The organism is Pauljensenia sp. 27098_8_83 (assembly GCF_041432695.1).
Taxonomy (GTDB): domain Bacteria; phylum Actinomycetota; class Actinomycetes; order Actinomycetales; family Actinomycetaceae; genus Pauljensenia.
The window spans coordinates 1-48,525 of the sequence record NZ_JAPWAD010000022.1; the positions used below are offsets into that span (position 1 = coordinate 1).

Below are 48,525 nucleotides of genomic sequence, written 5' to 3' on the forward strand. Positions count from 1 at the left end.
CGACACGCCGTCTAAAGCACCACGTTTGCGCCTATAGCCCTAAAAGGCCGGGTTCAGCGGTATCACACCGCTGAACCCGGCCCCACATCGACGTCAGTGCGTCCGTCAGTCCTCATTCTCGAGCGCGTCGGCCTGCTGGGCCTGCATGCGAGCGAGGTGCTCGTAGTCGGCGGTGCCGCGCTTGGGGACGTCGCGCATGGGGCGCGCAGGCGTCAGGCCCGTGAAGGAGGCGCCCAGGTTGACCAGTCCACCGGACTCCATGCCGGGGCCGGGCAGCACGTCGAAGCGGCGCGCCTTCTGGAGGGCGTCGATGACGCCTGTCATGTCGTGGTTCTGGATGGCCGCCGAAATCGTGTAGGCGCCCGGGTTGAAGGTCAGGCGCGGGATCTCGATGTCCAGGTGACCGGTCCCCGGTTCGATCGAGGTCGGCACGTAGCAGGCATCCATGCCGTGCAGGCCCCACACAAAGACGCCTTCGCGGGTGTCGATGGAGGCACCGAAGACCGGGGACTCGATGCGTTCCTTCGCACGGTAGTGCAGGCGCAAACGCACGGGATCGCCCGGGTAGACGAGAGACGTGGGCTCGCCGGAAGCGCTCAGCAGGTCGATGCGCTCGATCATGGCCTCGCCGCTGCCAAAGCGCGTGCCGCCGCCCTCGACCTCGACGGCGTGGTGCGCGACGTCGGAGTAGGTATCGATGACCTCGGCGGCCGAGCCCACGTCGACGAGCGTGCCGTGGTCCAGCCATGCAGCCTGGTCGCAGAAGGTACGCATCTGCTCGAGGCCGTGGGACACGACGACGACCGTGCGTCCCTGGTCTTTGAGCTGGGCGAACTTATCCATGCACTTGTTCTGGAATTCCATGTCGCCCACGGCCAGGACCTCGTCGACGAGGAGGATGTCCGGCTCGACGTGGATGGACACGGAGAATCCCAGGCGCACGTACATGCCCGAGGAGTAGTTCTTGACGGGCTGGTCGATGAAGCGCTCGACGCCGGAGAAGTCGATGATCGCGTCCAGCTTGGAGTCGATCTCCTTCTTGCTCATGCCCAGGATCGCGCCGTTGAGGTAGATGTTCTCGCGGCCCGAGAGCTCGGGGTGGAAGCCGGAGCCGACCTCGAGCATGGCGGCCATGCGGCCCGTCGAGGAGATCGTTCCCTTGTCCGGGGTGAGGATCTTCGCGATGCACTTGAGCAGCGTCGACTTGCCCGAACCGTTATGGCCGAGCAGGCCGAAGGTCTTGCCCTGCGGGATATCAAAGGAGACGTCGTCGAGGGCCCAGAACTCCTCGAACTGGGCGCGCGAACGCTGCAGGAACGCACCCTTGAGGGACTGGTTGCGGTTCTTGTAGATGCGGAAGCGCTTGGAGACGCCCTCCACCGAAATCGCGTTCGTCATCAGAGTTCCTCCACGATTCGTGCCGAGAAGCGGCGGAAGATCAGCGAGCCGAGGCCGAAGATCCCGAAGGCCCAGGCGGCGCAGCCGAGCCACACCTGCCAGGACGGCATCGCGAAGCCGTACAGCGTCGAGCGGTAGGCCTCAAGGAAAAGCTCGGCGGGGTTGAGACGGAAGATCGTGACGATCGGGAGGGGTTCGCCGCCCCAGGTCCACCCCTTGGCCGCCAGGTCGGTCTGAACCTTGCCCAGCATCGACAGGGAGAAAACAACGCCGGAGGCGTACATCCAGATCTGGTTAAAGATCTGCCACAGGTGCGAGATATCGCGGAAGTACACCGACGCGATCGACAGGATGAGGCCCATGCCGATGACGAAGAGCATCGCGAGCGCCGTGATCACGATGACCGCTGGGATCATGAGCAGCACGCCGGGGCCGCCGGCGATACACATGATGACGATGATGACGGCCAGCTCGAACGCGAAGTCGTAGGCCAGGGCCAAGACCGAGGAATAGATGAGGACCTGGCGCGGGAAGTAGACCTTCGTCAGCAGGCCCGAGTTGCCCACGAGAGAGTCCATGCCGCGCTGGATGCCGCTCGACATGAAGTTCCAGGCGATGACGCCCACGCCGATCCACAGCGCGAAGGACGACAGCCCCGAGTTCACGCCCTTGTCGGCCTCGCCGCGGAAGACGACGCCGAAGATCAGCGCGTACACGGCGATCGTGGCGACCGGGTTGATGAAGGACCACAGGCGGCCGAGCGCGGTGCCCTTAAACTCCGAGGAGATCGAGCGCTGCGCCATGCGCATCGTCAGGTCAACGACCCGTTTCGTCTCAGACACGGCTTCTCCCATCGCTTCTGTCGTGGTCAGGAAAACTATTCTACTTGCGATCAGCCGGCGTGAGCGCGAGGTAACGCTGCGTGAACTCCACGATGACGACGCTGGGCTTGTATGCCTCGATGAGAGCGGCGACGTCCGTCGGGTTGTCCGTGTCGAGGCCGTGGCCGACCTGGATCGTGTACTCGAAGGTCGCTGCGACCTCGGGACCCAGGTTGTTGCCCTGAGAGTCGCGCACGATGAGCGCCGTGCCGCGTCCGTTCGGGTTGTAGGTGAGTGCCGGCTTGTTCTGGAAGTCGACGGGGCTGGCCAGGGATACCTCGGGCGCGGCGCTCACCTCGGCCAGGCGCGCGGCGGTGTCAGCCAGCTCATCGCGGCTCTCCAGCTGCAGGAGGTGGACGCTGCCCGGGTCCTGCTCGTAGGTGGGGACCGCCCACGGACCCACCTGAGCGGGGGCACCCAGGGCCTCGTACTCGTTGGGGGCATCCGCGCTGGTCACGCCTGAGGGCGACAGGGACGGCAGATCCGCGAGCTGCGGGTTGACCGCGCCCAGGCAGGACAGCGTCTGGTTCCAGGCGACGTGCGCGGCGTAGGGCGACCAGTGCGGGTTGACCGTCGAGTACAGCGGTGCTTCGCTGCCCGCTCGGGCCTCGCGCAGCCCCTCTCGCACATCCACCCAGGCGTGGGTGGGCAGCGCGGAGCGCATGAGGTCCAGGGAGGTCGTTCCCGTCAGCGGATCGGCCCACTGCGGGAGCTTATCGGAGTAGACGTCCCACGTGGCCGGGGCGGGCAGGAACAGCGCCGTCGAGCCCGCCGCGTTGGCTGCGGTCTCGATGCCGCTCATGTAGCGGTCCCACGCGCTCACCTGGCCGGCGGTGGGGCGCACGCGGCCCAGCGCCTGCGAGAAGTTCGCGTTGAAGACGTCGGAGAGGAACAGGTAACCGTCGCGCCCCTCAACGTAGGTGGTCACGCCGGTCATGCCCTTCTCAAACGAGGCCTGGGCAGCGTCGGTCGGCAGGTACCCCGCGGTGCCCGCGACGCCGGGCGTCCACGGTCCCACGTCGGCGCGCGGGGTGGGCGCGCACACCTCGGGCAGGGACTGCGGCGTGGTGCGCGCAAACGACGAGGCCTGGGCGGCGGGCGGCGCTCCCACCTGAGGGGCGGGATGGGTGGCCTTGTACCACACGCCGACCGTGGTGGCCGCGCACGCTCCCGCGAGGAGAATCGCGAGGGGCACGTAGCGGAGGCGGTGCTTCCACGAGCCGGTGGGGACTCCCTCGTCGAAGGAGATGTCGCGCAGGCCCGACTCGGATTCCTTGAACTGGCCGGTAGCCTTCTTCTCGCTCACTTGGTCTCCTCCTCGGCGTGCGCGGATGCCGCTTCGGCCTCCATGACCGTCGCGATCCTGGTCGAGGACAGGGCCGGCGTGACGATGCGGCGGGCCACGGCCTCGTACGCGGGACGGAAGTGCTCGATGAGCTTGTCCATCCATCCGGGCAGGTAGTTCTTCTGGCTCATCGCGGGCTTCTCGATGAGGTGCCACGACAGGTAGGCCAGGATGTGCACGGTCACGACGACCGTCAGGTGGTAGGCGAGCCAGCCGCGATCCTGCAGGTGGAAGTACGCGGCGAAGGCCATAATCGGCCACGCGTAAATGTAGATGCCGTAGGACAGGTCGCCGTGCTTCTCCCAGTTCTGCAGAGGCAGGCGGATCGCCAGGTACATGAGGAAGTACAGGAAACCGTACTGACCGATGATGTTCCAGCCGCCCGAGGCGTAGGACAGGACGCCGAAAATCAGGCCGCCCCACGCCAGGCGCGAATCCATGGGGATCTTGTCGCCGTAGAGCGTGAAGAGCATACCGAAAGCGAAGGGGCCCATGAACATGAGCATGAACGGGTCACGCAGCAGGTAGTTGACGCTGGCGACCTGCCCCGCGCCCATCCACTGCAGGGCGTTCAGGGCGATGAGGGCGAGGGCGAAAGCGCCGCCCACCTTGCGGTTTGCCAGCGCCCCGAACAGGCCGAGAATCGCCACCAAGATGTATGCCTTGAACTCGTAGATGAGCGTCCACGCCGAGCCGTTCCAGTCGCGCGCGCCGTGCAGGATGTAGTACGGCAGGTTCTCGCCCATGCCGGCGATGTTGCGCTGCCCCAGGTGGAGGAACATGTTGTTCACGAAGTACGTGAGCGGGGACTCGGTGGCCGGGTGCAGGTAGCCGGAAATGTTGTGGAACGTGTGCCAGTAGGCGATCGGAGCGAGGATACCGACCGTGAACAGCAGGGCCGCCCAGAAGGCCGGGAAGATACGCAGGACGCGGCGCCACATGTAGCGCCAGATCGTGGCGCGCCCCATGCGCGAGCGCGTGATCAGGAATCCCGAGAAAAAGAAGAATCCCGCGACGGCGACGCCGCCGATGGACTGCTCCTTCGAGATCTGCACGCCCAGGTCCTCGCCGCCGTAGAATCCGGCGATCGGGCCGGCGTGCGAGAAGATGACCATGAAGGCCATCAGCCAGCGCAAGAACCCGATCGAGTTGGACCTGGAGTTGAATGCCTGCGCGACGGACTGGGGCGTGTGCGGGGCCGCAGCCCGGATCGTGGAGGCCAGGCTCATCGCTCACCCTTCATGGATCGGATCTTGTGGGCGAACCCTCGGGCCGCTCGGTACGCCGGCTTGAGGGCATTGCCCAGGCCGGGGGTACGCACCATGATGTTGGTCTTGACGGCACCCAGCAGGTTCGGGACCGTTCCCATGCGCGCCTTGAGGAAGGGAACCTGGTCGATCGCGAAAGCGGGCATCATCGACGAGGTCGCGGCCAGCTTGTACTCGAGGTAGCCGTAGTACACGCCCGCCCACTTCGGGGTCATGACGGGGCGCACGTAGTAGCCGCGCGACAGGACCGCGTAGGCCAGGAGGCGTTCGATGACGTGGGCCAGGGATCCGTCCTTGTAGCCGCCCTCTTCGGGGAAGTCCTCGGGGACGAGGCCTGCGCCGGTCAGCAGGGACAGGGCCTCGGGGCGCGCGATGAACATGGAGCCGTAGGGGGCCAGCGGCTGGTCGTCGTCGAAGGGGACGGTGATGCCGACCTTCTTGGCGAACTCGCGGGCGGGCTGGCGGTTCGCGAACCACGCGTGGCCCATCGTCGGGTACCCCATGTGCGGCATGGGTGCAATGGCCATGCCCAGGCCCGGGTGGGTGGCGAAGTCGGCGAGGATGCCGGCCACGTGGTCGGAGGAGGCCAGCAGGTTGTCGTAGAGGTGCTCCTTGAAGAGCTGGGCCGCGTTGTAGTCGTCCTGGACGGACTTCTTCGAGTGGATCTTCACGACGACGTCGTACTCGCCCGAGGTGAGCACATCGCCACAATCCACGAGGAACGCGCCGATGTCGCGGCCGCGGTTGGAGGACACGACGCGCACGTCGGCGTCCACGCCTCGTTCCTGGGCGCGCGCCTCGATGAGCGCCTTGTTCTCCTCGTTCGAGGTCGTGGCCACCAGGTGGTAACCGGCGGGCAGGACGCTCAGGCGGTCGAGAATCTCGTCGGCCATGTCGGCGTAGAAGATGTGTGCGACGGCAAGGACCTTGAGGGAAGCGGCCGCATCCAGGGTGGCCTGGTCGGCGCGCGGTGAGACGACGGTCGTTAGGCCCGCGTTCGTCACGAGGTCGCGCGGACGCGAGGTGCGCGCGAGGTTCGTGAGGATCAGGTCGGTGTCGTAGCCCGCCCGCTCGGCCAGCTCCAGCATGTCCGCGCCGATGATGGCGTGGCGGTCCAGGTAGAGCGGGTCGTGGAAGAGGTTACGACGCTTGAGGATCGGGCAGCCGTCCGCGAGCAGCAGCGAGGCGTTATCGAAGACGGGGTTACGCGAGGGGTAGTCCTCACGCGGATAGGCCACGACGTGCGTGTAGCCGAGGTCCCCGAAGTACTCCGTGAAGCGCGACTCGTGCCACTGGATGGAGTCGTTGTAGGAGCGGATCGGGGGCATCTCGTCCCAGTACTTGCGGAAGTCCGGGGAGCTGAGCAGCGGGTTGCGCACGGCGATCCAATGAGACTGGATGTGCCGGGGCATGCGGGTGGCTGCCAGGAAGGGGTGGGGGCGTACCTCGTCATGTTCGGTGATACCCCAGAAGTCGACCGCCCCGGCGGCCTCCACGCGGTCGAAGAGGTTCTTCCACGGGTTGATGGGCGCGAAGAAGGTGTAGTTGAAGAGGATCAGCTCGTCGATCTGACCGAGGCGATCCCAGCCGAAGCGCGCGATGCCGTCGCGGTATCCGCCCACGTCGAAGCCGGTATTTTCCCGCTCGAAGACCTCGGTGGCGCCCTTCAGGAGGCGCTCACGCGCGGTGTCGTCCAGAGGAGAGTTGGAGACGACGAGGATCTCGTCGAGGTACTCGCGCAGCGAGGTCAGGCACTCCACGATGTAGTCGTCGACGAGGCCCTGGGGATCGAAGAACAGGAAGATACCGGCGCGCTTCACAGTCTCACTCCTTTGAACCGTCGACGGCCGCCAGGATCTGTCGGATCTTCGTGGCGTCGCCCCACACGCCGGGCGAGTCGTAGGGACGATCCGGGAACGCCCCGTACTCGAGTGTGATGTCCAGGTCGTTGTCGCGGATGTAGGCCTCGACGCGGTCGGCGAGGCTCATGGGTTCGCCGCTGCAGATGTTGATGATGCCGTCGATCTCGTCCTGGGAGACGGCGGCGGCGATCTGGTAGGCCAGTTCCTGGATGGAGATGAAGTCGTAGAGGTTCTTGCCCGTGGTGAAGGGGAAGGTCTTCTTGCCTTCCTGGGCGGCCGCCAGGAGCTTGGAGAAGATCGAGGAGCCGTGCGCGTCATCGCCGACGATGTAGTAGCCGCGCAGCCACTGCATGGTCGCGCCGTGCTGGGCGGTCAGCAGCGTCGTGATCTGTCGCAGCGCGTTCTTGGAGATGCCGTACAGCGATGCGGGGTTGCACGGGGAGTTCTCGTCGATGGCACCCTCCCAGTAGCCGACCTCGTGCATGGAACCCATGACGGCCACGTGGGTGCAGCCACCCTTGAGGAGATTCTCAATGAAGTGGTAATGGGCGGGCAGATCGTCGATGTGGGCCGACGAGTTGTGCACAAAGCCGTCGCGCCATGCGAGGTGCAGGACCACGTCCGGGCGTCCGAGCTGGTCGTAGATGTCAGCGTCTCCGCTGAAAATCTGGGTATCGATGCGGCGCGCGCGCTCGTCGACACCGTCGAGGCGGAAGTCGACGACGCTGACGTCAAGGCCGCGCTCCAGCAGGGCGTGAACAATGTGGCGGCCGATGTAGCCGCCGGCTCCGGTAACGAGGACAGTCTTCACCATGTGAGTCAGTCTATCAAGGCCGCGGCGCTGCGCAGCTCCGCCCCGCGTTGTGTGCCGTGACGCACCTGCCCGCCCGGGCCTCGTCGACGAGGCCGACTCCCCTATCGCTGTGGATGCGCGGCGGTGCGGTGACGCAGCGCGCGAGGCAGAGCGAGGAGGCCTTGGAGGACTCCGCGGGCGACGGGACCGCGACCACCCGAGCGCACGGCGCGCGCAATCGAGCGAGCGATGGCGCGCGCGACGACGCCCCAGGGGGCGTGCTGGGCGGCGACGATGATGCGATTGCGCGCGTTGACCCTCAGGAACATGGGCGAGGACGTGCCGGAGGAGGCGGCGTGCTCGTGGTCGACGACGGCTCCGGCGACGAAGCGCACCTCGTATCCGGCCTCGCGCAGCTTGTAGGACAGGTCCGTGTCCTCGTAGTACATGAACAGGTCGGTACGTACTCCCCCGACAGCGCGCCACGCGTCGGCGTCGATCGCGCACGCGCCGCCGCATAGGCCGAAGACCTCGGGGGCGGGCAGCGGGGAATCGGCGGGGTCCAGCCAGGAGCGGTCATACCCGTTGCCCGCATTGTCGACCTCGTTGCCGGTGGAGTTGATGAGGACCTGCCCGCCGCGCTCTGTTTCGGTGACGCGCGTCCAGCGGCTGCCGTCGCGGGCGACGAGGAACTCCTCGTCGGAGGGGGCGGCGGGGTGCCACCTGCCGGTCAGGAGGATGAGCGCGGTCGTGGCGCCCACGGCCTCGCCCAGGGGGGCCAGGAGGGCGTCGAGGAATCCGTCGCGTACGGTTGCGTCGTTGTTGAGCAGGACGACGGTGCCTTCCTCCAGTCCGGCTGCCCCGGCCATGACGCCGGCGCCGAAGCCATCGTTGGTCCCGGCGTTCACGAGGGACACACGCGCGTGATTGGCGGCACCGCGCAGCTCTCCCAGGCCCTCGCGTAGGACGGTCAGGGAGTCGTCGTCGGATCCATTGTCGACGATGACGAGGTGGTCCCCCTCCCCCATCTGCGGGGCGATCGAGTGGGCGGCGCGCAGGGTGAGCGGCGCGTTCTTCCAGTTGACGAGGATGACCCTCGCGCTGCGCGCCCTCATCGCTCGCCCGCCAGGTCCGCGTAGATGGCGGCGTGCGCGGCGGCGGAGGCCTCCCACGTGTAGTCGCGGGCGCGCTCGATACCGGCGGCGGCAAGGCGGTCGTGCTCGCCCCCCGAGGCCGCTTCGAGGGCGTCGGCGAGGGCCGAGGCGTCGGTGGCCGGCACGAGGAGACCTGCATCATCTCGCGTAATCTCCGCCATGCACGTGTCCGCGCTGGTCACGACGGGAGTGCCGTGCGCCATGGCCTCAAGGACGGGCAGGCCGAAGCCCTCCCAGATCGAAGGGAAGGTGAAGACGCGCGCACCCGCGTAGGCGCAGGCCAGGTCGACGTCGTCGAGTCGGCCGAGGACGTGGACCCGCTCGGGAGGCAAGGGTGCGTCCGTCGGGTCAGAACCCCACCCGGCAGGTCCAACCAGGACGAGGTCGAGGTCGGTGCCGCCCAGCTGCTCGTAGGCCGCCAGGAGGGTGGGCAGATTCTTGCGCGGCTCGCGCGTGCCGACCCACAGGATGTAGGGGCGGGCCAGGCCGTGGCGGGAGCGGAACTCCTCCACCTGCGCCGTCGTGACGGGCGTGTGGCTCAGGCCGTGCGGGATGACGGTGATGCGCGAGGCGTCCAGGCCTGCCTCGATACAGTCGTCGGCGGTGGCCTGCGAGGGGACGATGATCGCGTCGGCGCGCTTCCTGGTGATCTCGAGGGCGCGGTGGAAGTACGCCGAACCGTGGGCCGTGAAATGGTCGGGGTCGCGCAGGAAGGCAACATCGTGGACGGTGACGGCCAGGGGACGCGAGGTCGGCGGGATCGCCCAGGTGGTCGCGTGCACGACGTGTGCTCCCCCGCCCGATCCAACGCCGAGCATCCGGTCCACGCTGGGCATACTCAGGCGGTCCCAGGCGGCATAGAGCGCGCGCCGAGGCAGCGAGGAGTTGAGGACGGGAATGGTCAGTCCCACCTGTTGCGGCGTCGCTTCGCTCGTGCCGTGGCGCGCCGCGATACCGAGGGCGCGCACGCTGCAGCTGGCGAGGCGGGAGGCGACTTCGACGATGTACCGGCCGGAGCCTCCGGGCACCGGCTGCCACATTTGTTCGACGACCATTCCAACGTTGACGCTCATGCGTCCAGGGTAGTTCACGGGCGCGCGGGGGCGGGAACAAAAGTATGAGCGAGCCCAAAATGGAATACGATAAGGGGAATAGCTGTTGCTCCCGACCCAATGGGGATGATCGTGGCCCACTTCGTTTCTCACTCGCATCCGATCCGCGTCCTGCTGGACGGGACCGCGATCCCCGCAGACCTGGGCGGCGTCGGTCGCTATGTCGACGACCTGGTTCCCGAGCTGGTCGACCAGGGCGTGGACCTGACGATGGCCGTCCAAGAGCGCGACGCGGAGCACTTCGCGACCCGCCTTCCCTCGGCGCGCATCATCCCGATCTCCCGGCGTTTCGAGCCGCGCCCGGCGCGCATGGCATGGGAGCAGACGGGCCTGCCCAAGCTGATCCGCAAGGTGCGCCCCGACGTCCTGCACTCCCCCCACTACACCTGCCCGCAGTTCCCGGGCGTCCCCGTCGTCATCACGCTGCACGACGCGACCTTCTTCTCTCACCCGCAGGCGCATTCGCCCCTCAAGCAGCGTTTTTTCACTGCCGCGATCCGCCGCGCGATCCGCCGCGCGGACGCCCTCGTCGTTCCCTCACTGGCCACGCGCGATGAGACGATCAAGTACGCGGGCGGGGATCCCTCGCAGTTCTACGTCGCCTACCACGGTGTGGATCGGTCGATCTTCCACCCGGTTTCCGACGCTGAGCGCGAGCGCGTCAAGGCCTCGCTGGGCCTGGAGGGCCGCGACTACATCGGCTTCCTGGGCACGCTGGAGCCTCGTAAGAACGTCCCGAACCTGGTGCGCGGCTGGGTCAAGGCCGTCTCCGATCGCCCGAATCCCCCGGCCCTCGTCCTGGCTGGCGGCAAGGGTTGGGACGAGGACATCGACCCGGCCCTGGCCTCGGTCCCCGAGCACTTGACGGTCCTGCGCCCCGGCTACCTGCCGCTCGAGGACCTGCCCGGATTCCTCTCGGGATGCGTCATCCTGGCCTACCCATCGATCGCGGAGGGCTTCGGCCTGCCGGTCCTGGAGGCCATGAGCTGCGGCGCCGCGACGCTGACGACTCGCCTGACCTCCCTGCCCGAGGTCGGAGGCGACGCCGTCGCCTACTGCGACATCGACCCGGACTCCATCGCCTCGGCCCTCACGGAGCTCTTGGATGACCCCGCGCGCCGCGCGGCGCTGGGTGCTGCGGCAATCCCGCGCGCCGACGAGTTCACGTGGGCGCGCGCCGCTTCCGTCCACATCGAGGCCTTCCGCGCCGCCGCCCGCATCTGAGCCGCACGGCCCGGAGGGCACCCAAGCCTCGTCATGAGGCATCCCACACCCAAATGTTCACAAATCCGATCATGAGTGGTATGCTCGAACATATAGCACTCAAACAACCTTGTGAACGAAAGGTGGCGGCATGCCCACAACCAACGTCGGCACGCTCAGCGAGCCCCAATTCAACATCCTGACCACACTGGCCAAGACGGATACCCCCCTCACCCAGCGGGCACTGTCGGAGGCCACCGGCATGAGCCTCGGACGCGTCAACACTGCCACCCGCGAATGCGAGGCCGCCGGCTACATCAACGACCGCACAATCACCGACGCCGGCCGCGAGGCACTGAAGCCCTACCGCGTGACGGGCGCCGTCATCATGGCCGCAGGCCTGTCCTCCCGCTTCGCCCCCATCAGCTACGAACGTCCCAAGGGCACGCTCAAGGTGCGCGGCGAAATCCTCGTCGAACGCCAGATCCGCCAGCTCCACGAAGCCGGCATCACGAACATCACGCTCGTCGTTGGCTACAAGAAGGAATACTTCTTCTACCTGGCCGACAAGTACGGTGTCGACATCGTCGTCAACCGCGAATACGCCACCCGCAACAACAACGGATCCCTCTGGCTCGTCAAGGACCGCCTCGACAACACCTACGTGTGCTCCTCGGACGACTACTTCACCACGAACCCCTTCGAGCCCTACGTCTACAAGTCCTACTACTCGGCGAACTACGTCGAGGGCCCCACCGACGAATGGTGCATCAAGACGGGTCCGGCCGACCGCATCACGGGAGCGACCGTGGGCGGCGCCGACGCGTGGGTCATGCTCGGCCACGTCTACTTCGACCGCAACTTCTCCGCGACATTCCGCGAGATTCTCGAACAGGTCTACCACCTGCCCGAGACCGTGTCGAAGCTGTGGGAGTCCATCTACCTGGACCACATCAAGTCCTTCGACATGGTGATCCGCCGCTACCCGGACGGCGTCATCCACGAGTTCGATTCCGTGGACGAGCTACGCAGCTTCGATCCCCTGTTCATGGAGAACGTGGACTCCGAGGTCTTCGATCACATCGTGGCCACCCTGGGCTGTCAGAAGTCGGACATCCGCGACTTCTACCCGCTCAAGCAGGGCATCACGAACCTGTCGTGCCACTTCACGGTGGGCGACGACGAATACGTCTACCGCCACCCCGGCATCGGCACGGAAAAGATCGTGGACCGCAGCGCGGAGTTCGCCGGCCTACGCCTGGCCGCCGAGCTCGGCATCGACGACACCTTCCTCACGGGCGACCCCGCGGCCGGCTGGAAGATCTCGCGCTTCGTGCGCGACGTTCGCAACCTGGACGTCACCCGCCCCGAGGAGCTCAAGGCGGCCATGGAGATGGACCGCGCGCTGCACACCTCCGGTCGCGTGCTGGACCGTTCCTTCGACTTCGTCACCGAGGGCCTGCGCTACGAGGGCCTCCTCAAGGCCTTCGGCCCGATCGACGTGCCCGGGTACTTCGAACTGCGTGACAAGGTCCTGCGTCTGAAGGCCTTCGCGGACGCGGACGGCTTCGACAAAGTCCCCTCGCACAACGACTTCTTCCCGCCGAACTTCCTGGTGGACAAGGACGGCAACATCAGCCTCATCGACTGGGAGTACGCGGGCATGTCGGACGTGGCCGCCGACTTCGGAACGATGACCGTGTGCACGGCGGAGATGACCCGCGAGCGCGCGGCCGCCGCCCTCGAGTACTACCTGGGTCACACCCCCTCCGAGCGCGAGGCGCGCCACTTCTTCGCCTACGAGGTGTTCGCCGGCTGGTGCTGGTACCTGTGGGCGCTGGTCAAGGAGGCTGAGGGAGACGATGTGGGTGAATGGCTCTACATCTACTACTCGCACGCGACACGCACGCTCGATTCCCTGCTCGCAGCCTACGAGGCAGCCTCGAGCACTCAGATCTCTACGGAAGGTGAACTGGCATGAAAACTCAGCACGGAGGCAAGCGCTACGGCTTCTTCTCGGGCGCCCTATGGGGCCTGGACACGGTCGTGTTAGCGATCGCGCTAACCATGATTCCGTTTGACGACTTCGGCCAGTCGGCGCTCGTGGGCGCGGTCCTGCACGACGTCGCGTGCGCCGTGATCCTCCTGGTCTACATGGCGATTCGCGGGCGCCTGAAGGACACCTGGGCTGCGCTGCGCACGCGCCCCGGCAAGTCGGTCATCGCGGCGGCGCTGCTGGGCGGCCCGATCGGCATGAGCGGCTACCTGATTGCCATCGACAACATCGGCCCCGGCCTGACAGCGATTATCTCGACGTTCTACCCGGCCCTGGGAACGCTGCTGGCGTTCGCCCTGCTCAAGGAGCGCATGGCTCCGCGTCAGATCGTGGCGCTGCTGGTGGCGCTTGGTGCCATCGTGGTGACGGGCTTGTCTGCAACCTCCGACCCCGTTAAGGACGGCAACGCGATCCTGGGTATCGTCGGCGCGCTGGCGTGCGTGATCGGCTGGGGGTCCGAGGCCGTCATCCTCACGTGGGGCATGCGCGACGAGGCCGTGGATAACGAGGTGGCGCTCCAAATCCGCGAGACGACCTCGGCGCTGGTCTACCTCTTCGTGGTAGCCCCCATCGCGGGTGTCTTCGGCGACACGCTCCACTCGCTGGCTCACCTGTCCGCGGGCGTGGTGGCCCTGGCCGGCCTGGCAGGCACGGCCTCGTACCTCTTCTACTACAAGGCCCTGTCGGCGATCGGCGCCTCGCGCGGCATGGCCCTGAACATCTCCTACTCCGCGTGGGCGATCATCTTCGCCCTGGCGTTCCCCCCGCACACGATTCCGACGCTCACGCAGGTCATCTGCTGCGTCGTGATCCTCGTGGGCACGGTCCTGGCGGCCACCTCCAACTGGGGTGACCTGCTTCCCAAGCGCACGGAGAAGGTCACAAGCTCCCAGGCATGAGACAATGGCGGGTGGGCGCGTACGCGTCCACCCGCTTTCCGTATTCGGAGGACTTATGACGACGCCCCCCAGCGACCTACGCAAGGTCCACATGCTGTTGACCTACATCCTGTCAGAGTTCGACCGGGTGTGCGGCCAGATCGGCGTGGACTACGCACTGTACGGCGGTAGCGCCATCGGAGCTGTTCGCCACGGTGGCTTTATCCCGTGGGATGACGACATTGATGTCTTCATGCTCCGACCGGACTACGAGCGCTTCCTGCACGAGGCTCCCGCACATCTGTCTGAAGGTTTCCGCATCGATAACCAGACGAGCGTTCCCCGATACCACCTTCTGTTCTCCAAGCTGGGCTTGACGGGAACGGTTTTCCGCTCGCAGGGCGAGGTGAACCCGGACTACACGCCGCCGATCTTCCTCGACATTTTTCCGCTCGATACGGTGCCCGCGGACGCCAAGCGTTTCCGCTCTATGTGCCGTAAGACCTGGTGGTGGGGCCGCCTGTTGTTCCTGTCGGGCATTCCGACCCCCGGTTTGCCGGGCATGGTGGCCTGGAAACGTTCGCTCATTCATGCGGTGACGCGGAGTGTCAACCTCGCACTACGCACCGCGCAGATGTCGCCACGCGGGCTGTACGCGCGGTGGGAGAAGGCGGCGCGCAGCGCCGAAGGCGAAGCAACGGGCACCTATGCCGATTTCACGATGCGTGACCCGTGGAACTGGATCGTGCACCGCGATGAGTTCCTCCCCACGCGCCGCGTTCCCTTTGAAGCGATTGAGGCCTCGATCCCCCATGATGTCGACGCCCTGCTCACTCGCGGTTACGGCGACTACATGCGCGTCCCGGATCCCGCTGATCGTCGCACGCACCTACCGGAGACGCTAGAGTTTGGTCGTTTCGACCCCGATCAGGGCGGGGTGCCGGATCTTCTCGCTTCCCGCGATGAGGAGGATCCTCGCTCGGAACCTACGACCGGTCAGGAGCAGTGAATGCGCATCGCTTTCATCGTCAACAGCTACCCTCCGCGTTTGGGTGGTTTGGAGTCGCACATCTACCACCTGTCGGTGTCCCTGGCACAGCTAGGACACGAAGTCTACGTATTGACTATCTCTGATAAGCCGGGGCATCGACAGGAGGAGGGCGTCGATATTCGTACCGATCAACGCCACTTCCCGATCGCCGACATCATCAGTTTCCCGGCCCTGGGTGCGACCCGCGCGATCGCACGCTTCCTCCGCGAGCACCGTATCGACGTCGTCAGTGTGCACACTCGATTTTTCCCCATGAGTTTCGTCGGGGTGCGTGCCGCACACCAAGCGGGAATCCCGGTCATTCACACGGAGCACGGTTCCGGTTTTGTCGCATCCTCCTCGCCGATCATCGCCCCCGCATCGCGCGGAGTCGATGTGACGATGGGCCGTTACGTGCTGCGTCACGCGGATCGCGTGCTGGGCGTGTCTGAGCAGGCCGCAGCCTTCGCGTCGCGTCTCGGCGGCGTTCATGCGGACGTGTTTTATAACGCGATCACTCCCCCGCAGCCGCACGCGGAACCGATCAAGGACCGCCACCGTCACCTGGTGTTCGTGGGCCGCATGGTGCCCGGTAAGGGATGGGACACGTTCATCGAGGCCGTGGCACAGCTGCGCGCGCAGGGGCAGGAGGTGACAGGCGAGCTGTTGGGCGCAGGCGCAGATCTCGACGCCGCTCGAGAGATGATTGCCGCCAAGGGCCTCGACGGTGTCGTGTCAGCACCCGGTCGAGTGAGCGCAGACGAGGTCCGTACCCGCTTGACGGGAGCGACCCTCGTGAATCCAACGGTCCTGTCGGAGGGATTCCAGACGACCCTGCTGGAGGCGCTGGCCGAACGAGGGCGCGTCGTCACGTTCACAGTGCCCGGCGCGCAGGTCCTCGCAGACCAGGGGAACCCCGTGGTCATCACCGCCGAACGCACACTCGAGTCGCTTGTCTCAACCCTGCGTGACTTCTTGAACAATCCACCTGAACTGGGGGATCCCAGCCTCATCAACGCGTGGACGTGGCCGGTACGGGCCCGCGAGTACGCGAGCATCGCCGAGTCACTACTGGATGGCCGCGCGCCACACTCCCCCGACCACCTCTGACGTCCACCCTGTTTCCCGAGGAGCAGTCATGCCATTTATTAGCGTCATCATCCCCGTCTACAACGCACAGGAATTCCTGCCCCACGCCCTGGGATCCATCGAGGCGCAGGACTTTGCGGACTGGGAAGTGATTCTCGTCGACGACGGTTCAACGGACGGCTCACCCGCCCTGTGCGATTCCTACGCTGAGCGTGACCCCCGTTTCCGTGTCATCCATCAGGAGAACGCCGGAACTAGCGCGGCCCGCAACACAGCCCTCAAGGCGGCCCAGGGCGAGTACATCACGTTCATGGACAACGACGACTGGTGGCGCATCCCCGAGGCACTCACGCTCGTTCACGAGGCACTGACGAGGCGCCCCGTCGACCTGCTGTGGCACATGAGTGCGCGCGCCAACCCGGAGGGCACCGAGATCACGGAGGCCGAACCCACGTCGATCGCCTCCATGATCGATTCGCTGAGCACGGACGAGGCAATCCGAACCATCATCGACAACGAGCTGACGACGAGTGCCGTGTGGACGAAGGTGATCCGCCGCGACTTCTTGACCACGCACGGCATCGTATTCCCGTCAGGCATGCGCAACGAAGACACGGACGTGAGCGCCCAAATCATCGCGCACATCGATTCCGTGGCCTGGCTCGACCAGCGTTTCTACGTGTACAGAATGGGCCACCCCTACGCGCAGACGTCACACTCGCTAGCCGTCTCGACTGTCGACGACCTAGAGCACGTACTGCGCTCGAATCTGTCTGCCGCTCGTTCACTGCCCGAAGGACGCCGCAGCGCACTCATGGCATTCCTCGCACGTCCGATGATGGTGTGGGTGGGCCAGGCCTCGGCCCTGGGACTGCTTGACGAGAAGAAGCACGGGCAGCAGGCGCGCCGCCGCAAGGCATTCATCAGCCAGTTCTTCCTACCCCTCATCTCGCAGTCGCACACCCGCGAAGCGCGTATCGCGCAGTGGGCGTGCCGTCTGCTGGGAGTGCGCGCCTGCGCCCACCTGCTCGGCATTCAATTCCGACGCATGCACCCGGAGCTGGTTGCCCGCTCCACGACCAAGTAGCGGCCCGCCCAGCGGGCTAGCTTCCTCGCGTCATTCACCGAAGGGAGTGTCCGCCACCCACTCGACAGATCGCATGTGGGCGGGCGGACGCTGGTCCTCGGGCGGGACCGCGCGCCAATCACCGTAGTAGTCCTCAAGCAGCTTCTCGGCCTGCGCAGGAATCGCAAACTCGCGCCCCTCGAAGCTGGCAGTACGCGTCGGGAAAAGCTCCTCAGGCCGGATGATATTGTGGCTCATAATGTCGTCGAGGAGCAGGACGTAGCGCTCGTTGTCCGGATTCTCAACAGACGAACGGTGGCACGCGCGGGCAAGCTCATCCTGCCGACGAGAGATGGCGTACAGGTCTGCGAAGCGAGTAATCGGATAGAGCATGTACTTGATGATGCGGCGCAACGTGGAGGTTGCGTAGCGCGGGTTTGACGCCGCGATGTACTTCCACCACACAAGTCGGTGCCCCCTGCGCGCGGCACGATGCACGGCAGGGTCAGTAATGTCGACGCGCTCAAGTGGGAAAATATCCACCCACAGCCCGAGGTTTCCGGCAGATTCGTCGAGGAAAGACTCAACCGCCCGGGTTCGGGTATCAACGAGCTTGCAGTAAGAGTTAATCGAGGTTCGATCACGATAACTGACGAGGCTGTAGTGCTCCCCGAGAGCCCCCTGCTTCCACAGGTCGTAGAGCTTCTCGTAGTCATCGCGGGGCATATAGACATCAATGTCGTCATCCCAGGGGATGAACCCGCTGTGGCGCATCGCCCCAATGAGAGTGCCATACGCGAGCGCATAGGACAGCTGGTGCTCGCGGCACACGCGGTCCAGTTCTGTGAGAATGTCCAGTTCAACCGCCTTCACCTGGCGCGCCTCAAGCTGGGTCATGGAGCCTCTTTCATCGTTCATCCGATGGCTTACGAACTGCCCTCTAGAGTAGTACAAGCTGCGGGTGAGAGGACAGGAGTACGGGCCCGAGCAATAGCCGGTCACGCCCAGCACGTCCTGTTGTCTGCGTCTGCTCTATGCGCCGGTGGGCGGCGGCCCGCCCGCTCGCCGTCCGCGAGGCACCCAGCCGCCAGACCTCCGTGCGGCGCACCCCGCCAGACCTCCCGTGCGGCGCGAGGCCTGCCCGCCCGCTCGCCGTCCACGCCGCGAGCTTCGCTCGGCGCGTCGCCTCGAAGCCCGGCCAGGCCCTGCAGGCCTCGCACCCCCCTCCGATCGGGCCGCCGCCCTTCGGCACCGCAGATACATCCCCCGCAGGCCTCGCACCCCTCCGATCGGGCGACCATGACCACCGGCACCGCAACCTCCATCCCAACGAGCTTCGCTCGGCGCACCCCGCCAGACCTCCGCGCGGCGCGAGGCCTGCCAGATCTCCGTGCGGTGCGAGGCCTGCCCGCCCGCTCGCCGTCCACGCCGCGAGCTTCGCTCGGCGCGTCGCCTCGAAGCCCGGCCAGGCCCTGCAGGCCTCGCACCACCCTCCGATCGGGCAGTCTCACCCGATGAGCGGGACAAAACTCCCCCTGCTCCGCACGTCAAATGCACAACCGGGACAAAACTCTCCCCACACGAAACCCCGGCGGGCCAAACCGGTATAAAACTCTCCCAGCAGGCGGCCCCGATGGACCCACCCGGGACAAAACTCTCCCAACACACCACAAAACGGCGATACCAAGCCATTTCTCGCTTGCAGGGAGAACTTCTTCACGCCTACGGCAGAGGCAAGCCGAGCAGGGAGAACTTTGTACCGCACACAGGACCACCTCCGGGACAAAACTCTCCCCACACGAAACCCGGCGGGCCAAACCGGTATAAAACTCTCCCAGCAGGCGGCCCCGATGGACCCACCCGGGACAAAACTCTCCCAACACGAAACCCCGGCAGTAGTGTCCCGCATAGTGGTGTAACCGTGTGGTGGTCGGCCCGTTTGATATGGGTGCGGTCACCGTGTGATCCTTCGAGAAAGCTCTCTACTTCTGACTCGAAACGATTTGGAGGCACAACGATGACCGCTCCTCATATTATCACCCCAGCTGGCCTGCTTGGCCAGGCGTTATCCCAGGCGTCCCCGGATTTGATGCGTTCCCTGCTCCAGCACGTGATTAACGCGTTGCTCTCAGCGGACGCTGACACCGTGTGCGGGACCCAGTGGAACAGCCTAGCCGCCCGACCGGGCACTCGGACGCGAATAATTCCTTCTCAGGAGTAGTCCTTCTGGAACTTCAGTTCCAGTTCCTCCAGCGAGTGGAACTTCGTCTCGGGAACGACCTTCCAGTAGAAGAGGAAGGAGAAGAAGTTGATGACCGCGAAGATCGCGTACGTGCCCGCGCCACCGACGGTCGCCATGAGCGGTGGGAAAATAACGGCGACGAGCGCGTTGGCAAGCCACAGAGTACCCACCGCAATGCCGAGGGCAGTACCACGAACAGCGGCCGGGTAGATCTCGGAGACGAGAACCCAGGACACCGTTCCAGACTGCTTGATGAACACGAAGATACAGACGATGCCAAGAACCAGCCAGGGCGCAAAGGTCGGGGCACCCGAGATGTTGCCGTCAGCGCCCAAGTAGGGGCTGATGAAGAAGGCAAACACGGCAGACAGCGCAGCCAGGGAAATGGTAATGCCAAGCTCCTGATACATGCCCACGTGCCGACGGGCGAAGCGGGCGACGAGCCACAGGCCGACGGCGGAACCGATTGCGGAAATGCCCCCGGAGACGACGTTCAGGGTGATGGCGTCTTCCATCGGAATGCCCGCGGCGTTGAGGATCTTCGGCGTGTAGTACATCGCCGTGTTGATGCCGGTCAGCTGGTCGGCGATACCGAGGATGATGCCGATGTAGAGAAGTTTGCGGGCCCACTTCACTTTGAGGATCCGCGACAGCGACCACTTTTCCTGAGCGGACTCGGCGCGCTGGACATCAAGCATCTCGTTGATTTCACTGGCAACATCGTCTTTCTTCTCATCGCGCACGCGCTTGAGGGAACCGATGGCCTCGACGATGCGTAGGTTGGCGGCATACCAGCGCGAGGACTCAGGCACCGTACGAATACCAATCCACAAGGCAATGGCGGGCAGCGAGCACAGGATGAGCATGTAGCGCCAGGTCAGACCATTACCCGCGCCGGTAACATCAGCGATGTTGACAGCGGTCTGGACGGCCTCCCACGCGACGGACGTGCCAGCATGGCCAAGCACATTCCCCGAAGCATCCACGGCATCACCGGTCAGGGTTACGGTAGGGCCGCCCTGCACACGAGCGATGACAGCGTTCATCGAGAAGGCCAGGAATTGGCCGAAGACGATCATCATCTGATCCGTCGCGACAAAGAAACCACGCAGCCGTTTGGGCGCAGTCTCACTGAGGAAAACGGGAACCGTCGCGGAAGCGCCACCAACCGCGAACCCGAGGACGATACGCGCCAGGTAGAGGACCCAGATGTTCGGGGCAATCGCACAGCCTATGGCGCCGAATAGGAAAATAATGGCCAGCAGCGTGATGTTATGGCGGCGACCAAAGCGGTCGGAGAGGCGTCCGCCGAAGAACGCGCCGGCGGCGGCACCAATGCACAGTAGGCCGCCGACCCAGCCTTCTTCGAAGGTGGTCATGTGCAGGCCACCGGCTCCTCCGGGCATGTACATGTATGGCAGGGCACCAGCGACGACGCCGGTGTCATAGCCGAAGAGGAGGGAGCCCAGCGTCGCGATGGCAGCAATTGCGCCCAGGGAGCACTTCGCACCGGAAGCAGGGGTCTTCTCGACGAGCTCGCGCACCCTGTCGGGTGTGTAGTCGTCAATCGTGGGAGTGTGTGGCATATGGTTCTCCTCTGCACTTCCTCGTCGGAGCGATCCGAATGAACGAGAGATCACCCATAGCATAATGCCGCGCCCGTGTACGCACCGCTCTCTGGCAGACACAACGCAGGTTGTGATCGCTCCCTGAGGATATCAAGGCCGAGGCCTTAGCGAACACCTCGTCATCGATGCATGGAAGCCCACACCCATGACCGTGTAGCGTGGAGGGGCGGGTGCAGCGCACCCGCCCCTCCACTCACAGAGCCGTCACACTCAGGCGTTCGTCGGGAAGTTCATTCCGACGTAGCCCACCTTCTCGCCACGCTTGGGCCAGCGGGTCGTGACAACCTTGGCCTTCGTATAGAAGCGCACGCCCTCGGGACCGTGAATGTGGGTGTCGCCCAGCAGCGACTCCTTCCAGCCGCCGAAGGAGTAGTAGGCGACCGGAACCGGGATCGGCACATTGACGCCGACCATGCCGGCCTCCACATCGACCACAAAGTGGCGGGCAGTATCACCGTCGGAGGTGAAGATCGCGGAGCCATTGCCGAACTCGGAGGAGTTGACGATCTCGATGGCCTCTTCGTAGGTGTCGGCGTGCACGACGACCAGGACCGGACCGAAAACCTCCTCGCAGTAGACACTCAGGTCTCGATCCACGTTGTCGAGGATGGTGGGGGCCAGCCAGAAGCCATCCGCATACTCCTCACCCTCGGGGCGGTAGCCGCGGCCGTCGAGGACAACGTTCGCACCCTTAGCCTCGGCCTCGTCGATCCACGTGGTGATGCGCTCCTGAGAGGAGCGGGTGATGACCGGCCCCATCTCGGAGGCAGGGTCAGTGCCAGGACCAACAACGATCTTCTCGGCGCGAGCCTTGATGGCGGGAACCAGCTTCTCCTCGATGCCGCCGACGGCGACGATCACGGGCAGGGCCATGCAGCGCTGGCCCGCCGCACCGAACGCGCCGGCACTAATATGCTGCGCGGCAAACTCAATGTCAGCGTCAGGCATGACGATCGCATGGTTGTTCGCGCCACCCAGCGCCTGGACGCGCTTGCCGTTGGCGACACCCGTGTCCTGCACGATGTGCGCGACCGGGGAGGATCCAACGAAGGAGATGGCGTCGATGCCGGGGTGGGTGAGAATGTCGGTGACCAGATGGCGGTCACCAGCGATGACGTTGAACAGACCATCGGGCAGGCCCGCCTCCTTGTAGAGGCGTGCGATGATCATCGATGCGCTCGGGACGGTCGAGGCGACCTTGAGGATGAAGGCATTGCCAGTAGCCAGGGCGAGCGGGTGCATCCACATGGGGACCATGGCCGGGAAGTTGAAGGGGCAGATACCCGCGACGACACCAACGGGCTGACGCAGTGTGTGCACGTCGACGCCGGTCGAGGCCTGATCGGTGAACTCACCCTTGAGAGCAGCATTGATACCGCATGCGAAGTCGACGGTCTCGCGACCACGGGCAATCTCGCCGAGGGCGTCGCCGTGCGTCTTGCCCCCCTCACGCACGATGGCGTCGGCGATCTCGTCCTGGTGCTCGATGACGAGCTGGCGGAACTTGAACATGATGTCCACGCGCTTGGCTAGGGCGGTGCGAGCCCATTCCTTCTGCGCCTGATGAGCGATATCGACGACCTGGTCGAGGCAATACTTGTCGGCCAGGGCCAGCTGATCGACGACCTTGCCGGTGGCGGGGTTCTCAACGTCGATGGTCTCGTCGCAGTGAGCGACATACTCTTCGCCATTAACCCACGGGTTGATAGTCATTGGTTTACCTTTCTTCCATTCATCCACGAATGGCGGAACAACTTTGTTCGGACAAATGCTACCATGTCCCCGGCAAACATGTCGCGATATCAGCAATACCAGCACCTTCCAAGGGAAATTTGTCCCGTCTATTGGACACACTCCCCCACTAAGACCTTCCACCGCCAAATTGCTCACCGTTTCACGAAGCGTTTCACGACAAGCCCCACGCGCGCACAGACTTCTAGCAAAAGGGGTGGCCCCGGAAAACTCCGGGGCCGCCCTCACACGCTCAGATCATCACAGGTAGTGACGCTGCGGCTTGCGGTCGCGCTGGTAGTCCTCGTAGGCGCGCTGCGTGGACTCCAACTCGGAGACCTGCGAGACGGCCACGTCCCACCAGGAGGATCCGGGCGGGTTGGGGCCCATCAGGTCGGTCTCGATGTGGATCATGGTCGCACGATCCGAGGCAGCTGCGGCCCTGTAGGCCTCCTTGAACTCCTCGATGCCGTGGGCCTCGATCACATCAATTCCCCAGGAACGGGCATTCGCAGCGATATCGACGCCGGCGATACGCTCGTTGTCCTCAAGGTGCGAGCCCGTGCCGCGCTGGCGGTACTTCGTGCCGAAGCGCTGGGAGCCGCGTGACTCGGAGAGGGCGCCGATCGAAGCGAAGCCGTAGTTCTGCAGCAGAACGTAGATGACCTTGATACCCTCCTGGGCAACCGTGGCCAGCTCCATCGGGAGCATCTGATAGCTACCGTCGCCGACGATCGAGACGACCTCGGACTGCGGGCGCGCCAGCTTGACGCCCATGGCGGCCGGCACCTCGTAACCCATGCAGGAGAAGGCGTACTCGACGTGGTACTGGACGGGGGTCTTCGCCTGCCACAGGGCCTGGAGGTCGCCGGGCATCGAGCCCGCAGCGTTGATAACCACGTCCTCGTCGCCCATGAGCTCGTTGAGCGCGCCGAAGACCTCGGTCTGTGCGGGCAGCGGGGCGTTGCCCACGTGGTAGCACTGCTCGACCTTAGCGGCCCAGGCCTCGCGCTCGGCGGCGATCTCGGCGGCGTATGCCTCGTCGACGCGGTAGTCGGCCAGTTCCTCGGTCAGAGCCGCGAGCGCCTCACGAGCGTCGGCCACGACCATCTCAGCGCTCTGCTTGGCGGCGTCGAAGGGCGTGATGTTGATGTTGACGAAGGAGACGTCGGGGTTCTTGAACTGCGTCTTCGAGGCCGTCGTGAAGTCGGAGTAGCGCGTACCCACGCCGATGATCAGGTCGGCCTTGTCGGCGAGGTGATTGCCCGAGTCACCGCCGGTCGAACCAACACCGCCGACTGAGCACGGGTGATCACAGTTGATGGCACCCTTACCGGCCTGCGTGTCCGCCACCGGGATACCGGTCACGGCCGCAAACGCACGCAGCTCTTCCGAAGCCTCGGAATAGATGGTGCCGCCACCGGCGATGATGAGGGGACGCTTGGCGGCGCGGATCTTGGCGACCGCACGCTTGAGGGCGGCGCGCTCGACGGGAGGACGGCGCACGTGCCACACGCGCTTGGCGAAGAATTCGATCGGCCAATCGTAGGCCTCGGCCTGGACGTCTTGGGGCAGGGCGATCGTGACGGCGCCGGTCTCGGCCGGGTCTGTCAGCACGCGCATACCGGCCAGCAGCGAAGGGATCAACTGCTCGGGACGGTTGATACGGTCGAAGAAGCGGGACACGGGGCGGAAAGCGTCGTTGACGGTCACGTCGAGCGAGGTCGGGTCCTCGAGCTGCTGGAGGACCGGGTCCGGGATGCGGGTCGCGAACTGGTCGGAGGGGAAGATGAGGACGGGCAGGCGGTTGGTCGTCGCCGTCGCGGCACCGGTCACCATGTTGAGCGAGCCGGGGCCGATCGACGCGGTCGTCATCCAGGTCTGCAGGCGGTTCGTCGTCTTGGCGAATGCCGCGGCCGCGTGAACGGCACCCTGCTCGTTGCGGGGCATGATGTAGGGCATCGGATTCTCACCCTCAGACGGGGCGATCTCGTTCTGCAGGAGCGCCTGACCGATGCCAGCAACGTTGCCGTGGCCGAAGATGCCGAAGGCACCCGCGATGAGGCTGCGCTCGACACCGTCGCGCTCGGTGTACTGGTTGGACAGGAAGCGGATGATTGCCTGTGCGACAGTCAGGCGCACGGTTCCCTTGTAGGCTTCTTTGCTCATGGGTTGTCCTTTCGAGGCTGTCTTACTTGTTCATGGGGAGTCGTGGATCCACTTCCTGGTTTTCCCAGGTCGCGCGAATCCAGTGGTGCGCCGGATCGTCGGGGGCCAGCCACACAAGGTCCTCGTTCGGGCCTGCCATGACGTTCAGGTAGTACATGTCGTAGCCGGGAGCGGCGACGCAGGGGCCGTGATAGCCGTGGGGCACGAGAGCGACATCGCCGTCGTGGACCTCGCAGCACAGGTCGATCGGGCGGCCGGGGCTGCCGTAGGTGCGGTGCAGACCAAAGCCCTTGGAGCCCTCGGGACCGTCTTCAATTTCGAAGTAGTAGACTTCTTCGAGCTCGCGCTCGTCCTCGGAGTCCTGCTCGTGCTTGTGGGCCGGGTAGGAGGACCAGTTGCCGCCCGGGGTGATGACCTCGCACGCCAGCAGGTGGGAAGTGGTGACGCCTTCGACAGCGAGGGAGTAGTTGTTAACCTGGCGCGAGCAGTCGCCGGCACCGCGCAAATCCACGCGAACCTGGCTCTTGGGATAGTAGGCGACGGGGATGTCGCGGGTGGCGATCGCGGAGGGGAAGGCGAAGCGGCCGCCGCTGGCGGAGGTGATGGTCAGGGTCTTGCCGCGTCCGACGTACAGGTAGTCGGTGACGCCAGAGAAGACGCCGCGGCGACCCTCCAGCTCGAAGGTTTCGCCATCGACATCGACGGTTGCACCTCCCGCGAGGGGCAGGACGAGGAGCTCAGCCTCGCCGGTTTCGACGACCTCGGAGGCTCCGGCCTCGAGGACGAGGACGCGCAGACCGGAGAAGGTCCAACCGGCGCGCTGGGGGTCAATATCGACGGTGAAATTGCCGTGGCCGGAGGAGCCGGCAGGAACATAAATATCGGGAAGAGTCATCGTAGTCTCCTGAAAGTTGGGCATCGGTGCCGAGGAAATAGAAAGGGAGGAACGAGGCAGGGGCTGGTCGGGTGGATTACGGGAGCCCCTCCGTTTCCATAAAGATGCCAAGTTGTTCTTGGGTCGGCATCGCGGTCGAGCATTCGATGTGCGAACACACGTAGGCTCCCGCGGCCGAGGCGTAACGGATGGTCTGTTCGAGGTCCCATCCTTCGACGAGGCCGTGGATAAGCGCGCCACCGAAGGCGTCGCCCGCGCCGAGGCCGTTAACAACGTCGACGTCCCAGGCTTCAACCCACACACGTTCGTCGGCGGTCTTGGCGAGGGTCCCTTTGGGCCCCTGCTTCACGATCGCGAGGCGAATGCCGCGCTCAAGGAGAGCATCGGCTGCACTCTCGGGATCGGAGACGCCCACGGCCATCTCGCACTCCTCGCGGTTTCCGACGGCGACGTCGACGCGGGACAGGACGGCTGCGACGCGCGAGCGCGCCTGCGCCATGCTGCTCCACAGATTGGACCGATAGTCGAGGTCAAGGATTGTCAGGCCGCTAGAAGGGCCACGGTGGTCGAGAGCACGCAGGTGCAGATCAAAGGAGGAGTTGCGCGACAGGCCGGTGACGGTGAACCAGAAGATTTCGGCACGCTCGACGGCACCCCAATCGATCTGATCCTCCCGCAGCTCCAGGTCTGGCGCACTCGGCTCACGATAGAAGTAGAGCGGGAAGGAGTCGGGCGGGAAAAGCTCCGTGAAGGTGACTGGGGTATGGAAGTCGCGCACGGTGACAACGTGGTCCGAGGAGACGCCGAGGCGCTCAAGCTCACGGGTAACGAAACGACCGAAGGGATCGTCCCCCACCCCGGTGATGACACCGGTGCGATGCCCGAGGCGTGCTGCTGCAACTGCGACGTTCGTTGGGCTGCCGCCGAGGAACTTGCCGAAGGTCTCGACATCTTCGAGGTGCACGCCAACTTGGAGAGGATAGATATCGATGCCGGAACGACCCATCGTCAGAATGTCGACATCGCGACGCTCAAGGGGCATGGTGACTCCTTTCCTCTCCATTGGGGTGGCCCATTAGCCTGATGTTCCAAGGATGCACTATCAACAAGCAATCGTCAATCTTTGTCCGTACAATATGTAACAGCACGTCGACCCCCTAGCCGACAACAACGCTGATACCATGTAACCGTATTAAATTAATACGACGCCGCGCCGCACATGAAGGTTTGACATGTCCAAAGCATTGCCCACTCCGGAAAACGCCCCCTACGTTCCGGACATTACCCTGGACCGCTCTTCTCCCGTGCCCCTGTACTTCCAGATCTCGGAGCCCATCGCACAACTCATTAACTCTGGAGCGTTACCCGCGGACACACGCCTGGAGGACGAGCTGTCGATGGCGGCAAGACTGCACGTCTCCCGCCCCACGGCACGACAGGCACTCCAGCGCCTCGTTGACCGCGGCCTCCTGACGCGCCGCCGCGGCGTCGGCACGATCGTTTCACCACGCCACGTCCATCGCCCCATGGAGCTCACCTCACTCATGCGCGACCTGGTCAACGCCGGCCACAAGGTACACACGACCATCCAGCACTACGAGGCACGACCAGCCACCGCTCAGGAAGCCGACACCCTGAAGATCACCGAGGGTACCCTTGTCGTCCACATTGAGCGCACCCGCTTTGCCGACAACGAGCCAATCGCGGTCCTCACAAACCTCATCCCGGCCGACATCGCTCCCACAATGCAAGAACTCGAGTCCGCCTCTCTCTACGACCTCATGCGCGAGCGCGGAGTCACCTTAGCCTCCGCACGTCAGATAATCGGCGCACGCAGCGCGACAACGAAGGAAGCGAAGCTCCTGTCTGAACACCGCGGCGCAGCTTTACTGACGAGCCAGCGCACAACATACGACCCTTCAGGTCGCATCGTGGAATGCGGCGATCACATCTATCGTGCATCCAGATATTCATTTGAGGCAAGCCTTTTTGCCCAGTGATTAAGCATTGACGTTTTGTCCTAACAAATTGTTGACAGGCGTAGGCGCTCGCCGTAGACTTGTTGCCGACAAAGAAAGTCGAGAGCGATCACAAAGGAGTGCTTCCCGCTATGTCCATCGAGTACACCCCCGGCCCCCTTCTGGACGCCGCGCGTAACACGCCCACCGCCCTGTGGAACGATTCGTCGGACCCGAGCGAGCTGGCACAGTCCATTTCCTTCGGTGGCGTCGGTGCCACCTGCAACCCAACCATTGCCTACACCTGCATCAACCAGCGTCGTGACGTGTGGCTGCCCCGCATCGCCGAGCTCGCCAAGGAAATGCCCGAGGCTACCGAGTCTGAAATCGGCTGGCAGGTCGTGCGCGAGCTATCACTCGAGGCCGCCAAGCTCCTCGTGCCCATTTTCGAGGCCGAGAATGGCCGCAACGGTCGCCTATCCATGCAGACGGATCCGCGCCTGGCCCGCAGTGCCAAGGCCCTCGCTGACCAGGCCGAGGAGTTCCACAACCTCGCCAAGAACATTATCGTGAAGATTCCCGCCACGTCGGTGGGCATCGAAGCCATCGAAGAGGCCACCTACCGCGGCGTCTCCGTCAACGTGACAGTGTCCTTCTCCGTCGCCCAGGCCGTCGTCACCGGCGAAGCTATCGAGCGCGGCCTCAAGCGCCGCGAGGCCGAGGGCAAGGACACCTCCCAGATGGGCCCGGTCGTCACCCTCATGGTGGGCCGCCTTGACGACTGGATCAAGGAGGTCGCCAAGCGCGATCGCCTGTTCATCGATCCGGGTCACCTCGAGTGGTGCGGCATTGCCGCCTTCAAGCGCGCCTACCAGGAATTCCAGAAGCGAGGTCTGCGCGCCCGCATGCTCTCCGCCGCGTTCCGTAACGTCATGCACTGGTCCGAGTTCGTCGGTGGCGACGTGGTCGTCTCCCCGCCATTCGAGTGGGCCAAGCTCATCAACGACTCGGACTACACGGTGGAAGAGCGCATGGACATCCCCGTGCGCGAGGACATTATGAAGACCCTGCTCTCGATCCCCGAGTTCGTCCGTGCCTACGAGCCCGACGGCATGACCCCGGAAGAGTTCGACACCTTCGGTGCCACCGTGCGGACTCTGCGCGGCTTCCTGCAGGCAGACGCTGACCTCGACGCACTGGTGCGCGACGTCATTATGCCTGCTCCGTGATCCACTCGGTGGCTCCGCACGATGCGTGTGGGGCCACCACCGGTCACGGTTTTTTGCTCTCCAGCACACCCCGCCCAGAAAGAAGCAAAGATGCTCAACATTGCCGTCATCGGCGCCGGCCGCATCGGCCACGTTCATGCCAAGACCATCGCCGCCCACCCCGGTGCCACCCTCGCCCTCGTCGCCGATCCTTTCGGCGATGCCGCACGCAAGCTGGCCGAGGTCTACAGCGCCCGTCACACGACCGACGTTGATTCCGTCTTCACCGACGAAGGCGTTGACGCTGTCGTCATCGGCTCCCCCACCCCTCTGCACATCCCCCACCTGCTCGCCGCCGCCAAGGCCGGCAAGGCCGTACTGTGCGAGAAGCCCATCGCCCTGGACATGAAGGACGTGGAGGCCGCCCACGACGAGCTGGATGCCGTGTCTGTACCCGTCATGTTCGGCTTCAACCGCCGCTTCGACCCTTCCTTCGCTGCGGCGCACGCTCAGCTCGAGGAGGGCAAGATCGGCGACCTGGAGAACCTGCTCATCATCTCGCGCGACCCTTCCGCTCCCCCGGCCGAGTATGTGAAGGTTTCCGGCGGCATCTTCCGCGACATGACCATCCATGACTTCGACATGGCCCGCTTCTTCCTGGGCGACATCGTTGAGGTGCACGCTTTCGGCCAGAACTTCAACGAGGAGATCAAGGCAGCTGGCGATTTCGACGCCGCCGTGGTCACCCTGAAGAACGCCGACGGAGTCGTTGCGACGATCGTCAACAACCGTAAGTGCCCGGCCGGCTACGACCAGCGCCTGGAGGTTCAGGGGTCGACGGGCACACTCAATGCAGACAACATCCGCGCCACGACCGTGCGCCTGTCCAACGCCGAGGTCACGGACGCGGCCGAGCCGTACCTTGACTTCTTCCTGCAGCGCTACGCGGACGCCTACCGCCTGGAGCTGACCGCCTTCATCGATGCGGTCGTCGCGGGCACGAAGCCCACCCCCTCCATCGACGATGCGATCGAGGCCCTGCGCCTGGCCGAGGCGGCCACGGAGTCGGCGAAGACTGGCAAGCCCGTATCACTGGCCTAACAGCGTCGCGAGAGTCCCGGAGGGGTTCCATCCTTCCCCGCCGGGACCGTCTCATTGTCCAAGGCCATCCAAGATGCATCTCATTTCTTCATACGGACGTACCTAGGCACCACTGTCGAGTCCCGCACACATGCTGATAGGCACACGTTCACACTCATCAGATACTTCTGAGTAAACTCCCAAATCCGCATATTTGTCTGGACAATCAAACAGGATGGCGTAGAATAGCGCTACCGACACACTGGCCCACACATCACCGCAACTCATAGGAGAGCTGCAATGACTCACGTCTACGATCCCGCAACCGCGATCAATGACCCCAACGGCATCACGTGGGGCATGCACCCCATCGCTTGGCGCAACGACGACATTCCCGAGGTCGGCGAATGGAACACCATCGACATCATGTTCGACGACCTGGCCGAGGCCGGCTTCGCTGGCACCGAGGTCGCAGGCTGGTACCCCTCGAAGGAAGAGACGAAGGAGAAGGCCGACGCTGCCGGCCTGAGAATCGTTGCCCAGTGGTTCTCCAGCTTCATCGTTCGCGACGGCCTCGAGGCCGTTATCCCGGACTTTCGCGCCACCTGCGAGTACCTGCAGTTTCTGGGTGCAACCCGCGTCGTTGTCTCCGAGCAGACCGGCTCGGTGCAGGGCATCCGCGACATCTGTATCTTCGAGAACAAGCCTGTCCTCAAGGAGGAGTGGCCCGTTCTGGCCGAGGGCCTGAACGAGCTCGGCGAGATTGCTCATGAGTACGGCCTTGACCTGGTCTATCACCACCACCTGGGCACCGTCGTCCAGACCAAGGACGAGACGCTGCGCCTGCTCGAGCTGACTGACCCGGACAAGGTCTCCCTGCTCTTCGACACGGGCCACGCGTTCGTGGGTGATGGCGACGTCATGGGCCTGCTGCGCGGCGCGATCGACCGCATCAAGCACGTGCACTTCAAGGACGTGCGCCCCGCCAAGATGGAAGAGTCACGAGCGGCCAAGCGCTCCTTCCTCGACTCCTTCCTCGCCGGCATGTTCACGGTTCCCGGCGACGGCACCATTGATTTCACCGAGCCCTATGCCTTCCTCGTTGAGCACGGCTACAAGGGCTGGATCCTGGTTGAGGCTGAGCAGGATCCGAAGATCGCTCCTCCGCTGGAGTACGCGCACATTGCGCGTGACTACGTGTTGGGCACGCTGCTGGGTCAGTGAGCAGCTTCGCGCGGTTCCTCAACTTCCCGCGCGAATCATGGAGGGGTGGAAGCGACTGCGTCGCTTCCACCCCTTATGTGCTGATATGCACGCACCAAGCACGGTTGGTGATTGACTCCCCCGCCACCCCCTATTGATCCGACGCAAGGAATACTCATGGACCTATCGACGCTGATTGCCCTCACCTGGGTCGCTCTCATCGCGGCCGCCCTCTTCGCCCTGGTCCCGCCTGTGAAGGGGTCAACGGGCGTCATGCTCGCTCTGCTCCTCATTGGTGATGCGATCGCCCTGTGGGCGTATCGGCGCGACGCGAATACGGCAATCTTGCGGCGCCTCGTGCCGTCAATGCTCGTCGGCGTGTGCCTCGGAGCGCCCCTTCGGGCGGTGAGCGCCCAGACACAGATGCGGCGAGTGATCGGCGTGATCCTCCTACCTACAGAGCGAGGCTCATTCCCATGTCGCGAAGCATCATAAAGGGGTTGAGACACTCCACCCCAAGCGCGGCACATGCGTCCGGAATCTTGATCCGTCTCTTCGATCTCGGCGCCGACTTTTCGTGCGTGACAACCACCCATCCGTTAGCTAGTGCGTGCGCGACGATCCAGGAGTCCGCAACGCGTTGAAACTCGATGACCGCTGGCGAATCATAGTTGTTCTTTGCCCACGCGATGACCCGCTGATAGCAGGCCACCACGCGCGAATCGGGAGCAACAAAATGTTGCTTATTCGCCCTTGCCCAGTCCTTGAGAGGATCACCGTCGCCCGCCTCGCCCAGTTCGTCGTACACCGACTTGATACTCACCGCGTGATGCGAGTCGAAGAGCTGAACGAGGAAGTCCCAATATCCGGGAGCCAGATCGAACGCATAGTACGCGTTTGCCGCATCGATGAAGACGTTCGTGTCGAGGACGTACATCTCTCACACCACCTGGAGATGTCTGGCCAGTTCGTCGAACACTTCCCTCTTGTGCGTGCCGATCATACGGAAACTTTCCGTGAATCCCGTACGCCCCTCCAGGGTGGAAGTGACAACCGCGGTCGCAAATGAACGCCCAAGACGCGCGGTCAGGGTGTTGTAATAGTTGCCACCGCCACTACTGCGTTTCTCACCACCGTAGTCAGCGCGCACCGCCTCTAGAAGCGCACCGTAGCGCTCCTCGTCAATCAGGCGAGCGCCGTGCAGTCTGTGGAGCGCGACCTCGGCAGACACCCCAAAGCGCCGCGCGACTGCACGGTAGTCCTGCACAGTTGTCACTCCATCGAAAGCTGTCAGCGCCTCGTCAGGCAGCAACACACATGCAGCGACGCGATTGCACCACGCTTCTTCGCCACTTCCGCCGAGCAAGCGGTCACCGCCCGACAGTGCGCTGTGGCCGAGAAGCAGGTGAGCAAACTCGTGCACGAGGGTGAAGTTCTGCGCGCTATACGGTTCGTCGGCGACGTTAACGAAAATTAAGGGGGCAATGTCGTCGTAGAGGCTAAAGCCTCGGAACTCGCGCGTAGAGAGGCGCCTCGCATTGTTCGCACCGACGACGCCGCTCCTCATAACGAGCACACCCACATCTTCAAGTGCGGCAACGATGTCGTGGCACCATTGTTGAGTCCCGGTGGCGGACACACGATCAAGGTGCAGGAGAGAACGCACACGGCGAGCAACTGCCCGCGGAGAATCCTGCACGTTCACCGAGCCTAGGAACGGGAGTTTATCCGCGCCCTGTTCAAGGGCGTAATCGTGATACCAATCCTGGAACTGCTGATACCGGTCGATCGTGTCGAGAAGATTCCCGGAGGGACGCTCGATAACGGTACTCTCACGGGTACGCATGTCGGCGATAGGCAGTGTCTCATCGGGCGGATCAGGCATGATGAGCGCACCGAGGGACGTGTGGGTGAAAGCCGCAAACTTTTCGAGATCGTGAAGAGTCGGCTGGCCACTTCCGTCCATCCAGTCCCCAAGTTTCGGAAACTTCGTCAGCGCTTCCTCAAAGGTACGCTCAGAGCGCTGGAGGGCCCACGAGAGCACGGGCTGGCTGACGGCGATTCGCGTGCTCATCGCGTTCCTCCTCCCACGCACATACCGATGTCATTATCGTACAGTGAGCCCCTTCATTTCCGTCTCCTTGGGATGTTTTCTCACCGATATCACCCGCGCCAAACGAGAGTCTCCTGCTACCGCACTCGTCATCGCGACGATCGTGGCAACGGTGCCGCTGCTCGTATAACAAAGATGTCGATAAAAAGGTGTCGGCGCGAGCCTCAGGCCCGCGCCGACACCCTCATCTCACGCCCTGGGGGTGCTCACAACGATCGGTAGAGCGTCACCGCGAGCATCGCTCGGAGGCTGCACCCCCGCCTGCAGAGTCAGGCTCTGCCCGTCCCACGAGCACTCCGCGCCCGGCGTGAGGATCGCGGAACGCGAGTAGTCGAATCCGCTCGGCAAACCCGACACCTGCGTGACGGACGCATCCGCCACCACGGCGACGTGGTCCTCGTGCGCGAGGAGGCGCACCCAGGCCTCGTCCAGGGTCGAGCGCGCGGTGACGGCCTCGATATCCGCGACCGGCAGCGCACGCACGCCGCGCAATTCCGAGCCGTACAAATCGTTCCACGCGCCCAGACCCTCGAGACATTCGCGCTGCTCGCGCGGGATCGTACCGTCGGCGCGCGGTCCCACGTTGAGGAGGAGGCGCCCGCCGCGCGAGACCACGTCCACCAGGTGTCGGACAGCAGCTGCACCGCTGAGGTACTGGTCCTCGTTCTCGGCACGGTTGTAGCCGAAGGACAGGCCGACGCCTCGGCAGTTCTCCCACGGCTTGCCGCTCGTCTCCGAGTCTCCCATGTGCTGATACTCGCTGGTCAGGTAATCCGCGTGGACGCCGCCGTAGCGGTCGTTCGTGACGCCCTCGGGGCGCGCCGCGTAGAAGTACTCGAAGAGCGTCCCCAAGCCGTAGGGACCGAAGTTCTTCCCCTCGTCCGGCCAATCGATGTCGTTCCAGATGACGTCGGGCTGGTAGCGGTCAATGAGGTCGCGCACGTGCACGAAGCAGTAGCGCGCGTACTCGGCGTCCTTCGGGCGACACAGATCCTTGCAGTCGTCCTCGGAGAGGATGGGACGCGCGGGCCGATAGTGCCAGTCCAGGCCACCCGAGTAGTACAGGCCCACTCGCAGCCCCTCATCGCGCGCGGCGTCCGTAAAGCCGGCCACGAGGTCGGTACACGGGCCTCGTCGCACGGTGTTGCGCGCGCCCGTCTCGGGGGCATCCCACAGGGTCACGCCGTCGTGGTGCTTCGTCGTCAGCACCGCGTACCCGGCACCGGCACGATGAAAGAGTCGCATCCACTCGGCCGGATCCCACGCGTCAGGATCCCACGCATCCAGGAACGCGTCGTACGAGGCCGAGCCGTACAGGTCCTTGTGCCTCAGCGCGGCCGGGGAGCCTGGGATACGAATCGTGTTGAAGTACCACTCCGCGTAGGAATTGTGAGTAAACCAGGCCTCCCAGTCCTCCTCGACGCCCAGCTCGCCATGGTCCTCAGCCCACGCGGGCACCGAGTAGGGGCCCCAGTGGACGAAGATCCCCAGCGGGGCGTCCTCGAACCACTGCGGGGTCGGGCGAGCCAGTGAGCTCCAGCGCTCGGAATCGTTCATCGTTTCGCTCATCTTCGTCACCGTCCTCCGAAGGCGCCCAGGGTAACGCCCTTTTCCAGCTGCTTCTGCAGGAACACGACCAGCAGAATCGACGGGATCGTCGTCATCGTGACCGCCGCCATGAGCGGACCCCAGTCGGTGCCGCGCTCACCCGAGAACATCTGCAGGCCCAGCGGGATCGTCGCCAGCGTCGAATCGTTGACCACGATGAGGGGCCACAGGAACGAGGACCAGTAGTCGATGAAAGCGAACACGCCGACCACCGTGATCGGAGCCTTCAAGAGGGGCAGGAGGATCTTCGTGAGGATCTGCCAGTCGCTGCAGCCGTCGATGCGCGCCGCCTCCTCGAACTCGAGGGGCAAGGACAGCAGGAACTGCCGGATCAGGAACGCCCCGAACGCCCCGAACGCGAAGGGCACGATGAGCGCGAAATACGAGTTCACGAGGCCCATGCGCTGCATGCCGATGTACAGCGGAATCACGAGGACCTCCTGAGGCAGGACGAGCGTGCCCAAGAACAGCATGAACAGGTGATCGCGCCCCTTAAAGCGCAGCCGCGCGAACGCGTATGCCGACAGAACCGACACGACGACCACGAGGGCCGCGCCGGACAACGACACGATGAACGAGTTGAGCACGACCCGACCGAAGGGAATCGAGCGCAGCGCGGAAGGATAGTTCTCCCACGCCACCTCGCTGCCCGTCGGACTGAAGGTAAAAACCTCGGTCGTGGGCTTCAGGGAGGTCGCGACCATCCACGCGAAGGGGAACAGGAACGCGACCCCAACAATCCCCAGCAGGACAACCGAAACAGCAGTCGACAGTCGTTTTTTGCTACGCATCGTAGTTCACCCACTTCTTCTGGCCCGCGAACTGCAGGGCCGTCACCGTCATGACAATCACGAAGAGAACCCACGCCATCGACGAGGCGTACCCGAGCTTGTCGAATGAGAAACCGTTGCGGTACAGGGACAACACGATCGTGTTGGTCGACTCTCCCGGGCCGCCCAGCGTCAGGAAATAGGGCTGCGCGAACACCTTGAAGGCGCCGATGATCGTCATGACCGTACAGAAGAACACGGTCGGGGAAATCATCGGGAAGACGACCTTGAAGAAGCGCTGCACGCCGTTACAGCCGTCGATCGTGGCGGCCTCGAGCACCGAGGTGTTCAGGCCGTTGAGCCCGGCCGTCAGGACCACGATGTTGTAGCCCAGGCCCTGCCACAGGCTCATCACCAGCAGCGACCCCATCGCCAGAGCGGGCTTGTTCAGGAATGGGATGTGCTCGATCCCGAAGACACCCAGCGCGGAGTTCACGACGCCGTGGTCGGAGAGCAGGAGGCGCCAGATCAGCGCGTTACCGACCATCGGGGTGACCACGGGGATGAAGAAAATGACACGCAGGATCCGACTGAGCCACTCCGGGACGCGCTGGAGCCAGTAGCTCAGGCCGATCGAGATCACGAGGTTGAGCGCCGTGTAGCAGGCCGCAAACACGACGGTGTTACGCATGACCGTCCAGAACGCGGGGTCCGCTCCGCTGAGCATGCGCTTGTAGTTGTCGATTCCGACGAAACGGCCACCCCCGAAGAGCGACCAGTCGAAGAAAGAGATCACGAGGGACGCGATCAGAGGCAGGACGATGAACAGCAGGAAGCCGGTCATGCCCGGAGCCAGGTAGACGAGGGCGCGCACGCCGTCGCCGCGCTTACCCGCGTCGCGCGCCTTCTTCGTGCGCTTCGAGGCCTTCGCCTCACCCGTATCCGCCGCGCCCGCTGGCGCCTCGCGGCCGGGTGTCACAGTGTCAGTGCTCATCAGCAGTGTCACCTTTCCATCACAGGGACCGTGGTGGGCCCGCCGGGCAGCGCCAACCATCGTCGTTAGCGCTAACGCCAAAGGACCCACTCAACGAGGCCGGGGAACCCGAGCAGGTCACCCCGGCCTCGTCAATGGGGAGCCGGACTCAGCCGGCGGAGTTCTGCAGATCGGAGAGGATATCCTGCGCGGTCTTGGTGCCGCGGAAGCCCTCGGGCGAGTACTGCTGGAAGGACGTGTTGATCTGGTTCCACGTCGTGGTCGTCACGAGCGGGGTGCCGTTCTCGAGGAGAACCTTCACCGCCTCGGCGCTGTCAGCAGGCTTGTTCGCGGCCCACTTGTCCATCGCGGACTCGACCGAGGGGACGGTTCCCTGCTTGTCCGCCACCGAGCCAATGACCTCGGGGGTGACCAGCTGCTTGAGAACGTCGAAGGCGGCCTGCTTGTCGGGGCAAGACTTCGAGATACCGAAGCCCGACCCCTGAATGACGGCTCGGGGCTGACCCGACGGGGTAGGAATGACCGCAACGCCAAGCTTATCGCCCAGCTCCTTCTCGAAGGAGCCGTACATCCACGGGCCGTCCACGATCATCGCAGCGGTGCCGGAGGTGAAGGCGGTCTGCGCGGGGCCGTCGTTGTCCGCAGCGTTCGGAGCAACCGCGACCTGCTCCTTGTGGACCAGGTCGAAAGCGAACTGGACGCCCTCGACGAACTTGGGATCCGTCAGCGTGTTCTTGCCATCCTTGGAGACCTGTCCACCAAAAGAAATGCCGAAGTCACCGGGCGCGTTGCCCAGGAGGAGCGGCTTGACCGCCATGCCATACTTGCCGTCCCCCGTCAGAGCCTTGGCGTCCTTGAGGAACTGGTCGGTCGTGTACGAGGTCGAGGGGGCCGCCAGACCAGCCTTCTCGAACAATTCACGGTTGTAGTACAGGACGTCGGGCTCGGCGTCGTAAGGCAGGGCCAGCACCTTGCCGTCGACCGTCATGCCCTGCATCATCGCAGCGTTGTAGTCCGAGGCCTTAATGCCAGCGGCTTCCATGTAGGAGTCGAGAGGCTCGAGGAGGCCGGAGAGCTCCTGCGCACGAGCCGCCTGCGTGGTCAGGATGCAGGGCGCATCCGAGGCAACCATGCGAGTCTTGACCTTGGTCCAGTAATCGTTGAAGGCCGGGCCGTCGAAGGTCAGGGAGAAGTTAGGGTCCTTCTCCTTGGCAGCATCGATGAAGGACTGCCACTGGGCGCGGTCATTGTCCGTGGAGACCCATGTGTACATCTGGTGGACCTGATCGGAACCGGAACCACCGCTGGACGAGGTGCTTCCCGATCCGCACGCGCCTGCGAGCAGGGCGAAGGCCGAGGCGGTCGCACCGAGTGCGAGGAACTTGGAGATAGTGGGGCGCACGATGCGCTCCTTCCTTGTCAGGGCACCGGGAGTTCCAGTGGTCGCGTCGCCTCTCTGTAACGCGGTTTGGGGAACCTACCCTCACGTGCCGTCTCTCGTCATTGAAATTGACAGGACAACTATACCATTCCCCAACCTGCGCACACAACCCTGATTTTAACTTCGATCACATTCATCCATTAACTCTCACTATCCTATGAAACTTCGTAGGAACGCAGGCAACAGGGTTTTCAATCGTTTCCATCAAACTCTTGCCGATCTGTCACTCATTCAGCTGGATTAAAGAGGGATTTTAGTCTGCGAGCACACCTCGCAGCGCCTCATCCAGGGAAATCTCCGCGCCACCAATCATGGCCTCCAGGCTCTCGAGCGTGTAGTGCGACGGGCCTGCCAGGAAGGCGACCATCGCACCGACCTCCGCCGGATCCACTCCCATGCGAGCCGCCCACGCGCGCCGGTACAGGCGCAGCTGAGTCACGAAATAGGCGACCTTGTCGGGCTTGGTCGAATCGGTCACCGGGCGGCCGCTCTTCCAGTCGACGACCAGGTAGCGCGGCCCATCGCCGCGTACGCGCTCGAACACGGCGTCGATACGGCCCTGGACGGACACGCCGCCCACCTCGACCGAGAAGGCTTCCTCAATCGCGACGGCCCGGTAGTCCGACAGCACTCCCGCCACAAAGGCACGGAAATTCTCGCGCAGCCGCTCTAGGCGCTCGCGTTCACCATCCGTCAGCAGGGCCTCCTCCGCCCCATCGTCGCCGCTAGCCAGCGCCGTGTCATCGCCCGCGACCACGTCGGCACCCGCAGTGATCTCCGAGGCCGGGTCCGCGGAGGCCAGGTGAAGCTCGCGCTCCACCCACGCGTGAAACACCGTGCCCAGCGCTGAGAACGAACTGGGACGCGTGGGCATCGGGCGACGCATATCGCGTGCGAACTCCTGTGCATCCTGCAGGAGTGCCGACACGGACGTCGCCGGAACGCGCTCGGCCCACAGGTCGACGATCGGCGTTTCCCGAGACAGGTGGTACTCCTCGATGAGAGCGACCGTATCGCGCACCGCGGGATCATCACCCAACTGCGCCAAGGCCTCGTACACGTCCTGATCCTCAGGCATCGCGTCAATCTGCGCTTCAACTGCCTGCGCCGCTGCCGAGGCGCGCTGACGCGAAGGCCCCGGATCCTGCGGGAAAGTCTCGAACTCGCGCACCCCCGCGGCGGGTTCATCGTCTTCGTCCTGATGCGGAATCGGGGCTATCAGACACCTGCCCTCCCCCACCGAGGACTCACCGGCGAGGTCACGCCAGCGCCCGTTGGACCACATCTGCGGGTCTTCGATGGTGCCAACCGAGCCAGACGAGGCATCCGGAGTATGCCCAAACAACTGCGCGCTGGCCTCCATCAGGTAGCGCGACGGATGCGTCACCTTTTTGTTAAAGCCAGACGTCCACGAACCCACCAGCAGCTGAGCGCTACGCGCGCGCGTCATCGCCACGTAGGCCAGGCGCCGTTCCTCGCGCTCCGCGTGTTCCCCGAGGGACGCGCCATACTCGCCCTCCAGCCACTTCTTGAAGGCAGTTGACGGGTTCTTTTCCCCATCAACGTCAAATTCGAAGGGCGGTAGGTCCACGCGGTCCCCGCGCAACGGGTGCGGTAGTGCACCAGCACTGGTCACCCATGCGGTATTCGCGGGAGGATCGTCGATCCACGACCGACTTTTGCTCTTATGCATCGGGAAGGAGCCATCGGCCAAAGCGAAGACAACAACCCCGTCCCATTCCAGGCCCTTCGAGCCGTGGACCGTCAAGATCTGGACAGCGTTCGGATCCGGCTCGCCCAGCGGCGCATCCAGCCCATCCTCGCGTTTCTCTGCCATGTCCAGATACGCCAGGAAGGACCCGAGGGACGCACCCGGCGTTTCCTTCTCGTATGCCGCAGCGACAGAAATGAACTCATCGAGTGCCGCGCGCCCACCCATCGACAGCGGATCCGCGATCACGTCATCGAGCGTGCCCATGATGAGGATTGCTCGCTCGACCTGCTCGGTGATGGAACGCCCCACGCCCTCACGAACCTGATGCAGGCGCTGGCCCAGCAGCCGCACGCGGCGCACTGCTTCCTCACTGATCGCGGGATGTCCCTCAGCCGCCCAACCGGGCGCTGGCGGGTTATCGACAGCATCCAAGAGCACGGCCTGGTGCGGGCTTGCCCCCTCCCCGCGCGCCAGGATCCGAGCCCAGTCACCCAGAGCCATCAAGTCGGCCGCCCCCAGGTCAATGCCTGCCAGCAGACGCGCGAGCCACGGGGACGCTTCCACGTCGTAGGCCAGCTCCAGCGCGGCGCGCACGTCCTGGACGGCCGGCTGATCGAGCAGACCGCCCAGGCCGACGATCTCCGTGGGAATGCCCGCCTCGCGCAGCGCGTCATCGATCAGCGGAAAATCACGACGCTGCCTACTGAGCACGGCGACGCTCCGGCGCTGACCGCCCTTAGTCGGCTGCGAGCGCACCCGCCGCACGAAATCAACCATCGCGCCCAGGGCCTCGTCGTAGTCCTGCGTGAAGGCAATGTCGACGGTTCCTGAACCCGCGCCGCCCCTGGGGACCAGGACCGGAGACTGTGCCTTCAGCTGCTGCTTGCTCACCTGGAAGGAAGGTACCTCCCGCAGGGGTGCTGCCACCCTGTTCGCAGCGTCCAGAATCGACACATCGTTGCGCCACGCGGTCGACAGCGTGAGCGTCTGTCCTTCTTCGGGCGCGCCCGTCTGGAAACGATCCAGGAAAGACTCCAGCGACGAGGCCGAGGCCCCTCTCCAGCCGTAAATGGCCTGATTCGGGTCGCCCACCGCGGTCACCGCGTGATCCGCGAAGAGTATCGACAGCAGATCCATCTGGATGACGGAGGTGTCCTGGAACTCGTCGAGGAGGACCGCGCGGAACTCCTCACGTAGAGACTCACGCACCGCAGGAGCTTCGCGCACGATGCGCGTGGCCAGGACCAGCTGATCGGAAAAGTCCAGGACGCCCATGTCACGCTTGCGCTGCTGGTAGACCTCGATGGGGTCGAGGAGGGCAATGCGACGCCGATTCACGTCAATGGCATCGCGAGACTTACTGTTCCCGCGCCCCACCTGCTCCAGCTCGCGCCCGAATTCCTCCAACGCCTCACGAGCACTGCCCACCGTGTATCCGTGCTCTGCGATCTCGCCTGCCAGGTGCAGTACCTGCTCGACGACGCCGGTCGGTGTGAGCGTGTCATCCAGGTCGGTGGGCCACGCCTCGACGATCTGAGTCATCAGGTCGATCGCGCCAGCCTCGGAGAGCATCGAGAAATCGGGGTCGAGGCCGATGCGCATCCCGTGCTCGGAGACAATGCGTTCCGCAAAGGAGTTGTATGTCAGTGCCACAGGGTCTTCGTCGAGGCGCTCACGCAGCCGGGGCATCTCGCGCGACAGCAGGCGGATGCGTTCGCGCAGGCGCTCCCCCAGCTCACCCGCAGCCTTGCGCGTGAAGGTCAAACCCAGGATCGACGACGGGCTCAGGTCCGGATGGTTCGCCAGGAGCCAGAGCACGCGCATGGACATGGTCTCGGTCTTACCAGACCCCGCCCCCGCCACGACGAGGAGGGGACGGCGCGGGGCCTCGACTACTCGCACCTGCTCTGGCGTCGGAGTCTTCGTCGCATCGACGATTGCCTGGATCTGCAGAGCACCGAGATTCATTGCACAATCCTTTGCCACGTCACTCCACCACCTTGTGGCCGCGCTCGCGCGCCGGGCACAGCCGATCGAAGGGACAGAACAGGCACGCCGTCTCCGAGGGGCGTGCCTCAAAGTAGGGTCCACGCGCGTCCGCCACGACCGCACGAAGCTTGGTGTGCCATTCCTGCAGGGTCTCGCCCTCCAGGGCTGACTGGTCGAAGGTCTTTGGCTTATCGCCACCGAGCAGGGCAATGCGAGCCCCCGCGACCTTTTCGCCCGAAGCGATCAAGGCCATCTGATATGCCGCTAACTGCGCGTTATCGGGGACGTTCTTCGCCGTATATCCGCTCTTTCCCGTCTTCAGGTCGGTGACACGCACGCCCTCATCAACGTGTTCGAGGCGATCCATACGGCCGCGGATCGTGACGCCATCAACCTCAGCGCAAACCGACTGCTCGACCTCGACCCGGCCGGGAACGCCCTCCACGTAGGACGCCAGGTTGTTCACGATGTCGCGCGCGTGGCGGTCGGCGACGCGCCCCGCCCACGTGTCCAGGTTGTAGCCCAGCTCATCGATGCGCGCCTCAAGCGCCTCGGTCAGTTCCTCTGGCGTGCCGTGTGGATGTTCCTCGGCGACCGCGTGAACGAGGGTACCCAAGCTGGCTGCAGCGTTCGACGGTCCGTCGGCTCCGATGGTGGTGAGGAACCATCGCAGCGGGCACGACAGCGCACGCTCGAACTGCGAGGGAGACAGCGTGATCTCACCCGTGTACTCCTCCTGAGTCGTCGGGGTACCGCCTGCCCCCAGCCAGCGATCCGGCTGCGCCGCAAGCACACCTTCGCGCGCCATGAGTGCCAGCAGGGTGGCGGCCAGCTGCGCATCGGCTGGCTCGTCGGGGTTGGCGGCGCGCGCCCGCAGGTCCGCGATGTGCCCGGACAGAGACAGAGGTGCCTCCACCGGATCCACCGGCACGATGTCGTTCTCGCGCGGCGTGCCCGCCAGGCGTGCCACCAGGTCAAAAAACACCGAGGGCGCCGCGTCCTCCGAGCGCACCGCACCGGCATGCACAATGCACCGTGAGCGCGTCACGGCCGCGACAAAGAGGCGATACTCGTCGTCCAAAACCGCGCGCCGGGCGGCCCGCGTCGAGTCGATGAGCTCCTCGCGCCCATCCTCGCCCACGGCGACGCGACCCGCACCCACGTCCGCAAGCAGGTCGGCGCGCAGGATCCGGTCGCGCAGCCGCAGATTCGGCCACGCCCCGTCCTGCAGGCCAGCGAGGACGACGACCTGCCAGTGGCGGCCCATCGCCTGCGCGGGAGTGAGGACTTCGACGCCACCGGGGCGCACGCCCACGCGCGAAATCGTGTCGATCGGGACCGAGCCGGACAGCAGCTCAGACGCGAAGCGGACGGCGGAGCCCGCGGGGTTGCGTTGCTCCCACACGTCGGCAACGCGTAGGAGAGCCACGACAGCGTCCAGCTGATCGTCGTACCAGCCCGACGACTCATCCGACGCGATAGCCCGCGCGCGCCATTCGCCCGCCACTCCGGAGGCCTCCCAGAGCGACCACAGGCGCTCCTGGGGGCGAGCGCTGCCGCTCATCCCCAGCTCCCACAGGCGTACCGCGGTCTCGAGGGGGCGCGCGAGCATGGAGGCGGCCTGGGCACGCTTGCCGCCCGCCTGCTCAGCCTGTTCAAGGGCAGGCCGCCACGTCTGCGGGTCACTGACGAGGTCCGCCATGGTCAGCGGGATCAGCGGCGCCTCGTCGCCCGCCTCCTCGGCGGCCTGGGCGCGCGCGGCGTTCAGACGGCGCAGTAGGCGGTGGACGGCGAGGGCGTCGGCGCACACGAGGGGCGAGGGCAGCAGGCGCTCGGCGAGTTCGCGGCGCGCGGCCGCCTCCGTGTCACTCTGTCCCGTCGGCATGGTCACCAGGTCCAGCAGCAGGCGCGTCGTAGGCTGAGTCGCGAAGTCGAAGGCACGGCTACCTCCCGCGACCGGCACGCCCCCGCGCGCCAGGTAGCGGCTAGTTTCGGCGACCATCGACGAACTGCGCACGATGACGACCTGCTCCGAAAAATCGATGCCGTCGTGCAGGTGGTGGGCCCGCAGGGCACGCGCGATGAGCGCACCCATCTGCGAGGGCGTGGCACCCAGGTGCGTCACCAGGCGTCCCTGGGGCGCATCGTCCGAGACACCGGCCTCTCGCCGGGCGGGCGATCCCGACTGGGCGATGCGCGCGCAGGCCTGGCGCGCCAGCTCACGCACGGCACAGGACATGTCGTAGACCTGGCCGAGCTCCGCAATCTCAACGCCGAGGAGGGATGCGAGCCTGCGGTCCAGGTGCGGTTCGCCGCCGCGATATCCGGCCACGGCCACGTCGGAATCCGAGAAGGCGACGATTCGGGCACCCGCGTCGCGGCACGCTGCCAGCAGCGTCAACGTCGACGGCGTGCAATCCTGCAGGTCATCAACGATCACAACGTCGGGCACCGGGCAGGGCGCCTGCACCCCGCGAGAGGGCGCATCCTTCTCCCACGCATCGATCAGCTCAGCCGCGAGCGCCTGGATGCGCGACAGGTCCACACGCAGGGTCTGCGGGTACTCCGGGGAGTGCTCGGGCCCCTCCTCCAGCGCGGCGATGATCGCGCCCGCCCCCTGCCACTCCGGCCGACCAAACCTGGCCCCGGCCTCGGACAGGGCGGACGCGTCCATCCCGGCCTCGCCCGCGCGGGCCACCAGGTTGCGAAGCTCCGCTCGGAACGCCGGCATCGCGCGCATCTGCGGGCCGATATCCTCTGGCCACGGTGCCTCCACCGACTCCAGGGCCTCGGCGAGCATCTGATCCTGGGCCGCGCCCGTCACCAGCTCCACGCCCTCCAACGGCACGTCGCGCTGGGTGCGCCACGTGGCCACCACCTGATACGCGAAGGAGGCGGGCGTGCGCACCGGGCGAACCACGTCCGGGCCGAGAGCCTGGGCGCGCGGAGTCAGCACATCGGCTCGCGTACGATCGGGAGCAAGAATCAGCGCGCTGCGCCCCCGAGAGGCCGCCTGCTCGAACACGGCCAGGGCACACGTCGAGCGGCCCGACGACGGGGCACCACGCGCAATCACGTCACCCAAGCGCGCCGCGTCCACAACCGCACGCTGGCGCGCGTTCAGCTCCGGCAGACGCCACCAATCGGCGCCGCGGCTGCGCAACCTGACCTGAATTTCGCTCATAACGCAATACTCGCAGACCCCACCCACATCTGCGGCACATATGATGGGCGTGACGACATTTACCAGCAAGGAGTCATCATGGAGATCTTCATCGGCATCCGCGACAACACGCGTCAGCTCGGTCTCGACGTCGACATGACCGAAAGCGAGCTCATGGCCAAGGTTCACGAGGCCCTTGCCGCCACCAACGGCGTCCTCGACCTCACCGACACCAAGGGCCAGCGCACCCTCGTGCCCGCCCAGGCCCTCGCATACGTGCAGGTCGCCGCCAAGTCCGAGCGCCGCGTCGGCTTCGCGATCCACTGATGCGCTGATCGCGCCCACACGAACGAGGCCGGGGAACCCGGGCGGTCACGATGTCGCCCGAGGAACCCCGGCCTCGTCAATGCCTGCGGCCTCAGGCCTTCAGGTGAATGTCCCTCATGCGCTCCCCGTGGCGCTTAATCACGTACTCCGTGATCTCATCGACGTTCTCCGGGGAGACCGCCAGCGACGGGTAGGTGAACAGCGTCGCGCGCACAAGGCCGAGGGCCTCGCCCGCCACGCGACGACCCCACAGGGACAGACGCGAGGACAACTGCTCATCCGCCTCGATCTGCGGGCCCAGATGCGCGCGCACCCAGTGTCCCTGTTCGAAGGGCCACACGTCCTCGATCCCCTCAAACAGGCCGTGCACCTGCGCGACGCGGATCAGCATGTCGCCCAGCATGCCGCGCGTAATGAACGTCTTGACAGCTCGCTCCGCGAACGTCGTGGGTCGCGTGCGCGCATCCAGATCGTCGTACGCGCCCGAGAACGCGTCGGCGGCCGCCAGCAGGTCAAAACCGCGATGCTCGCTCCACACTTCCAGCTGCTGGTAGAGCTTGAAGCACCGCGCCGCCATGCGCGCATGCTCCACGTGGGCCTCAAACGTGGGGGCCTGCTCGCCGTCCTTCGCCAAGCGCGTCATAAACGCGAGCGACGAATAGGCGAGAATACCAAGGACTTCAGCGTCGTCGGCGGGGACGGAATCAAACTCGTGTGCCATGGCTCCAGCATAGTGCCTGACAAGCCGCGCGGTGTGGTGCATTCGCCCCTCTTCTTGACATTTGGCGGTCTTCCCTGTGACCAGCCCCTCGCCCGCGAACTGCTCCCACACGATTACACTGAAAGACGACCACCGGACGACCGGTCGCATTTTTGAATAGGTAACACGTACGCGCGGACGCGAATCCCCGCGCCAGATAATGCGCGATCGGCACCGACCCCAACCCCGGAATAGCCCGGGAGACAAGGTAGATCGTGACCAACACGAGCACTGAGGCAACCGTGCCCACCCCCGACGTCGACGCCACCGAAAAGGCCACCCCGGCCTCGTCCGTCGAATACTCCGCAGGCGTCGTCCGCCTCGGCAACATCAAGCCCGCAGCTCCCGAAGAGGAAGAAGCCACCCCGGATATCACGGGCAAGGGCGAGGACCTCGACAAGAAGTCCTTCGCCGACTTCGGCGTCACCGACCCCATCGTTGACGCCCTCGAAGACAAGGGCATCACGCACCCCTTCCCGATCCAGGCCCTGACCCTCGGCCCCGCGCTGGACCGCCACGACATCATCGGCCAGGCCAAGACCGGCACCGGCAAGACCCTCGGCTTCGGCATCCCCGTCCTCGAGGACGTCATCGCGCCGGACGAAGAGGGCTACGAGGACCTGCTCAACCCGAACCAGCCGCAGGCGCTCATCATCCTGCCGACCCGCGAACTCACCAAGCAGGTCGCCCAGGACCTGCGCGAGGCCGCCAAGTACCTGTCGACCCGCATCGTTGAAATCTACGGCGGCGTCGCCTTCGAGCCCCAGATCGAGGCCCTCCAGCGTGGTGCCGACATCGTCGTGGGCACGCCCGGCCGCCTCATCGACCTGCTGCGCAAGGGCCACCTGCACCTGTCCGGCGTCGAGAACGTCGTCCTGGACGAGGCCGACGAGATGCTCGACCTGGGCTTCCTGCCCGACGTCGAGACGCTGCTGGGCCGCGTCCCCGAGAACCGTCACACCATGCTGTTCTCCGCGACCATGCCCGGCCCCGTCGTGGCACTCGCCCGCCGCTTCATGGTCCAGCCCACCCACATCCGCGCGCAGGATCCCGACGACCAGAACCAGACCGTCAACACGGTCAAGCAGGTCATCTACCGCGTTCACGCCATGAACAAGGTGGAGGTCGTCTCGCGCATCCTCCAGGCCGAGGGTCGTGGCCGCACCGTCATCTTCTGCCGCACCAAGCGCACCGCCGCCCGCCTGGGCGAGGACCTCACCGCCCGCGGCTTCGCGGTCGGCGCGCTGCACGGCGACCTCGGCCAGGGTGCCCGCGAGCAGGCGCTGCGCGCGTTCCGCAACGGCAAGGTCGACGTCCTGGTCGCCACCGACGTCGCCGCGCGAGGCATCGACGTCGACGACGTCACGCACGTCATCAACTACCAGTGCCCCGAAGACGAGAAGATCTACATCCACCGCATCGGCCGCACGGGCCGCGCCGGGCACTCCGGCACGGCCGTCACCTTCGTCGACTGGGACGATACGCCGCGCTGGTCGCTGATCTCCAAGGCACTGGGACTGGGTGTGCCGGAGCCGCTCGAGACCTACCACACCTCCCCCCACCTGTTCACCGACCTGGACATCCCGGAGGGCACGACCGGTCGCCTGCCGCGCGCCAAGCGCACGCGCGCCGGCCTGGACGCCGAGGTCCTTGAGGATCTGGGCGGCTCTGCTCCCCACTCCGAGGGACGAGGCCGGGGCGGCCGTTCCGGGTCGCGTTCGGGTTCGCGTGGTGGCTCGCGTGGTGGCTCGCGTGGTGGCTCACGTGGTGGCCGCGGTCGTTCGTCGCGTGGTGGTTCGGCTGCTTCCTCCGACGCGTCGCGTTCGCGCGGGTCGCGTCGCGGCTCCCAGGACGGCGATCGCACGCTGAACGCCGGCAAGGGCGGCCGCTCCGACCGCGGCACGCGTGGCCGTGGCCGCGGCGAGCATTCGCAGCGTTCGGGTTCGGCTGATGGTGGCGCGGCTGGTTCAGCTGGTGCTGCCGGTGCTGCTTCTGAGCGCGCTCCCCGCGCCCGCAAGCGCATCCGCCGCCGCAAGGGCGGCGAGTGAGGCGCTAGAGCCGCTGCGCTGATACGACATGCGGAGGGGTCCAAGCCGAAAGGCTTGGGCCCCTCCCCTGTTTTGGGGCCTCAGGGCGCGGCAAGATTCAACCTGATCGGGAACATTCAACCCGTTAGGGAAAATTCAACCCGATCAGAAGGGGTTGAATCTTCCCGATCAGGTGTAACACCTCATCGGTAACAAGCTTGTACGTGGATATCCTCGCTGACACTGCACATGCCGGCATCCAACAGGCCCAGGTCAAGCAGCGCTGCACCCGATCCGTCGCGCTACACCCGATCAGAAGGGGTGTAATGCCTACGGATCGGGTGCACCGCCTCCCACAACAAGCCCAACC

General features: G+C 65.0%; 36 protein-coding genes and 1 pseudogene. 14 read left to right on the plus strand and 23 right to left on the minus strand.

Annotated features, from left to right (window positions below; translation table 11 throughout):
• Window positions 1–105: 105 nt before the first annotated feature.
• From O3656_RS08225 to O3656_RS08260, 8 genes are all read right to left on the minus strand, one after another.
• Window positions 106–1,398, minus strand: a complete 1,293-nt coding sequence (locus tag O3656_RS08225) for an ABC transporter ATP-binding protein (RefSeq protein WP_500063501.1) — start codon at window positions 1,396–1,398, stop codon at window positions 106–108.
• Entirely contained in the window at window positions 1,398–2,240 is an 843-nt protein-coding gene (locus O3656_RS08230) for an ABC transporter permease (RefSeq protein ID WP_500063502.1), read from the minus strand. The genes O3656_RS08225 and O3656_RS08230 overlap by 1 nt, the downstream gene beginning before the upstream one ends.
• 40 nt (window positions 2,241–2,280) lie before the next feature.
• On the minus strand, window positions 2,281–3,585 hold the full coding sequence (locus O3656_RS08235; RefSeq protein ID WP_500063503.1) for an alginate O-acetyltransferase AlgX-related protein: 1,305 nt from the start codon (window positions 3,583–3,585) through the stop codon (window positions 2,281–2,283).
• Window positions 3,582–4,853, minus strand: coding sequence for an acyltransferase family protein (locus O3656_RS08240; protein WP_500063504.1), 1,272 nt, complete (start codon window positions 4,851–4,853; stop codon window positions 3,582–3,584). Before O3656_RS08240 ends, O3656_RS08235 begins: the two co-directional genes overlap by 4 nt.
• Complete coding sequence (locus O3656_RS08245; protein ID WP_500063505.1) at window positions 4,850–6,712, minus strand: rhamnan synthesis F family protein; 1,863 nt, start codon at window positions 6,710–6,712, stop codon at window positions 4,850–4,852. Before O3656_RS08245 ends, O3656_RS08240 begins: the two co-directional genes overlap by 4 nt.
• Window positions 6,713–6,716: 4 nt before the next feature.
• Entirely contained in the window at window positions 6,717–7,568 is an 852-nt protein-coding gene (locus O3656_RS08250; RefSeq protein ID WP_500063506.1) for an NAD-dependent epimerase/dehydratase family protein, read from the minus strand.
• A 101-nt stretch (window positions 7,569–7,669) separates the two neighbouring features.
• Window positions 7,670–8,662 (minus strand): glycosyltransferase family 2 protein, encoded by a 993-nt coding sequence (locus O3656_RS08255; protein ID WP_500063507.1) that lies wholly within the window; start codon window positions 8,660–8,662, stop codon window positions 7,670–7,672.
• Window positions 8,659–9,774, minus strand: coding sequence for a glycosyltransferase family 4 protein (locus tag O3656_RS08260; protein WP_500063509.1), 1,116 nt, complete (start codon window positions 9,772–9,774; stop codon window positions 8,659–8,661). The genes O3656_RS08255 and O3656_RS08260 overlap by 4 nt, the downstream gene beginning before the upstream one ends.
• A 99-nt stretch (window positions 9,775–9,873) precedes the next feature.
• On the opposite strand from O3656_RS08260, the gene O3656_RS08265 reads away from it, so the two are divergent.
• The 6 genes from O3656_RS08265 (at window position 9,874) to O3656_RS08290 (ending at window position 17,156) form a co-directional block, all read left to right on the plus strand.
• The gene (locus O3656_RS08265; RefSeq protein ID WP_500063510.1) at window positions 9,874–11,037 is read left to right on the plus strand and encodes a glycosyltransferase family 4 protein; all 1,164 of its coding nucleotides are present in this window, start codon (window positions 9,874–9,876) and stop codon (window positions 11,035–11,037) included.
• A 130-nt stretch (window positions 11,038–11,167) separates the two neighbouring features.
• On the plus strand, window positions 11,168–12,997 hold the full coding sequence (locus O3656_RS08270; protein ID WP_500063512.1) for a phosphotransferase: 1,830 nt from the start codon (window positions 11,168–11,170) through the stop codon (window positions 12,995–12,997).
• A complete protein-coding gene (locus tag O3656_RS08275; RefSeq protein WP_500063513.1) occupies window positions 12,994–13,971 on the plus strand; it encodes a DMT family transporter in 978 nt (325 codons plus the stop codon). Before O3656_RS08270 ends, O3656_RS08275 begins: the two co-directional genes overlap by 4 nt.
• Before the next feature lie 55 nt (window positions 13,972–14,026).
• Window positions 14,027–14,959 (plus strand): LicD family protein, encoded by a 933-nt coding sequence (locus O3656_RS08280; RefSeq protein WP_500063514.1) that lies wholly within the window; start codon window positions 14,027–14,029, stop codon window positions 14,957–14,959.
• Window positions 14,960–16,090 carry a glycosyltransferase family 4 protein gene (locus O3656_RS08285; protein WP_500063515.1) on the plus strand — a complete coding sequence of 377 codons (1,131 nt, stop codon included), beginning with the start codon at window positions 14,960–14,962 and terminating at the stop codon, window positions 16,088–16,090.
• Window positions 16,091–16,118: 28 nt separating this feature from the next.
• Complete coding sequence (locus O3656_RS08290; RefSeq protein WP_500063516.1) at window positions 16,119–17,156, plus strand: glycosyltransferase family 2 protein; 1,038 nt, start codon at window positions 16,119–16,121, stop codon at window positions 17,154–17,156.
• A gap of 30 nt (window positions 17,157–17,186) precedes the next feature.
• Here the strand turns inward: O3656_RS08290 and O3656_RS08295 are convergent, their stop codons facing one another.
• The gene (locus O3656_RS08295) at window positions 17,187–18,032 is read right to left on the minus strand and encodes a LicD family protein (RefSeq protein WP_500063517.1); all 846 of its coding nucleotides are present in this window, start codon (window positions 18,030–18,032) and stop codon (window positions 17,187–17,189) included.
• Window positions 18,033–19,152: 1,120 nt separating this feature from the next.
• On the opposite strand from O3656_RS08295, the pseudogene O3656_RS08300 reads away from it, so the two are divergent.
• Window positions 19,153–19,335: pseudogene (locus O3656_RS08300) on the plus strand (IS256 family transposase); the annotation flags it as partial.
• Window positions 19,336–19,346: 11 nt separating this feature from the next.
• Here the strand turns inward: O3656_RS08300 and O3656_RS08305 are convergent.
• From O3656_RS08305 to iolC, 5 genes are all read right to left on the minus strand, one after another.
• Window positions 19,347–20,963, minus strand: coding sequence for an MFS transporter (locus O3656_RS08305; RefSeq protein WP_500063519.1), 1,617 nt, complete (start codon window positions 20,961–20,963; stop codon window positions 19,347–19,349).
• Window positions 20,964–21,215: 252 nt separating this feature from the next.
• Complete coding sequence (locus tag O3656_RS08310) at window positions 21,216–22,718, minus strand: CoA-acylating methylmalonate-semialdehyde dehydrogenase (protein ID WP_500063520.1); 1,503 nt, start codon at window positions 22,716–22,718, stop codon at window positions 21,216–21,218.
• A gap of 279 nt (window positions 22,719–22,997) precedes the next feature.
• The gene (gene iolD / locus O3656_RS08315) at window positions 22,998–24,905 is read right to left on the minus strand and encodes a 3D-(3,5/4)-trihydroxycyclohexane-1,2-dione acylhydrolase (decyclizing) (RefSeq protein WP_500063522.1); all 1,908 of its coding nucleotides are present in this window, start codon (window positions 24,903–24,905) and stop codon (window positions 22,998–23,000) included.
• Between the two features lie 22 nt (window positions 24,906–24,927).
• Entirely contained in the window at window positions 24,928–25,800 is an 873-nt protein-coding gene (gene iolB / locus O3656_RS08320) for a 5-deoxy-glucuronate isomerase (RefSeq protein ID WP_500063524.1), read from the minus strand.
• 76 nt (window positions 25,801–25,876) lie between these two features.
• Entirely contained in the window at window positions 25,877–26,842 is a 966-nt protein-coding gene (gene iolC, locus O3656_RS08325) for a 5-dehydro-2-deoxygluconokinase (RefSeq protein ID WP_500063525.1), read from the minus strand.
• Window positions 26,843–27,032: 190 nt separating this feature from the next.
• Here iolC and O3656_RS08330 point away from each other — a divergent pair, with 190 nt between their 5' ends.
• The 5 genes from O3656_RS08330 (at window position 27,033) to O3656_RS08350 (ending at window position 31,744) form a co-directional block, all read left to right on the plus strand.
• Entirely contained in the window at window positions 27,033–27,800 is a 768-nt protein-coding gene (locus O3656_RS08330) for a GntR family transcriptional regulator (RefSeq protein WP_500063526.1), read from the plus strand.
• A gap of 110 nt (window positions 27,801–27,910) precedes the next feature.
• Entirely contained in the window at window positions 27,911–28,987 is a 1,077-nt protein-coding gene (locus O3656_RS08335; protein WP_500063527.1) for a transaldolase family protein, read from the plus strand.
• Between the two features lie 90 nt (window positions 28,988–29,077).
• On the plus strand, window positions 29,078–30,067 hold the full coding sequence (gene iolG / locus O3656_RS08340) for an inositol 2-dehydrogenase (RefSeq protein ID WP_500063529.1): 990 nt from the start codon (window positions 29,078–29,080) through the stop codon (window positions 30,065–30,067).
• A 279-nt stretch (window positions 30,068–30,346) separates the two neighbouring features.
• Window positions 30,347–31,270 (plus strand): myo-inosose-2 dehydratase, encoded by a 924-nt coding sequence (iolE, locus tag O3656_RS08345; RefSeq protein ID WP_500063530.1) that lies wholly within the window; start codon window positions 30,347–30,349, stop codon window positions 31,268–31,270.
• Window positions 31,271–31,426: 156 nt separating this feature from the next.
• On the plus strand, window positions 31,427–31,744 hold the full coding sequence (locus tag O3656_RS08350; protein WP_500063531.1) for a hypothetical protein: 318 nt from the start codon (window positions 31,427–31,429) through the stop codon (window positions 31,742–31,744).
• Here the strand turns inward: O3656_RS08350 and O3656_RS08355 are convergent.
• The 8 genes from O3656_RS08355 to O3656_RS08390 form a co-directional block, all read right to left on the minus strand.
• Entirely contained in the window at window positions 31,704–32,186 is a 483-nt protein-coding gene (locus tag O3656_RS08355) for a DUF4411 family protein (RefSeq protein WP_500063532.1), read from the minus strand. The genes O3656_RS08350 and O3656_RS08355 overlap by 41 nt on opposite strands.
• Before the next feature lie 3 nt (window positions 32,187–32,189).
• Window positions 32,190–33,323, minus strand: a complete 1,134-nt coding sequence (locus O3656_RS08360; RefSeq protein ID WP_500063533.1) for an ImmA/IrrE family metallo-endopeptidase — start codon at window positions 33,321–33,323, stop codon at window positions 32,190–32,192.
• A 228-nt stretch (window positions 33,324–33,551) separates the two neighbouring features.
• Window positions 33,552–34,931, minus strand: coding sequence for an alpha-L-fucosidase (locus O3656_RS08365; protein ID WP_500063534.1), 1,380 nt, complete (start codon window positions 34,929–34,931; stop codon window positions 33,552–33,554).
• A 5-nt stretch (window positions 34,932–34,936) separates the two neighbouring features.
• Window positions 34,937–35,761: a carbohydrate ABC transporter permease gene (locus O3656_RS08370; protein ID WP_009059224.1), complete on the minus strand. Its 825-nt coding sequence runs from the start codon at window positions 35,759–35,761 to the stop codon at window positions 34,937–34,939.
• Entirely contained in the window at window positions 35,754–36,734 is a 981-nt protein-coding gene (locus O3656_RS08375) for a carbohydrate ABC transporter permease (RefSeq protein ID WP_500063535.1), read from the minus strand. The genes O3656_RS08370 and O3656_RS08375 overlap by 8 nt, the downstream gene beginning before the upstream one ends.
• 148 nt (window positions 36,735–36,882) lie before the next feature.
• Window positions 36,883–38,136 carry an ABC transporter substrate-binding protein gene (locus O3656_RS08380; protein ID WP_500063536.1) on the minus strand — a complete coding sequence of 418 codons (1,254 nt, stop codon included), beginning with the start codon at window positions 38,134–38,136 and terminating at the stop codon, window positions 36,883–36,885.
• Between the two features lie 292 nt (window positions 38,137–38,428).
• Window positions 38,429–41,857 (minus strand): ATP-dependent helicase, encoded by a 3,429-nt coding sequence (locus tag O3656_RS08385; protein ID WP_500063537.1) that lies wholly within the window; start codon window positions 41,855–41,857, stop codon window positions 38,429–38,431.
• 19 nt (window positions 41,858–41,876) lie between these two features.
• Window positions 41,877–45,062 carry a PD-(D/E)XK nuclease family protein gene (locus tag O3656_RS08390; protein ID WP_500063539.1) on the minus strand — a complete coding sequence of 1,062 codons (3,186 nt, stop codon included), beginning with the start codon at window positions 45,060–45,062 and terminating at the stop codon, window positions 41,877–41,879.
• 78 nt (window positions 45,063–45,140) lie between these two features.
• On the opposite strand from O3656_RS08390, the gene O3656_RS08395 reads away from it, so the two are divergent.
• Window positions 45,141–45,368 (plus strand): DUF3107 domain-containing protein, encoded by a 228-nt coding sequence (locus O3656_RS08395; RefSeq protein ID WP_500063540.1) that lies wholly within the window; start codon window positions 45,141–45,143, stop codon window positions 45,366–45,368.
• A gap of 91 nt (window positions 45,369–45,459) precedes the next feature.
• Here O3656_RS08395 and O3656_RS08400 read toward each other — a convergent pair whose 3' ends face one another.
• Window positions 45,460–46,089, minus strand: a complete 630-nt coding sequence (locus tag O3656_RS08400; RefSeq protein WP_500063541.1) for a ferritin-like fold-containing protein — start codon at window positions 46,087–46,089, stop codon at window positions 45,460–45,462.
• 254 nt (window positions 46,090–46,343) lie between these two features.
• On the opposite strand from O3656_RS08400, the gene O3656_RS08405 reads away from it, so the two are divergent.
• On the plus strand, window positions 46,344–48,176 hold the full coding sequence (locus O3656_RS08405; protein WP_500063542.1) for a DEAD/DEAH box helicase: 1,833 nt from the start codon (window positions 46,344–46,346) through the stop codon (window positions 48,174–48,176).
• The last annotated feature ends 349 nt before the right edge of the window (window positions 48,177–48,525 follow it).

Coding starts and splice junctions, on each gene's coding strand:
- O3656_RS08225 (WP_500063501.1), bottom strand. CDS start 1,398: ATGACGAACGCGATTTCGGTGGAGGGCGTCTCCAAGCGCTTCCGCATC.
- O3656_RS08240 (WP_500063504.1), bottom strand. CDS start 4,853: ATGAGCCTGGCCTCCACGATCCGGGCTGCGGCCCCGCACACGCCCCAG.
- O3656_RS08250 (WP_500063506.1), bottom strand. CDS start 7,568: ATGGTGAAGACTGTCCTCGTTACCGGAGCCGGCGGCTACATCGGCCGC.
- O3656_RS08255 (WP_500063507.1), bottom strand. CDS start 8,662: ATGAGGGCGCGCAGCGCGAGGGTCATCCTCGTCAACTGGAAGAACGCG.
- O3656_RS08260 (WP_500063509.1), bottom strand. CDS start 9,774: ATGAGCGTCAACGTTGGAATGGTCGTCGAACAAATGTGGCAGCCGGTG.
- O3656_RS08265 (WP_500063510.1), top strand. CDS start 9,874: ATGGGGATGATCGTGGCCCACTTCGTTTCTCACTCGCATCCGATCCGC.
- O3656_RS08270 (WP_500063512.1), top strand. CDS start 11,168: ATGCCCACAACCAACGTCGGCACGCTCAGCGAGCCCCAATTCAACATC.
- O3656_RS08275 (WP_500063513.1), top strand. CDS start 12,994: ATGAAAACTCAGCACGGAGGCAAGCGCTACGGCTTCTTCTCGGGCGCC.
- O3656_RS08280 (WP_500063514.1), top strand. CDS start 14,027: ATGACGACGCCCCCCAGCGACCTACGCAAGGTCCACATGCTGTTGACC.
- O3656_RS08285 (WP_500063515.1), top strand. CDS start 14,960: ATGCGCATCGCTTTCATCGTCAACAGCTACCCTCCGCGTTTGGGTGGT.
- O3656_RS08290 (WP_500063516.1), top strand. CDS start 16,119: ATGCCATTTATTAGCGTCATCATCCCCGTCTACAACGCACAGGAATTC.
- O3656_RS08295 (WP_500063517.1), bottom strand. CDS start 18,032: ATGACCCAGCTTGAGGCGCGCCAGGTGAAGGCGGTTGAACTGGACATT.
- O3656_RS08305 (WP_500063519.1), bottom strand. CDS start 20,963: ATGCCACACACTCCCACGATTGACGACTACACACCCGACAGGGTGCGC.
- O3656_RS08310 (WP_500063520.1), bottom strand. CDS start 22,718: ATGACTATCAACCCGTGGGTTAATGGCGAAGAGTATGTCGCTCACTGC.
- iolD (WP_500063522.1), bottom strand. CDS start 24,905: ATGAGCAAAGAAGCCTACAAGGGAACCGTGCGCCTGACTGTCGCACAG.
- iolB (WP_500063524.1), bottom strand. CDS start 25,800: ATGACTCTTCCCGATATTTATGTTCCTGCCGGCTCCTCCGGCCACGGC.
- iolC (WP_500063525.1), bottom strand. CDS start 26,842: ATGCCCCTTGAGCGTCGCGATGTCGACATTCTGACGATGGGTCGTTCC.
- O3656_RS08330 (WP_500063526.1), top strand. CDS start 27,033: ATGTCCAAAGCATTGCCCACTCCGGAAAACGCCCCCTACGTTCCGGAC.
- O3656_RS08335 (WP_500063527.1), top strand. CDS start 27,911: ATGTCCATCGAGTACACCCCCGGCCCCCTTCTGGACGCCGCGCGTAAC.
- iolG (WP_500063529.1), top strand. CDS start 29,078: ATGCTCAACATTGCCGTCATCGGCGCCGGCCGCATCGGCCACGTTCAT.
- iolE (WP_500063530.1), top strand. CDS start 30,347: ATGACTCACGTCTACGATCCCGCAACCGCGATCAATGACCCCAACGGC.
- O3656_RS08350 (WP_500063531.1), top strand. CDS start 31,427: ATGGACCTATCGACGCTGATTGCCCTCACCTGGGTCGCTCTCATCGCG.
- O3656_RS08355 (WP_500063532.1), bottom strand. CDS start 32,186: ATGTACGTCCTCGACACGAACGTCTTCATCGATGCGGCAAACGCGTAC.
- O3656_RS08360 (WP_500063533.1), bottom strand. CDS start 33,323: ATGAGCACGCGAATCGCCGTCAGCCAGCCCGTGCTCTCGTGGGCCCTC.
- O3656_RS08365 (WP_500063534.1), bottom strand. CDS start 34,931: ATGAGCGAAACGATGAACGATTCCGAGCGCTGGAGCTCACTGGCTCGC.
- O3656_RS08370 (WP_009059224.1), bottom strand. CDS start 35,761: ATGCGTAGCAAAAAACGACTGTCGACTGCTGTTTCGGTTGTCCTGCTG.
- O3656_RS08375 (WP_500063535.1), bottom strand. CDS start 36,734: ATGAGCACTGACACTGTGACACCCGGCCGCGAGGCGCCAGCGGGCGCG.
- O3656_RS08385 (WP_500063537.1), bottom strand. CDS start 41,857: ATGAATCTCGGTGCTCTGCAGATCCAGGCAATCGTCGATGCGACGAAG.
- O3656_RS08390 (WP_500063539.1), bottom strand. CDS start 45,062: ATGAGCGAAATTCAGGTCAGGTTGCGCAGCCGCGGCGCCGATTGGTGG.
- O3656_RS08395 (WP_500063540.1), top strand. CDS start 45,141: ATGGAGATCTTCATCGGCATCCGCGACAACACGCGTCAGCTCGGTCTC.
- O3656_RS08400 (WP_500063541.1), bottom strand. CDS start 46,089: ATGGCACACGAGTTTGATTCCGTCCCCGCCGACGACGCTGAAGTCCTT.